This window comes from Mammaliicoccus fleurettii, from assembly GCF_003970575.1.
GTDB lineage: Bacteria > Bacillota > Bacilli > Staphylococcales > Staphylococcaceae > Mammaliicoccus > Mammaliicoccus fleurettii.
Genome location: NZ_RXWZ01000050.1, coordinates 1 through 57,671, shown reverse-complemented (window position 1 = coordinate 57,671; position 57,671 = coordinate 1). Strand labels below are relative to the sequence as shown.

Annotated in this window: 65 protein-coding genes and 1 riboswitch (1 of these 66 running past the window's edge); of the genes, 7 read left to right on the top strand and 58 right to left on the bottom strand. The window is 32.3% G+C overall.

Translation table 11 applies throughout. The features are described from left to right. From atpD to CD129_RS04365, 25 genes are all read right to left on the bottom strand, one after another. Nucleotides 1-531, bottom strand: partial view of a F0F1 ATP synthase subunit beta gene (gene atpD / locus CD129_RS04485; RefSeq protein WP_078358008.1) — the 5' portion only. Its footprint begins 885 nt before the window's first position; the window shows 531 of its 1,416 coding nt (coding positions 1-531); the start codon lies at nt 529-531; its stop codon lies off the left edge, out of view. Nucleotides 532-549: 18 nt separating this feature from the next. Beyond that, the gene (gene atpG / locus CD129_RS04480; RefSeq protein WP_078358009.1) at nt 550-1,419 is read right to left on the bottom strand and encodes an ATP synthase F1 subunit gamma; all 870 of its coding nucleotides are present in this window, start codon (nt 1,417-1,419) and stop codon (nt 550-552) included. A 31-nt stretch (nt 1,420-1,450) separates the two neighbouring features. Then, nucleotides 1,451-2,965: a F0F1 ATP synthase subunit alpha gene (gene atpA, locus CD129_RS04475; RefSeq protein WP_078358010.1), complete on the bottom strand. Its 1,515-nt coding sequence runs from the start codon at nt 2,963-2,965 to the stop codon at nt 1,451-1,453. An 18-nt stretch (nt 2,966-2,983) separates the two neighbouring features. Continuing rightward, the gene (locus CD129_RS04470; protein ID WP_078358011.1) at nt 2,984-3,523 is read right to left on the bottom strand and encodes a F0F1 ATP synthase subunit delta; all 540 of its coding nucleotides are present in this window, start codon (nt 3,521-3,523) and stop codon (nt 2,984-2,986) included. Continuing rightward, entirely contained in the window at nt 3,523-4,047 is a 525-nt protein-coding gene (locus CD129_RS04465) for a F0F1 ATP synthase subunit B (RefSeq protein ID WP_078358012.1), read from the bottom strand. The genes CD129_RS04470 and CD129_RS04465 overlap by 1 nt, the downstream gene beginning before the upstream one ends. A gap of 99 nt (nt 4,048-4,146) precedes the next feature. Further along, on the bottom strand, nt 4,147-4,365 hold the full coding sequence (gene atpE / locus CD129_RS04460; protein ID WP_078358013.1) for a F0F1 ATP synthase subunit C: 219 nt from the start codon (nt 4,363-4,365) through the stop codon (nt 4,147-4,149). 52 nt (nt 4,366-4,417) lie between these two features. Continuing rightward, on the bottom strand, nt 4,418-5,140 hold the full coding sequence (gene atpB / locus CD129_RS04455; protein ID WP_078358014.1) for a F0F1 ATP synthase subunit A: 723 nt from the start codon (nt 5,138-5,140) through the stop codon (nt 4,418-4,420). A gap of 30 nt (nt 5,141-5,170) precedes the next feature. Further along, complete coding sequence (locus tag CD129_RS04450; protein ID WP_078358015.1) at nt 5,171-5,521, bottom strand: ATP synthase subunit I; 351 nt, start codon at nt 5,519-5,521, stop codon at nt 5,171-5,173. Between the two features lie 162 nt (nt 5,522-5,683). Further along, complete coding sequence (wecB, locus tag CD129_RS04445) at nt 5,684-6,820, bottom strand: non-hydrolyzing UDP-N-acetylglucosamine 2-epimerase (RefSeq protein WP_115337228.1); 1,137 nt, start codon at nt 6,818-6,820, stop codon at nt 5,684-5,686. A 21-nt stretch (nt 6,821-6,841) separates the two neighbouring features. Continuing rightward, the gene (upp, locus tag CD129_RS04440) at nt 6,842-7,471 is read right to left on the bottom strand and encodes a uracil phosphoribosyltransferase (RefSeq protein ID WP_078358017.1); all 630 of its coding nucleotides are present in this window, start codon (nt 7,469-7,471) and stop codon (nt 6,842-6,844) included. A 22-nt stretch (nt 7,472-7,493) separates the two neighbouring features. Further along, nucleotides 7,494-8,735: a serine hydroxymethyltransferase gene (locus CD129_RS04435; protein WP_078358018.1), complete on the bottom strand. Its 1,242-nt coding sequence runs from the start codon at nt 8,733-8,735 to the stop codon at nt 7,494-7,496. Between the two features lie 24 nt (nt 8,736-8,759). Further along, on the bottom strand, nt 8,760-9,281 hold the full coding sequence (locus CD129_RS04430) for a TIGR01440 family protein (protein ID WP_078358054.1): 522 nt from the start codon (nt 9,279-9,281) through the stop codon (nt 8,760-8,762). After that, complete coding sequence (gene rpiB, locus CD129_RS04425) at nt 9,281-9,718, bottom strand: ribose 5-phosphate isomerase B (RefSeq protein ID WP_078358019.1); 438 nt, start codon at nt 9,716-9,718, stop codon at nt 9,281-9,283. The genes CD129_RS04430 and rpiB overlap by 1 nt, the downstream gene beginning before the upstream one ends. A gap of 86 nt (nt 9,719-9,804) precedes the next feature. Beyond that, complete coding sequence (locus tag CD129_RS04420) at nt 9,805-10,221, bottom strand: low molecular weight protein arginine phosphatase (protein ID WP_078358020.1); 417 nt, start codon at nt 10,219-10,221, stop codon at nt 9,805-9,807. After that, nucleotides 10,218-11,264 carry an L-threonylcarbamoyladenylate synthase gene (locus tag CD129_RS04415; protein ID WP_115337227.1) on the bottom strand — a complete coding sequence of 349 codons (1,047 nt, stop codon included), beginning with the start codon at nt 11,262-11,264 and terminating at the stop codon, nt 10,218-10,220. The genes CD129_RS04420 and CD129_RS04415 overlap by 4 nt, the downstream gene beginning before the upstream one ends. 91 nt (nt 11,265-11,355) lie before the next feature. Next, nucleotides 11,356-12,210, bottom strand: coding sequence for a peptide chain release factor N(5)-glutamine methyltransferase (prmC, locus tag CD129_RS04410; protein WP_107509024.1), 855 nt, complete (start codon nt 12,208-12,210; stop codon nt 11,356-11,358). Continuing rightward, nucleotides 12,197-13,273 (bottom strand): peptide chain release factor 1, encoded by a 1,077-nt coding sequence (gene prfA, locus CD129_RS04405; protein WP_078358023.1) that lies wholly within the window; start codon nt 13,271-13,273, stop codon nt 12,197-12,199. The genes prmC and prfA overlap by 14 nt, the downstream gene beginning before the upstream one ends. After that, entirely contained in the window at nt 13,266-13,865 is a 600-nt protein-coding gene (locus CD129_RS04400; protein ID WP_107509023.1) for a thymidine kinase, read from the bottom strand. Before CD129_RS04400 ends, prfA begins: the two co-directional genes overlap by 8 nt. 117 nt (nt 13,866-13,982) lie before the next feature. Beyond that, nucleotides 13,983-14,237, bottom strand: coding sequence for a type B 50S ribosomal protein L31 (locus CD129_RS04395; RefSeq protein ID WP_078358025.1), 255 nt, complete (start codon nt 14,235-14,237; stop codon nt 13,983-13,985). A gap of 109 nt (nt 14,238-14,346) precedes the next feature. Then, nucleotides 14,347-15,663, bottom strand: a complete 1,317-nt coding sequence (gene rho, locus CD129_RS04390) for a transcription termination factor Rho (RefSeq protein ID WP_078358026.1) — start codon at nt 15,661-15,663, stop codon at nt 14,347-14,349. Nucleotides 15,664-15,929: 266 nt separating this feature from the next. Next, nucleotides 15,930-17,357, bottom strand: a complete 1,428-nt coding sequence (locus CD129_RS04385; RefSeq protein ID WP_115337226.1) for an aldehyde dehydrogenase family protein — start codon at nt 17,355-17,357, stop codon at nt 15,930-15,932. Nucleotides 17,358-17,523: 166 nt separating this feature from the next. Next, nucleotides 17,524-17,853 (bottom strand): winged helix-turn-helix transcriptional regulator, encoded by a 330-nt coding sequence (locus CD129_RS04380; RefSeq protein WP_078358028.1) that lies wholly within the window; start codon nt 17,851-17,853, stop codon nt 17,524-17,526. A 72-nt stretch (nt 17,854-17,925) separates the two neighbouring features. Further along, nucleotides 17,926-19,182 carry a UDP-N-acetylglucosamine 1-carboxyvinyltransferase gene (locus CD129_RS04375; RefSeq protein WP_115337225.1) on the bottom strand — a complete coding sequence of 419 codons (1,257 nt, stop codon included), beginning with the start codon at nt 19,180-19,182 and terminating at the stop codon, nt 17,926-17,928. Between the two features lie 384 nt (nt 19,183-19,566). Further along, entirely contained in the window at nt 19,567-20,424 is an 858-nt protein-coding gene (gene fdaB, locus CD129_RS04370; RefSeq protein ID WP_078358030.1) for a class IIb fructose-bisphosphate aldolase FdaB, read from the bottom strand. Nucleotides 20,425-20,509: 85 nt separating this feature from the next. Further along, nucleotides 20,510-20,863, bottom strand: coding sequence for a response regulator (locus CD129_RS04365; protein WP_107509022.1), 354 nt, complete (start codon nt 20,861-20,863; stop codon nt 20,510-20,512). A 60-nt stretch (nt 20,864-20,923) separates the two neighbouring features. On the opposite strand from CD129_RS04365, the gene CD129_RS04360 reads away from it, so the two are divergent. Then, nucleotides 20,924-21,448, top strand: a complete 525-nt coding sequence (locus CD129_RS04360; protein ID WP_107509021.1) for a DUF2529 family protein — start codon at nt 20,924-20,926, stop codon at nt 21,446-21,448. 57 nt (nt 21,449-21,505) lie between these two features. On the opposite strand, the gene CD129_RS04355 is transcribed toward CD129_RS04360, so the two are convergent. From CD129_RS04355 to CD129_RS04345, 3 genes are all read right to left on the bottom strand, one after another. Next, nucleotides 21,506-23,107: a CTP synthase gene (locus CD129_RS04355; protein WP_078358033.1), complete on the bottom strand. Its 1,602-nt coding sequence runs from the start codon at nt 23,105-23,107 to the stop codon at nt 21,506-21,508. Nucleotides 23,108-23,251: 144 nt separating this feature from the next. Next, on the bottom strand, nt 23,252-23,776 hold the full coding sequence (gene rpoE, locus CD129_RS04350; protein WP_115337224.1) for a DNA-directed RNA polymerase subunit delta: 525 nt from the start codon (nt 23,774-23,776) through the stop codon (nt 23,252-23,254). A gap of 103 nt (nt 23,777-23,879) precedes the next feature. Beyond that, nucleotides 23,880-24,740: a GNAT family N-acetyltransferase gene (locus CD129_RS04345; RefSeq protein ID WP_170167669.1), complete on the bottom strand. Its 861-nt coding sequence runs from the start codon at nt 24,738-24,740 to the stop codon at nt 23,880-23,882. Nucleotides 24,741-24,892: 152 nt separating this feature from the next. Here CD129_RS04345 and CD129_RS04340 point away from each other — a divergent pair, with 152 nt between their 5' ends. Beyond that, nucleotides 24,893-26,497 (top strand): BCCT family transporter, encoded by a 1,605-nt coding sequence (locus CD129_RS04340; protein ID WP_107509019.1) that lies wholly within the window; start codon nt 24,893-24,895, stop codon nt 26,495-26,497. 43 nt (nt 26,498-26,540) lie between these two features. Here CD129_RS04340 and CD129_RS04335 read toward each other — a convergent pair whose 3' ends face one another. The 4 genes from CD129_RS04335 to CD129_RS04320 are packed head-to-tail and all read right to left on the bottom strand — an operon-like array spanning nt 26,541 to nt 29,257. Then, nucleotides 26,541-27,077: a YqaA family protein gene (locus CD129_RS04335; RefSeq protein WP_115337223.1), complete on the bottom strand. Its 537-nt coding sequence runs from the start codon at nt 27,075-27,077 to the stop codon at nt 26,541-26,543. After that, complete coding sequence (locus CD129_RS04330) at nt 27,071-27,700, bottom strand: lysophospholipid acyltransferase family protein (RefSeq protein ID WP_078358038.1); 630 nt, start codon at nt 27,698-27,700, stop codon at nt 27,071-27,073. Before CD129_RS04330 ends, CD129_RS04335 begins: the two co-directional genes overlap by 7 nt. A 13-nt stretch (nt 27,701-27,713) precedes the next feature. After that, nucleotides 27,714-28,652, bottom strand: a complete 939-nt coding sequence (locus CD129_RS04325) for a phosphatidate cytidylyltransferase (protein ID WP_078358039.1) — start codon at nt 28,650-28,652, stop codon at nt 27,714-27,716. Further along, the gene (locus CD129_RS04320) at nt 28,652-29,257 is read right to left on the bottom strand and encodes a CDP-alcohol phosphatidyltransferase family protein (RefSeq protein WP_206748303.1); all 606 of its coding nucleotides are present in this window, start codon (nt 29,255-29,257) and stop codon (nt 28,652-28,654) included. Before CD129_RS04320 ends, CD129_RS04325 begins: the two co-directional genes overlap by 1 nt. Before the next feature lie 147 nt (nt 29,258-29,404). Between CD129_RS04320 and coaW the strand changes: the two genes are divergently transcribed. Genes coaW through CD129_RS04305 form a run of 3 tightly spaced genes read left to right on the top strand, consistent with a single transcriptional unit; the run spans nt 29,405 to nt 31,634 of the window. Then, a complete protein-coding gene (coaW, locus tag CD129_RS04315; RefSeq protein WP_107509017.1) occupies nt 29,405-30,202 on the top strand; it encodes a type II pantothenate kinase in 798 nt (265 codons plus the stop codon). Between the two features lie 19 nt (nt 30,203-30,221). Next, nucleotides 30,222-30,851, top strand: a complete 630-nt coding sequence (locus tag CD129_RS04310; protein ID WP_107509016.1) for a pentapeptide repeat-containing protein — start codon at nt 30,222-30,224, stop codon at nt 30,849-30,851. A 9-nt stretch (nt 30,852-30,860) separates the two neighbouring features. Further along, nucleotides 30,861-31,634, top strand: coding sequence for a TrmB family transcriptional regulator (locus tag CD129_RS04305; RefSeq protein WP_239747795.1), 774 nt, complete (start codon nt 30,861-30,863; stop codon nt 31,632-31,634). 73 nt (nt 31,635-31,707) lie between these two features. On the opposite strand, the gene CD129_RS04300 is transcribed toward CD129_RS04305, so the two are convergent. From CD129_RS04300 to CD129_RS04260, 9 genes are all read right to left on the bottom strand, one after another. Continuing rightward, a complete protein-coding gene (locus CD129_RS04300) occupies nt 31,708-32,241 on the bottom strand; it encodes a hypothetical protein (protein ID WP_115337222.1) in 534 nt (177 codons plus the stop codon). Continuing rightward, nucleotides 32,238-32,858 carry an ATP-binding cassette domain-containing protein gene (locus tag CD129_RS04295; protein WP_115337221.1) on the bottom strand — a complete coding sequence of 207 codons (621 nt, stop codon included), beginning with the start codon at nt 32,856-32,858 and terminating at the stop codon, nt 32,238-32,240. The genes CD129_RS04300 and CD129_RS04295 overlap by 4 nt, the downstream gene beginning before the upstream one ends. Next, nucleotides 32,855-33,553, bottom strand: coding sequence for a hypothetical protein (locus CD129_RS04290; protein ID WP_115337220.1), 699 nt, complete (start codon nt 33,551-33,553; stop codon nt 32,855-32,857). Before CD129_RS04290 ends, CD129_RS04295 begins: the two co-directional genes overlap by 4 nt. Next, on the bottom strand, nt 33,550-34,206 hold the full coding sequence (locus tag CD129_RS04285; RefSeq protein WP_115337219.1) for a hypothetical protein: 657 nt from the start codon (nt 34,204-34,206) through the stop codon (nt 33,550-33,552). The genes CD129_RS04290 and CD129_RS04285 overlap by 4 nt, the downstream gene beginning before the upstream one ends. Further along, nucleotides 34,193-34,963, bottom strand: coding sequence for a hypothetical protein (locus CD129_RS04280; protein ID WP_115337930.1), 771 nt, complete (start codon nt 34,961-34,963; stop codon nt 34,193-34,195). The genes CD129_RS04285 and CD129_RS04280 overlap by 14 nt, the downstream gene beginning before the upstream one ends. Nucleotides 34,964-35,270: 307 nt before the next feature. Continuing rightward, complete coding sequence (locus tag CD129_RS04275) at nt 35,271-35,936, bottom strand: DUF2750 domain-containing protein (protein WP_107509013.1); 666 nt, start codon at nt 35,934-35,936, stop codon at nt 35,271-35,273. A gap of 97 nt (nt 35,937-36,033) precedes the next feature. Continuing rightward, complete coding sequence (ldmS, locus tag CD129_RS04270) at nt 36,034-37,227, bottom strand: L-aspartate--L-methionine ligase LdmS (RefSeq protein WP_107509012.1); 1,194 nt, start codon at nt 37,225-37,227, stop codon at nt 36,034-36,036. Further along, a complete protein-coding gene (locus tag CD129_RS04265; RefSeq protein WP_078358050.1) occupies nt 37,224-38,411 on the bottom strand; it encodes a M20 family metallopeptidase in 1,188 nt (395 codons plus the stop codon). Before CD129_RS04265 ends, ldmS begins: the two co-directional genes overlap by 4 nt. Nucleotides 38,412-38,470: 59 nt before the next feature. After that, nucleotides 38,471-38,569: riboswitch (SAM riboswitch) on the bottom strand. 43 nt (nt 38,570-38,612) lie between these two features. Beyond that, on the bottom strand, nt 38,613-39,155 hold the full coding sequence (locus CD129_RS04260; protein WP_107509011.1) for a GrpB family protein: 543 nt from the start codon (nt 39,153-39,155) through the stop codon (nt 38,613-38,615). A 136-nt stretch (nt 39,156-39,291) separates the two neighbouring features. On the opposite strand from CD129_RS04260, the gene CD129_RS04255 reads away from it, so the two are divergent. Continuing rightward, entirely contained in the window at nt 39,292-39,759 is a 468-nt protein-coding gene (locus tag CD129_RS04255; RefSeq protein ID WP_078358052.1) for an S-ribosylhomocysteine lyase, read from the top strand. Between the two features lie 701 nt (nt 39,760-40,460). Here the strand turns inward: CD129_RS04255 and CD129_RS04245 are convergent. The 5 genes from CD129_RS04245 to CD129_RS04225 all read right to left on the bottom strand — a co-directional run bounded on the left by CD129_RS04245 (nt 40,461) and on the right by CD129_RS04225 (nt 45,071). Next, nucleotides 40,461-40,811 (bottom strand): DoxX family protein, encoded by a 351-nt coding sequence (locus CD129_RS04245; RefSeq protein ID WP_078356891.1) that lies wholly within the window; start codon nt 40,809-40,811, stop codon nt 40,461-40,463. Beyond that, nucleotides 40,811-41,995: a phosphopentomutase gene (deoB, locus tag CD129_RS04240; RefSeq protein WP_107509010.1), complete on the bottom strand. Its 1,185-nt coding sequence runs from the start codon at nt 41,993-41,995 to the stop codon at nt 40,811-40,813. Before deoB ends, CD129_RS04245 begins: the two co-directional genes overlap by 1 nt. 11 nt (nt 41,996-42,006) lie before the next feature. Further along, complete coding sequence (locus CD129_RS04235) at nt 42,007-43,308, bottom strand: pyrimidine-nucleoside phosphorylase (RefSeq protein WP_107509009.1); 1,302 nt, start codon at nt 43,306-43,308, stop codon at nt 42,007-42,009. A gap of 80 nt (nt 43,309-43,388) precedes the next feature. Next, nucleotides 43,389-44,051 (bottom strand): deoxyribose-phosphate aldolase, encoded by a 663-nt coding sequence (gene deoC, locus CD129_RS04230; protein WP_107509008.1) that lies wholly within the window; start codon nt 44,049-44,051, stop codon nt 43,389-43,391. Between the two features lie 84 nt (nt 44,052-44,135). Beyond that, complete coding sequence (locus tag CD129_RS04225) at nt 44,136-45,071, bottom strand: sugar-binding transcriptional regulator (protein WP_078356895.1); 936 nt, start codon at nt 45,069-45,071, stop codon at nt 44,136-44,138. Between the two features lie 109 nt (nt 45,072-45,180). Between CD129_RS04225 and deoD the strand changes: the two genes are divergently transcribed. Further along, nucleotides 45,181-45,891, top strand: coding sequence for a purine-nucleoside phosphorylase (deoD, locus tag CD129_RS04220; RefSeq protein ID WP_078356896.1), 711 nt, complete (start codon nt 45,181-45,183; stop codon nt 45,889-45,891). Nucleotides 45,892-45,932: 41 nt separating this feature from the next. On the opposite strand, the gene CD129_RS04215 is transcribed toward deoD, so the two are convergent. The 12 genes from CD129_RS04215 to CD129_RS04160 form a co-directional block, all read right to left on the bottom strand. Next, nucleotides 45,933-47,189, bottom strand: coding sequence for a (Fe-S)-binding protein (locus CD129_RS04215; RefSeq protein ID WP_115337218.1), 1,257 nt, complete (start codon nt 47,187-47,189; stop codon nt 45,933-45,935). Then, on the bottom strand, nt 47,179-48,588 hold the full coding sequence (locus CD129_RS04210) for an FAD-binding oxidoreductase (RefSeq protein WP_078356898.1): 1,410 nt from the start codon (nt 48,586-48,588) through the stop codon (nt 47,179-47,181). Before CD129_RS04210 ends, CD129_RS04215 begins: the two co-directional genes overlap by 11 nt. 248 nt (nt 48,589-48,836) lie before the next feature. Further along, on the bottom strand, nt 48,837-49,280 hold the full coding sequence (locus CD129_RS04205; RefSeq protein WP_107509006.1) for a Dps family protein: 444 nt from the start codon (nt 49,278-49,280) through the stop codon (nt 48,837-48,839). 179 nt (nt 49,281-49,459) lie between these two features. Next, nucleotides 49,460-50,374, bottom strand: a complete 915-nt coding sequence (locus tag CD129_RS04200; RefSeq protein ID WP_115337217.1) for a D-ribose ABC transporter substrate-binding protein — start codon at nt 50,372-50,374, stop codon at nt 49,460-49,462. Nucleotides 50,375-50,397: 23 nt separating this feature from the next. Next, on the bottom strand, nt 50,398-51,336 hold the full coding sequence (locus CD129_RS04195) for an ABC transporter permease (protein ID WP_078356901.1): 939 nt from the start codon (nt 51,334-51,336) through the stop codon (nt 50,398-50,400). Then, nucleotides 51,317-52,813, bottom strand: coding sequence for a sugar ABC transporter ATP-binding protein (locus CD129_RS04190; RefSeq protein WP_078356902.1), 1,497 nt, complete (start codon nt 52,811-52,813; stop codon nt 51,317-51,319). Before CD129_RS04190 ends, CD129_RS04195 begins: the two co-directional genes overlap by 20 nt. A 12-nt stretch (nt 52,814-52,825) precedes the next feature. After that, nucleotides 52,826-53,215, bottom strand: a complete 390-nt coding sequence (rbsD, locus tag CD129_RS04185; protein ID WP_078356903.1) for a D-ribose pyranase — start codon at nt 53,213-53,215, stop codon at nt 52,826-52,828. After that, complete coding sequence (rbsK, locus tag CD129_RS04180; RefSeq protein WP_115337216.1) at nt 53,208-54,089, bottom strand: ribokinase; 882 nt, start codon at nt 54,087-54,089, stop codon at nt 53,208-53,210. Before rbsK ends, rbsD begins: the two co-directional genes overlap by 8 nt. A gap of 1 nt (nt 54,090) precedes the next feature. Next, nucleotides 54,091-55,056 (bottom strand): LacI family DNA-binding transcriptional regulator, encoded by a 966-nt coding sequence (locus tag CD129_RS04175; RefSeq protein WP_115337215.1) that lies wholly within the window; start codon nt 55,054-55,056, stop codon nt 54,091-54,093. A 66-nt stretch (nt 55,057-55,122) separates the two neighbouring features. Beyond that, nucleotides 55,123-55,509, bottom strand: a complete 387-nt coding sequence (locus CD129_RS04170; RefSeq protein WP_078356906.1) for a thiol-disulfide oxidoreductase DCC family protein — start codon at nt 55,507-55,509, stop codon at nt 55,123-55,125. An 88-nt stretch (nt 55,510-55,597) separates the two neighbouring features. Next, on the bottom strand, nt 55,598-57,019 hold the full coding sequence (gene nhaC, locus CD129_RS04165; protein WP_078356907.1) for a Na+/H+ antiporter NhaC: 1,422 nt from the start codon (nt 57,017-57,019) through the stop codon (nt 55,598-55,600). Between the two features lie 124 nt (nt 57,020-57,143). Beyond that, nucleotides 57,144-57,506, bottom strand: coding sequence for a transcriptional regulator, SarA/Rot family (locus CD129_RS04160; RefSeq protein ID WP_078356908.1), 363 nt, complete (start codon nt 57,504-57,506; stop codon nt 57,144-57,146). Nucleotides 57,507-57,671 lie beyond the last annotated feature (165 nt).

Genomic DNA, 57,671 nt, shown 5'->3' with positions numbered 1-57,671 from the left:
ATGTTCTTGAGCGATGTTATTGATTAATTCTTGAATAAGTACTGTTTTACCAACACCGGCACCACCGAATAAACCGATTTTACCACCTTTAATATAAGGTGCTAATAAGTCTACTACTTTAATACCTGTTTCAAGAATTTCTACTTTTGTAGATAAATCTTCAAATTTAGGAGCTAAACGATGAATTGGGTCACGACGCACACTTTCATCAATTTCTTCACCTAAATCAATTTTTTCACCTAATACATTGAAAACGCGACCTAACGTAGCATCACCAACAGGTACCGATATAGCTCTGCCTGTATCAGTAACTTCTTGTCCACGTTTAACACCGTCAGTTGACGCCATTGCTATAGAACGTACAACATCATCACCAAGGTGTAAAGCAACTTCTAATGCTAAATCAAAGCTTTTGCCATCAGGGCGGTCTACTTTAACTGTTAATGCATTATTAAGTTCTGGCAATTCACCATGTGGAAATCGAACGTCAATAACTGGCCCTGTAATTTGCGTTACTCGGCCTAATCCCATGTAAATTCCTCCTAATCATTATTCGAGTGCTGCTGCTCCACCGACAATTTCAGTAATTTGCTGAGTAATTGCAGCTTGTCGAGCTCTGTTATATTGTAATGATAAATCATCTATTAATTCTGAAGCGTTATCTGTCGCATTCTTCATAGCTGTCATTCTAGAGGCATGTTCACTAGCTTTTCCATCTAATAATGCACCATAGATTAAACTAATTGTATATTGCGGTAAGATAACTTTTAATATTGTCTCTTTATCTGGTTCAAATTCATAACCAGCCATCATACTTGAACCTTTTCCAGTATCTTCATCAGATAAAGGAAGGATTCTTTTCGATTTCACTTGTTGTTCAAGAACACTTACAAAATGACTATAGTAAACTGTTAACTCGTCATAATATTCTTCTGTAAATAAATCTACAGCTTTTTCAGTTAATGCTTGAACATTTTTAAATGTTGGTTGGTCTGATAAGCCTACATATTCTTCAACTACGTTATATCCTCTAGCTTTAAAGAAATCTCGACCAACTCGACCTACAACAATAATTGCATATTCATCTTCATTATTGTTGTGTTTTTCTTTTATATCATTTACTACATTTTTTAAAATATTAGCGCTATATGGTCCCGCAAGTCCTTTATCACAAGTAATAACTAAGTAACCAGAACGTTTAACAGCTCTTGTCTTTAGCATTGGATGTGAAACATCTGAACTTTTAGAAGCTATTGCCGTTACTGCATCTTGAATCTTATCCATATAAGGTTGGAATGCATGAGCATTCTCTTCTGCTTTACGCAATTTAGAATTCGACACCATATTCATCGCTTTAGTAATTTGACTCGTTTTTTGCGTAGAAGTGATTCTTCCTTTGATTTCTCTTAGTGAAGCCACAATTTCACCACCTTTTATTTAAAGCTTAATATTACTCTATGTGAGATTTATTAAATACTTTTTTGAATGCATCGATTGCAGAAACAAATTTATCATCTGATGGTAATTGTTTTGTTTCACGAATTTCTTTAAATAGATCGCTTGCGTTAGCATCAATCCAATTTAAGAATTCATCTTCAAATCGTGTAATATCTTCAACTGGAATATCATCTAAGTGACCTTTAGTTAAAGCATATAAAATAACGACTTGACGATCTACAGTCAATGGCTTGTTTTGATCTTGTTTAAGTACTTCAACAGTACGTTTACCACGCTCTAATTTAGATTTAGTAGCTTGGTCTAAATCAGAACCAAATTGAGCAAATGATTCCAACTCACGATAAGATGCTAAATCTAGACGTAATGTACCTGCTACTTTTTTCATAGCTTTGATTTGAGCAGAACCACCAACACGTGATACTGATAAACCAGCATTGATAGCAGGTCTTACACCTGAGAAGAATAAATCAGACTGTAAGAAAATTTGTCCGTCTGTAATTGAAATAACGTTTGTAGGAACATAAGATGAAATATCTCCAGCTTGTGTCTCAACAAATGGTAACGCTGTAATTGAACCACCGCCTAAATCATCATTCAATTTAGCAGCACGCTCTAATAAACGACTGTGTAAGTAGAATACATCACCTGGGTATGCTTCACGACCTGGCGGACGACGAAGTAATAGAGATAACTCACGATAAGCTGCTGCTTGTTTAGTTAAATCATCATATACGATTAATACATGTTTACCATTAAACATGAACTCTTCACCCATACTTACACCAGCATAAGGTGCGATATAAAGTAAAGGTGCTGGTTGTGCTGCTGATGCAGAAACAACTATTGTATAATCTAAAGCACCGTGTCTACGTAATGTTTCAACCGCAGTACGTACAGTAGATTCTTTTTGACCAATAGCAACGTAAATACAAATCATATCTTCGTCTTTTTGGTTAAGAATCGTATCAATTGCAACTGTTGTTTTACCTGTTTGACGGTCTCCAATGATTAACTCACGTTGTCCACGTCCAATTGGTACTAGTGCGTCAATTGCTTTAATACCAGTTTGTAGAGGTTCGTCAACTGATTTACGATCCATTACACCAGTTGCTGGTGATTCAACAGGACGTGTTTTTGACGTATTGATTGGACCTTGTCCATCAAGTGGTTGTCCTAATGGGTCTACAACTCGTCCAATTAATTCTTCCCCTACAGGTACTTCCATAATACGACCAGTACGTTTAACCTCGTCGCCTTCTTTAATACCTTCAGCAGGTCCTAAAATAACGATACCTACATTATTTTCTTCTAAGTTTTGTGCTAAACCTAAAACGCCAGTATGGAATTCTAATAGTTCGCCTGCCATAACGTCGTTTAAGCCATGAGCTAATGCAATACCATCTCCGACTTGGATTACTGTACCAACGTCGGTAACTGACATTTCTGACTCATAGTTTTCTATTTGAGAGCGTAATAAAGCACTGATTTCTTCAGCTTTAATGGCCATCTATGTCACTCCTTAATATTATTTCATTTGTTGAAATGATTTTGTTAATTGATTTAAATCATTCTGAATTGAGCCATCGTAAACTTTTGTACCAATGGATACTCGAATGCCACCAATTAGTGAATCATTAACTTGATTTTCTAATATGAGTTTTTTCAAACCCGTTCTTTTAATAAATGCTTTACCAATTTCATCTAACTCTTCATTTGATAATGGATAGACAGATTCCACTTTCATTAAATCTTGACTATGTACCTGATTGTAAATTTTTCTGTAATCTCCATCAATTTCTGGAATTAAAGATAATTTACTATTATTAGCTAGTAAGAATAATGTATTTAATAATGGTTTGGAAACACCTTTAAATACGTTCTCTACAAATTGTTGTCGTTCATTTTTTGCTAATTTAGGATTATTATCAATTGCTCTTACTTCACTTAATAGACCTTTAACGCTTATTGTTATTTGATCAAGCTCATTTAAAATGTCATCTGTTAAGTTTTGTTCTTCTGCTACATCATATAGTGCTTGGGCATATTTTTGACTTATGTTCGCCATTATTTATCCCCTGCCTCTTTAATGTATTTTTCAACAAGGTCTTTTTGGTCTTGTTCAGAAATTTCTTTATTAATTACTTTAGAAGCAATTAGTACAGAAAGTTCAGAAACTCTGTTGTTTATTTCAGAAATAGCTCTTTGTTTTTCTTGTTGAATTTCTGCTTGAGCTGATTGTACTAAGCCATTTGCTTTAACATTCGCATCATTGATAATTTGCTCTTGTTGTGTTTTTGCTTGATGTTTAGCATCGTCAAGAATCGTTTGTACTTCTTCTTGAGTCTTTCTAAGTAAATCTTTATTTTCTTCTTCTAATTTTTTAGCTTTTACTTTTGCATCGTGAGCATCATCAATATCTTTGTTGATAGAGTTTTCACGCTCATCCATGATTGATTTCAACGGTCCCCAAGCAAACTTTTTTAATAAAGCTAACAGGACGATAAATGTGATTAATGTGAATAATGCTGTTCCCCATTCGACACCACCACTTGCTGCACCTAAAACTAATACGTTTTGATCCACTGCCAATTACACTCCTTTCATTGCAAATAAAGATGTAAAACATCTCATAAATGAATGGCGAAATCCTTTTTAGATAGACTTCGCCTGTTCTAAAAATATGTTAATTTATCGATTCATTACCATGAATGCTACTACTACTGCAATGATAGGAAGGGCTTCAACTAAACCAACACCGATAAACATTATTGTCATTAATGGACCACGTGCTTCTGGTTGACGTGCTACACCTTCTACTGTTCTTGATACGATAAGACCGTTACCAATACCTGCTCCTAATGCTGCTAAACCAATCGCGATTGCTGCTGCTATTACACCTAAACTCATTATAAATTCCTCCTAAGAATTAAAAATATTAATTGTTTTTTTAAATTATATATTAATGATCGTCTGCCACTTTATGGGACATATAAACCATTGATAACATTACGAATATGTACGCTTGAATTGATCCAATGAAAATTGAGAATCCTTGCCATACTATCGCTGGTAAAATTGCACCGAAAAGACCAAGTGCGCCTCCTGCTGCTAATGTTGCTAATAAACCTAGTAATACTTCACCTGCAAATATATTACCGTATAAACGTAGACCAAGCGTTAATGTTGAAGCAAATTCTTCAACAATTTTGAAAGGTACCATAAAAGCAACAGGTTGTACGAACGATTTCAAGTATGCTCCTGTTCCACGCATTTTAACACCATAATAATGTGTCAGTAGAACCATCAATGTCGCTAAAGTTAAAGTAACTGTTGGATCCGCAGTAGGTGATTTCCACCATAATGTATGCCCAACAACAATTGAGAACGGTAACCCTAGCATATTTGATACAAATATGAAGAATATTAACGTAACTGCTAAGAAATGAAATTTTCCTCCGTCTTTCCAAGCCATATTACTTTGGATAATACCTTTAACAAAGTCAAATACCCATTCAATAAAGTTTTGTGCACCACTAGGTCTAACTTTTAGGTTTCTAGTACAAAAAACGGCTATTCCAAAAACGATTACAGCAGAAACTACTAACATTAACATACTCGAAAGATTGAATAATAAATCAAATCCTCCCAAATTGATGGACCACATAGGTGATTCGTGTTCCATATCTTCACCTCTTTTCACAATTTTAATTATTTAATCGAGACTTTTAAGAGACCTAAACATAATTAAGACATATGCAATCATAAGTCCAAATAAAATCCCAATAATATCAACAATTAGTGGATATTTAAGCCAAAAACAGCATGCAACGATTGTCACAAGATATCTGACCCAGTTTCCTGTTGATAATTGTAATGATTCAGCATTTTTTGCTCGATTGAGGTAAACTTCCCATGAAAACAAGTTAACAGCTGATGCTATTGTTCCAATAATGAGTCCTAAAATAAACTCATGTTTCAAGAAGAAATACACTACAACTAGAATAATAATGAAAAAAATAAAATACTGTAAATAAGACTTAAAAAAGCCCTTTATATCAAACATTCAGCTGAAACTCCTTAAATAAGTGGTATATCTTTGAAAACCGTTTCATCACACAATTTTCATGATAATATAGTGGCCCTATAGTGTCAATACTATGACAAAAATAGAAAATATTTTTTTGTCATTTATTTGTCACAGAATTGACACAAACCACCACTTTTATTATTTTGTTTTAAATGGTTCTGGTGCTTCTGTCAAAATATCAAAATAATATTTAATATTTTCACAAATTCTCTTAGAAGCTTTTCCATCACCATATGGATTTTGAGCAATGCTCATTCTTTCGTATAATGCTTGATCAGTTAACAATGTTTTCGTTTCTTTATAAACATTGTCTTGCTCTATTCCTACAAGTTTTAATGTACCCGCTTCAACGCCTTCAGGTCTCTCAGTTGTATCTCTTAAGACAAGTACTGGTTTACCTAATGATGGCGCTTCTTCTTGTACACCACCTGAATCTGTAAGGATTAAGTGTGAGTTTGCAGCAAAGTTATGGAAATCTATAACTTCTAAAGGCTCTATCAATTCTATACGCTCATGATCACTCAAAATTTGATTGGCAATATTTCTAACTTTTGGATTTTTGTGCATTGGATAAACTACTACAACATCTTCATGCTCTTCAACGATTTGTCTAACAGCTTTAAAAATGTTCTCCATAGGTTTACCAATGTTCTCACGTCTATGTGCAGTTAATAATACGATACGTTTACCTTTATGACGATTAATGATATCACTTTCGTAATCATCACTTACAGTAGTAGATAACGCATCAATAGCTGTATTACCTGTAACAACAATAGATTCCTCTTTTTTATTTTCCTGAAGTAAATTATGTTTAGACTGATCAGTTGGTGAGAAGTGTAAATCAGCAAGGACCCCCGTCATTTGTCGATTCATTTCTTCTGGGAATGGAGAGTATTTATTCCAAGTTCTTAACCCTGCTTCTACATGGCCAATTGCAACTTCATTATAAAAAGCTGCTAAACTGCCTGCAAAAGTAGTTGTTGTATCTCCATGTACCAATATCATATCTGGTTTCGCTTCTTGAATAACACTTTCAAGTCCACCTAACACTCTAGATGTTACCTCAGATAGTGTTTGACCTTGTTTCATAATGTTTAAATCATAATCTGGAGTAATGTCGAATGTTTCTAGAACTGAATCTAGCATTTCTCTATGTTGAGCAGTTACAACTACAATTGGTTGTAACTCCGGATCATTTTTTAACTCTAAAACTAAAGGTGCCATTTTGATGGCTTCAGGTCGCGTACCAAATATTGTCATAATTTTCTTCATTGTAATAAAATCCTCCTAATATTATTTAGTGCCAAATAATCGATCACCAGCATCACCTAAACCAGGTGTTATATAAGCATGGTCATCTAATTTTTCATCTAATGCAGCAATGTAAATATCTACGTCATCATGCGCTTCTTGTAATGCTTTAACCCCTTCAGGTGCAGCAATTAAGCCCATAAAACGTATTTTATTTGCTCCACGATTCTTTAATGACTGAATCGCTTCGATTGCTGATGCACCAGTAGCAAGCATAGGATCTACTACAATTATTTCTCTTTCTTCTATATCTTGTGGTAATTTCACAAAATATTCTACAGCTTCTAATGTTTCAGGATCACGGTATAAACCGACATGTCCAACTCTTGCAGCTGGAACAAGCTTCATTATACCGTCAGTCATGCCTAATCCTGCACGTAAAATAGGAATAAGCGCTAATTTCTTACCAGATAATCTTTGAGCTTTCATCTTAGTTACTGGTGTCTCAATTTCGACTTCTTTCGTTTCGAAATCTCTTGTAACTTCATATGCCATAAGCATACCTACTTCGTCGACAAGCTCTCTAAACTCCTTAGTGCCAGTTTTTTGATCACGAATATAACTCAATTTATGCTGAATTAATGGATGATCAAAAACATGTACTTTACCCATAAGTCTAGCCTCCAATAAATATTTATTTGTTGTAAAGTGGGAACTTAGAAGTTAATGATAATACACGTTCATGTGCTTCTTTCAATGTTTGTTCATCTTCTGGGTTTTTTAGCACTAATGCTATAATGCGACCCACTTCTTCAACTGCTTCTTCATCGAATCCACGTGAAGTAACAGCTGGTGTTCCAAGACGAACACCACTTGTTACGAAAGGTTTCTCTTGGTCAAAAGGTATTGTGTTTTTATTACATGTAATACCTATTTCATCTAATGTATTTTCAGCTAACTTACCTGTTATACCAAGTGAACCTTTAACATCTACACAGATTAAATGATTATCAGTACCTCCAGATACAATTCGTAAACCTTCTTCTTCTAATGTTGCAGCTAATTTTTGAGCATTCTTAATTACTTGTTTTTGGTATTCCTTAAATTCTGGTTCTAATGCTTCTCCAAATGAAACAGCTTTCCCTGCGATAACATGCATTAATGGACCACCTTGTATTCCAGGGAAAATTGTTTTATCAATTTCTTTAGCATATTCTTCTTTACAGAAAATCATGCCCCCTCTTGGTCCTCTTAATGTTTTATGCGTAGTTGTAGTAACAAAGTCAGCAAATTCTACAGGATTTTGGTGTAAACCAGCTGCTACTAAACCAGCGATATGTGCCATATCTACCATTAATTTAGCGCCAACTTCATCTGCAATTTCTTTAAATCGTTTAAAATCAATTTGTCTTGGGTAAGCAGATGCACCAGCGACAATTAATTTTGGTTTTGCTTCTTTTGCTACTTTCAAAATTTCATCATAGTCGATTTGTTCATCTTCTTTAGAAACACCATACTCTACAAAGTTATATAACTTCCCACTAAAGTTAACTTTAGATCCATGAGTTAAGTGTCCTCCATGACTTAAGTTCATTCCAAGCACAGTATCACCAGGCTCTAAAGCTACAAAGTACACAGCCATATTCGCTTGTGATCCTGAATGAGGTTGTACATTAACATGGTCTCCACCGAAAAGTGCTTTAGCTCTATCACGCGCTAAATTTTCCACGATATCAACATAGTCACAGCCACCATAATAACGACGACCAGGATAACCTTCTGCATATTTGTTTGTTAACACAGAACCTTGAGCTTCCATTACTGCTTCAGAAACAAAATTCTCAGATGCTATTAGTTCAATATTATTATTCTGTCTATCAAACTCTTTTTCCATTGCTTTGAAAAGTTCTTCGTCTTGCTTTTTAATTAATGACATGTACAATCCCTCACTTTTAAGAATTTAATACTTAGCTCTTGCGCCACCAATTAGCTTGGGGCGACTTTTAGCTACTGTAACAATAGCTTCTCCGATATTTTTAGTATCAATAGATATCGGTACTGCGACGTGCTTTAAATGCATACCAATTAATGTCTGACCAATATCAATGCCTTTATCGCATTGAATGTGTTCAACAACAACTGGGTCTTTCATGTGTTGATAAGCATAGGTTGATAAACTTCCTCCAGCGTTCACTTGAGGTATAACAGAAACTTCGGCCATTGAATAAGCATCGAATACTTCACGTTCTATAGTAATAGCACGATTAATATGCTCACAACCTTGAAAAGCAAAACGAACACCTGTCTCTTTATGTATCAATTCAAGACTATCAAACAGTTCTTTAGCTATTTCGATTGATCCATCTGATCCAATTTTAGAACCTCTTACCTCTGAAGTGGAACAACCGATGATGCATAGTTCATTCTTATTAAAGAATCCAATTGAATTAAGCTCATCCAATAATTGTTTTAAATGCTTAATCATGAACAACCGCCTTCAATCTTATCTATACGTCGTTGGTGTCTTCCGCCTTCGAATTCACTTGTTAACCAAGTTTTGACGATGAGAAGTGCCAAACCTTCGCCTATAACACGTTGGCCCATTGCTAATACATTAGAATCATTATGTTGTCTCGTAACTTCTGCGGTAAAAACATCATGCACAAGTGCACAACGAATCCCCTTTACCTTGTTCGAAGCAATAGACATACCAATTCCAGTTCCACAAATCAAAATTCCTTTATCAAATGTTCCATCTGCAACACTTTCTGATACCGGTCTTGCATAATCAGGATAATCTACTGATTCACCTTCATGTGTACCAAAGTCTTTATATTCAATGTTCATTTCATCAAGTAATCTTTTTATTGCTTCTTTGTATTCAAAGCCACCATGGTCTGCTGCAATAGCTACTTTCATCTTCCCACCTCCCAATTTGTTTATACATTAATATTATAACGTATTTTCTATGTGTGTTATAGGTATTCTGCAAATTATTTGAATTCTTAACTACTCTGTAATAATTCTTTTATGAGAATACTCAGTTCTTCATAAGTATTTTGATAAATATTTTGTGGTCGCCCATAAGGATCAGAAATATCTCCTTTTTCACCTTTTACATACTCTTTTAGTGTATGAATATTTCCATGATTAAATTGTGACTCTAAAATCAGTTTATGGGATTCAGTCATAGTTAGTATTAGATCTGCATCTAAATCACTTGCTGAAAACTGTTGGGCTGTTCCAGGAACCGGTAAATTATTATTCATAATTATTTCCATAGATTGTATCGAAATAGGTGTACCCTCAAATGCAGAAATTCCCCTTGACTGAATGTCATAGTTTGGTTTTATGTCTTTAGCAATGGCTTCAGCTAAAGGACTTCTACATGTATTTCCAGTACAAATAAAAACTATTTTCACAATTCATCTTCTCCTTTTATATTATGGCCACTTGCTTTATCTATTCTGTTCATTAATGCAACGGTAGATTCATTTCGAATATATCCACTTATTAATATTTTATCTATATCTATAAGTTGGTCAGCTATTCTTAAAGCATCATATAAATCGTGATGCGCACCTTTAATATCTTTTGCATTTTTTCCTAATGGTATAAAAATCATTTCTTCTGAAATAAGTGATTCTATACTTTTAGGTCCAATAACAGCTATTCTCTCATCTTTATATACTGAACTTTTAATCGGTTTAGTTATACCTCCTTCAACCAATGTAACTGGTTGTGAAGGTGCATAATGTTTATATTTCATTCCAGGTGCTATTGGTTTCTCTATATCCATTTTTTCATTAACAACACTATTAGGTAATGCATCATTAATCATCTCAGTCGTTATTGATCCTGGTCTAGCTATTTTAAAAGGGAAACTTGTACAATCTATTACTGTACTTTCAATACCTTCATCTACGTCTTCCGCTTGAATAATCCCAAAAATTCTACCTTCTAAATCATGCTTCACATGTTCAAATTTAGTAGGAGATGGTCTGCCACTAACATTTGCACTTGGTGCTGCGATAGGTAAATTAGTCAATTGCAGTATTTCTCTACCAATAATATGACTTGGCATACGTACCGCTACTGAATTTAAACCTCCTGTTACTCGATCACTTAAAAATCCTTTTTTATACGGAACTATAAATGATATCGGCCCTGGCCAAAAAGCATCCATTAATATTTCTGCTTCTTTTGATATATTTTGAGTGAAATCATTTAACTGTGATTTATCATGAATATGAATAATTAGTGGATTATCTGAAGGTCTCCCTTTTGCTATATATATTTTTTTTACTGCTTGTTCATCTTTAGCATTTGCGCCTAAACCATACACAGTTTCAGTAGGTAATGCGATAAGCTCATTTTGTCGATATCCTTCAACGATTTGATTGATTTGTGGATAACTTTGTAAGTTGTGAACATACTTACGCACATCCCAAACGTATGTTTCCAAGGCATTTCTTCCCTTCTTTAAAGCATTTATTATATAAAAATAAAAGTTATACACACAATGTGGATAACTCCAGTCATTTCGTGTATAACTTTTATTGATTTATCCAATTAAATTGTATCATACGATTGTTTTGATTTATATCTTTGATAATTTCTAAGTTTTCTATATTATAATTTTCTTGAATGTAAGTTTTTAATATATCACCTTGCAAATAACCTATTTCAAATATAACAAGTCCACCTTGTGTTATTACTTTATCAAGATTCGATAGAATGTCTTTATATATAGCTAACCCATCATCATGAGCAAACAAAGCTAAATGCGGTTCGTAATCTAATACAGTCTCAGCCATTTGATTTTGCTCGTCATATGAAATATAAGGAGGGTTAGATACTAAAATATCCACTTGAATATTTCTATCAATAAGTGGCTTTAGAGATTCTCCTAATAAAAATTCAACTTCAGTTTCTAAAAGTTTTGCATTTTCTTTTGCTATTGCTATTGCATTAGGACTAATATCAGTTGCTATAACTGACAAATCCGGTCGCTCTTTTTTTAATGAAATAGCTATCGCTCCAGATCCAGTACCAATATCGCACAAGACTAAATGCTTCTTATGAATCTTTTGTAGAGTTTGATATACAAGTTCTTCAGTTTCTGGTCTTGGTATCAACACATCTTTGTTTACTTTAAATTTCCTACCATAGAACTCCGCAAATCCAGCAATATATTGTACAGGTTCTCCTTTATACATACGTTCTCTATAAGACAAATATTCACTCAGTATGTTTTCAGGTACTTTTTCTTGAAAATTTAAAGCTATTTCGGTTCTCGACATCCTAGTAATATCTTCTAATAGCCAATCAGCACGAGAGGTTTCAAACCCTCGTGCTGATAATTCATCATAAGTTTCTTTTAATAACAATTGAAAATTATAATTGTCCATTATTAAGTTCTTCCAATTTCTCTGTTTGTTCATGCATTGTTAATGCATCTATTATTTCGTCAACTTTACCTTCCATTATTTGATCTAATTTTTGTAAAGTTAGACCTATACGATGATCTGTTACTCTATTTTGTGGATAATTATATGTTCTTATTCTTTCAGAGCGGTCCCCTGTACCTACTGCTGATTTTCTCTTTTCAGCATATTTCGCATTTTCTTCTCGAACCATCATATCGTAAACTCTAGCTTTCAATACTTTAAAAGCTTTTTCACGGTTTTTAATTTGTGATTTTTCTGATGATGTAGCAACTATTCCAGTTGGTACATGTGTAATACGTACTGCAGAATCTGTTGTGTTAACGTGCTGTCCACCAGAACCACTTGAACGATAAGTTTCTATTTTCAAATCTTCAGTTCTAATATCTATTTCAACGTCTTCTGCTTCTGGTAATACAGCAACAGTTGCAGTCGATGTATGAATTCTGCCACCTGATTCAGTTTCTGGAACACGTTGTACACGATGCGCACCATTCTCATATTTAAGTTTACTGAATGCACCATTACCTTGAATTGAGAAACTCACTTCTTTGTATCCACCATGATCGCTTATATTTTCTTCGACAACATCAATTTTATATCCATTAGCTTCTGCAAATCTAGAATACATTCTAAATAAATCACCTGCAAAGATTGCTGCTTCATCCCCACCAGCTGCACCACGAATTTCCATAATTACGTTTTTATCGTCATTAGGGTCTTTAGGAATCAATAATAATTTTAATTCTGATTCTAATTCTGGAACACGTTTAGTTAGACTATTAATTTCTTCTTTCAACATTTCTTGGTCTTCTTTGTCTGAAGTTTCATCTAACATTAATTTAGCATCTTCAATGTCACCATTTACAGATTTATAAGTTCTATATACATCGACAGTTTTTTGTAAATCAGATTGTTCTTTAGAGTATTTTCTCAATTTGTCAGTATCTGATACTACGTCTGGATCGCTTAACAATTCATTTAACTGTTCGTATCTATTTTCAACAATTTCTAATTGATCAAACATTTATATCACTCCTTGTTTCGGTTCTTATTATATGATGATCTCTACATCTCGGTTCATAACTTTCGTCTGCTCCTACTAAAATAATTGGATCATCAATATGAGCTGGTTCACCATTTATTAATCTTTGTGTTCTACTTGATGGTGCACCACATACTGCGCAAACAGCTTGCAATTTTGTAACGATTTCAGCAACTGCCATCATTTCAGGCATAGGTTCAAAAGGTACACCTTTAAAGTCCATGTCTAAACCTGCTACAACTACACGATAGCCCTCTTCTGCTAATTTTTGAGCTACTTCCACAACTTCATTGTCGAAAAATTGAACTTCATCTATTCCAATTATATCAATACCTTGTAAATCACGATGTAAAATTTCACTTGAGTGCTCTATACTTATTGCATCTAGTTGGTTGCCATTGTGAGATACTACAGCTTCTTCACTATAGCGATTATCGATAGATGGTTTAAATACTATTACATTTTGTTTAGCATATAAACCTCTTCTCAGACGTCTTATAAGCTCTTCTGACTTACCACTAAACATGCTTCCGCAAATACATTCTATCCATCCGGAATGGTAATTTTCGTACATATTACTTATCCACCTTTTTCAACATAATCGCTTAATTATATCATATTATTTTTACATATTTATTAATAATTACAAAAAAAGCATCCTTTAAAAAAGGATGCTTGATTCGCTTCATAATTAGTTGTTTGATTTGAAACCAAATTTTTTGTTGAAGCGTTCCACACGACCATCCGCAGATGCGAATTTTTGACGTCCTGTATAGAATGGATGTGAATCTGAAGAGATATCTAAACGGATAACTGGGTATTCGTTACCATCTTCCCATTCCATAGTTTCGTTAGAACTACGTGTTGAACCACTTAAGAATTTGAAGTCTGTAGTTGTATCTAAAAAGATAACTTTATTATACTCTGGATGAATTCCTTGTTTCATTTTTTTCAGCTCCTTTGCCCTGAACCATCTGGAACAGAGTTTATTTGTGACTAATTCACTCAATACTTACATATTATATATGTTGAAGAATTAAATTGCAACCTTAAATTTATATAATCGGTTTACCTGTCTTGGCACTTTCAACCATTGATTTTCTTAAAACTTCAAAGAATTCAGCATTAGACTTAGTACGTTTTAATTTTCTTATAAATCTTTCAGAAAAATCATTCTGATCCGTAAATAAATTACGTAATTGCCATATCATTTCAAGTTCATTAGTTTCTAACAACAATTCTTCTTTACGAGTAGAACTTCTTCTAATGTCAATAGCAGGAAACACTCTTTTTTCTGATAGTTTACGGTCTAAATGAAGTTCCATGTTACCTGTACCTTTAAATTCCTCATAAATCATATCATCCATACGTGATCCTGTTTCAACTAAAGCTGTAGCTAGAATTGTTAAACTACCTCCAGCTTCGATATTTCTTGCCGCTCCAAAGAAATGTTTTGGTCTATGAAGTGAAGCCGGATCTAAACCACCAGATAGTGTTCTACCACTTGGCGGTACGACTAAATTATAAGCTCTAGCAAGTCTTGTGAGTGAATCCATTAAAATAATAACATCTTCACCAATCTCAACTAAACGTTTAGCTCTTTCCAATAACAATTCTGCAACTTTTACATGGTGTTCAGGTGGCTCATCAAAAGTAGAGTTAACAACTTCTGCTTGTTCAACTGAACGTTCTATATCTGTTACTTCCTCTGGGCGTTCTCCAATTAATAATATAAATAATTTTGCTTTAGGTTGGTTAATTGCAATTGCATTTGCAATTTCTTTAAGCAATGAAGTTTTACCAGCTTTTGGAGGTGCAACAATCATGCCACGTTGACCAAGACCTATTGGAGTAATTAAGTCCATAATTCTTGTTGAGTGCTTTTTATCTGTTGTTTCTAATCGGATACGTTCTTGTGGGTATAGAGGAGTTAATGCTTGAAAGTGCGGTCTTTTCTTTACTTCTTCTGCATTTTGATCATTTACAAAATCAACTTGCAGTAATCCATAATATTTTTCATTTTCTTTAGGCTTTCTAACTTTACCCGTTACTTTGTCACCTTTTTTAATTTCGAAACGTCTAATTTGACTAGCAGATATATAAATATCTTTCTCGCCTTTGGAATAATTTACAGTTCGAAGAAAACCATAACCATCTGGTTGAATATCATCTAGGATACCTTCCATATAGTAATTACCGTCTTTCTCCATTTGAGCTTCCATAATAGCTAAGACAAGTTCTTTTTTATTTAATTTACTATAATTTGTTATTCTAAATTCTTTTGCCTTAGTTGTTAATTCTTTAGTTGTATAATTCTTGTATAATTCGTGAAACGATTCATACTGTGGACTTGTTCTAACTCTTTCAGCCATTTTTATGACACCCATTTCTTAAAATCTAATTCTTTTATTGTAATACCAGATTTATAATCTGCCTTTAAACTATAGCATTTTTTTAGGATGATGACAAAATAAGTTATAGGTATAAATAAGAAAAATAGCTGCCTTTGTGAACACTTCTTGCACGTTTCTTTTATATAATATGACTTATAAGCACACTTTCAATCCAGTCATCTATTGTCATTATAATGATTAGAGGCTGAGACAATTAATTGTCTCAGCCTCTTCCAATTTAAACTTTATTTATAATAACCAGGGATTGCTTTTACTTCTAGGAATTCTTCAATTCCGTAGTCTCCCCATTCTCTACCAATTCCTGATTGTTTGTAACCACCGAATGGTAAGTTTGGTTGTCTGCCTGCATCATTAATTTCAACAGTACCTGCTTCTAATAATTTAGAAACTTCTCTTACTTTATCTTTATCGTTTCCGTATACGTATGCTGCTAAACCATAAATTGTATCGTTTGCAATTTCAATTGCTTCATCAAGGTCTTTATAAGTAATGATTGTACCTACTGGGCCAAATATTTCTTCTTGAGCAATTGTCATATCATTTGTAACGTCTGTAAATAATGTTGGTTTAACAAAATACCCTTTTTCTAGTCCTTCAGGTTTACCTACACCACCGTGAAGTAATGTTGCACCTTCATCGATACCTTTTTGGATATAGCTTTGTACAGTATCAAATTGTTTTTTAGATACTACAGGACCTGTATCTTGACCTTCTTCTCTTGGGTTACCAACTTTAACATTTTCAATTGCTTTTTTAGCTGCAGCAATAAATTCATCTTTAATGCTTTCTGGAACTAATGTACGAGTTGCTGCTGTACATACTTGACCTGTATTTTGTACGAATTTAGCAACTGCGCCTTTGGCAGCTTTTTCAATATCCACATCATCTAAAACTACTAATGGAGATTTACCACCTAGTTCTAATGATACTTTTTTGAAGTCTTTAGCTGAGTTTTCCATAATTTTTCTACCTGTTGGTCCTGAACCTGTAAATGACATCATACGAACATCAGGATGACTACTTAATGGATCACCGACACTTTGTCCATCACCAGTCACTAAGTTAAATACACCTTTTGGCACGCCAGCTTTTTCAAATATTTCAGCTAAAATAATTGCCGCAAATGGTGTTTCTTCGGATGGTTTCAATACTACTGGTGAACCTGCAGCAAAAGCACCTGCTAATTTCAATGAAGTTTGATTAGTTGGGAAATTCCAAGGTGTAACTAAACCTGCAACACCAATTGCTTCTTTGACTACAAGATCATCTCCACGACGTTCTTCAAATTGTATTGAATCGATTGCTTTACTTGCTTCTCTAAAGTGATTCAATCCCATTTGATAATGAACTGATTCAGATTTCTCAATTGGTGAACCTAATTCATCTGTCATAACATCTATTAAATCTTCTTTTCTATTTTCATATTCGTCTGCGATTCTTTCTAATAAAGCTTTTCTTTCTTCTAAAGAAGTATTTCTAAATTTTACATAGACTTTTTTAGCAGCTGCAACTGCATCATCAACATCTTGTTTGTTTCCTGCTGCTATTTGACCCATTACTTCTTCAGTAGCTGGGTTAATTACATCAAGAGTTTTTCCACTGTGGCTACTTACCCATTCGCCATTTATAAATTGTTTGATATCTTGTCTCATCAATTATCTACTCCTTTATATTTGTTACAGCTATTATTATAGTACGAAACATACATATAATTAAAATGATGTGTTTATAGATTGTAAAGTTTGTACTAAAAATAAAAATAAGAGCCCCACCAGCTAAAAGTAATCTATACTTTGCTGATGGGACTCTTATTTTCCCTTACGAATGGTTTTCTTCTAACTCAACATTTCGCTGCGCCCACTCTTCTAATGGTACAAGAGCTTGAGCTAGCTCATAACCTTTATTAGTTATTTGATATTCAACAGATAGAGGCGTTGTTGTAACAACTTTCTTTTCAACTAATCCCCAGTCACTTAACTCGGTTAATTTAAGAGATAACGCTCTTGGTGTAATACGTTTAAGATCTCTTTTCATATCAGAAAAATGAGCAGAGCGTTCATCACAACGTGATAAATAATTGAGTATCAAACCATTCCAACTGCGTCCTATAACTTTAAATGTTTCTTCTAAATAAGGACATACTTCCATGTTACTCACCTCTTTAACTTCTATATTACAATTATACTACACTTTATATACAAAGTATACATTTTATACTCATTATACTGTTTCTGTCCAAATATCAGCGCCTAATGCTTTTAGTTTATCCACTATTCCACTATAACCTCTGTGAATATGATTAACATTATAAACAGTTGTGACGCCATCAGATATCAAACCGGCAATTAAAAGTGAAGCGCCAGCTCGTAAATCACTTGCAGCTACACTTGCTCCAGTTAATTTTGATGGATAATAAATAGCTGTTCCATTTTCTAAACTAACTTTAGCACCCATTCTAATAAGTTCATCGACATGTTTAAATCTAGCTGGATAAATTGTTTCTGTTATTTTACTTTGACCATTAGCTTTTAATAATAACGGAGTGAAAGGTTGTTGTAAGTCAGTAGCAAATCCAGGATAAACAGAAGTTTGAATATCTATCGGCTTATACTCGTCTTTCCCTTTAATTAAAATAGAGTCTTCACCAAGTTCTATTTCAGTACCCATTTCTTTTAATTTAGCAATCAATGGTTCTAAATGTAATGGAATTATATTCTCTATATATACTTCTTCACCCATAGCAGCTGCCGCACACATATACGTTCCAGCTTCAATTCTATCAGGTATTATTGCATGCTTTGTGCCGTGTAATGATTCTACACCTTCAATTTTCAATGTATCTGTACCAGCACCTCTAATTTTTGCACCCATATTATTTAATAGAGTAGCAACATCAACAATTTCAGGTTCTTTTGCAGCGTTTTCAATTACTGTTTTCCCTTTAGCTAATGAAGCAGCTAACATAATATTAATCGTTGCACCAACACTTACAACATCCATAAATATTTTTGCACCAACTAATTCTTCAGCAATTAAATACATAGCACCTTGCTCATTAGTCACTTTTGCACCTAATGCTTCAAAACCTTTTATATGTTGATCAATTGGTCTAGGTCCTAATGGGCAACCACCAGGTAATCCAATAACACATTTTTTAAATCGTCCAAGCATAGCGCCCATCATATAATATGATGCTCTTAATGACTGAACTTTATTATTTGGTAATGGTAAATTAACTGCGTCACTAGAGTCTACTACAAGTTGGTCACCATCTAAATCTGTCTTTATATTTAAATCGCCTAATAAGCTCATTAACGTTTTTACATCTGAAATATCTGGTAGACCATCTAAAGTTACAACATCATTTGCCATCAAACTAGCAGGTATTAATGCTACTGCACTATTTTTAGCCCCGCTTATTTGTACTTTGCCGTTTAACTTGTTTCCACCTTTTATTTTTATAACTTCTTGAGACATATGTTTACTCCTTTACTTCATCGTCTTAGAGAATGCATACTCTCTCAACATGAATAGATAATTATTTTCATTATATACTATTCAATAACATAAACGCAAAAACATAAAAAGTAAATACTAATAACTTAATTTATTTAAAAACTGGATTAATAAATTAAAATTTTATGTCTATTCTAATAAGCATTTTTGTGAAAACATGTGCATTAAAAATGAGATAAGTCGTAGATTAAGTCGATAGTTAAGCGAAGAGTTTGTCTAAGTCGTAGATTAAGTCGGGAGTTAATCTATGACAACCTCAAAATCACACTAAAACAATGAAAGGCTGGGACAAATTAATTTGTCCCAGCCTCATATTTTATTCTTAGTAATAAGAATTTAATTTAATTATGCTTGGTTAGAAGTACCAAATTCTTGGATTTTACCTTTAACTGTAGCTTTAATTGCTTCACGAGCAGGTCCTAAATATTTACGTGGATCGTAAACTTCACTGTCGTTATTTAACACTTCACGAACTGCTTTTACAGATGCAATTTGGTTTTCAGTGTTAACGTTGATTTTAGCTGTACCGAATGGAATAGCTTTTTTGATATCGTGAGTTGGGATACCAGTACCACCGTGTAATACTAATGGTAATCCAGTAGAAGCTCCGATTTCTTCCATTTCTTTAAATCCTAATTTTGGTTCACCTTTGTAAGGTCCGTGTACTGAACCTAATGCAGGTGCTAAAGTATCAATACCAGTTCTTTCAACAAGTTCTTGACATTCTTTAGGATCAGCATAGATTACGCCTTCTGCAACAACGTCATCTTCTTGTCCACCAACAGTTCCTAATTCTGCTTCCACAGAAACACCGTTAGCATGAGCGTATTCAACTACTTTAGAAGTAATTTCAATGTTTTCTTCGAATGAGTGATGAGAAGCATCAATCATTACTGAAGTAAATCCAGCATCAATCGCTTCTTTACATTTTTCGAAACTTGAACCGTGGTCAAGGTGAATTGCAACTGGAATTGTAATGTTGTAATCTTCCATTAAACCTTCAACGATTTTAACAACAGTTTTGAAACCACCGATGTAACGTCCAGCTCCTTCAGATACACCAAGAATAACTGGTGCATTTTCTTCTTGTGAAGCTTGAAGAATCGCTTGTGTGAATTCTAAGTTATTGATGTTGTATTGTCCAACAGCATAACCGTTTTCTTTCGCTTTAATTAACATTTCTTTCATTGAAACTAAAGGCATTGAGTTTCCTCCTATTGTGCAACGCACGTATTATTTACAAGATAATTATATCAAACTTTATTAACATATGCACCTTTTGAAAGCCCTATCCTAAATGTTTTCTTACAATTTTCATAACTTCTTGAATTGTAAACGGCTTCATTAGCACTCCAGTAATATTTCCTTTATTTAAGATTTCTATCTCTGTTGATGATTGAAATGCTGAAATAATATAAACAGGTATTATTTTGTTCGTTTTTCTAATTTCTGTAAAAACTTCTTCACCAGAAATTCCAGGCATTCTTTTATCTATAAAGATAAGTTTATAAGAATTTTTATTAAATAATTCAATACCATCGCGACCATTTTTAGCAGTATCTACTTTAAAATGATTTAATTCCAATATTTCCTTTAATAATTGTCTAATATTCTTTTCATCATCTATAATAAGTACATCCATTGAAGATACCTCGCTTTTTCTATAAAATAAATTTAATTACGTTTATAAGGAGAATACACATTGCTTAAAATCTTTAATACCCAACTAAATGGTATATTCACTAAAATAGATGCTCAATTAGAAGAAATTGAAATTGCATCACAGTTACTCATGCAAGCGGCAAACGGCGAAGGTAAGATATTTATTAAAACTTTTGATGAAATCAACTATTTCAGTGAATTCATGACAAAAAGTACTGAAAGCCTACCGCATTCAATAACATTAGATTCATTAGAAGAAATCAATACGATTGATACAACAGATCGCGTCTTATTGGTTGGTTCATTTTTCACACCCGAACTGAATCAATGGATTAAAAAATTAAATGATGAAGATATCGATTTCGTAGTTATTTCAAATAAAGATAAAGAGCATAACACACATGAATCACTAATGCATTATATAGATTTATCTACACCTAGAGCGATTGTCCCAACTGCAGATTACAGCAAAATCATTACACCACATCTTATGGCTTTAAATTATATATATTATATCATGTATGCTGAAATGTATGAGATGAAGCAAGATTTAAATGAAGAATAATTTTCATCCATTATAAAAGCTCATCACGTAAAATGACGTGATGAGCTTTGTTATTATTTATTTATTTTTGATACTCGCTTCTACAAATCCTCTAAATAATTTTTGTGGACGTGTAGGTCTTGATAGAAATTCTGGATGGAATTGACAAGCTACAAACCATGGATGATTTTCTAGTTCTACTATTTCAACTAAACGACCATCTGGACTTGTTCCTGAGAATCTCATGCCTTCTGATTCTAATCTTTCTCGATATTCATTATTAAATTCATAACGGTGACGGTGTCTTTCATCTACTTCTACTTCACCGTAAACGTCATGTGCAATTGTACCTTCTTCAATTTTACATGGGTATACGCCTAATCTTAAAGTACCACCTAAGTCTTCAATATCTTTTTGTTCTGGTAATAAGTCAATAATTGGATAAGGTGTGTTTGGATTTAATTCTGCTGAATGAGCATCATGTAATCCAACTACATTTCTAGCAAATTCAACTGTTGCTAATTGCATACCTAAACAAATACCTAAATAAGGAATATTATTTTCACGGGCATATTGTATAGCTAAAATTTTACCTTCAACACCTCTATCACCAAAACCACCAGGTACTAAAATACCATTAACATCTGATAATTCTTGTTGATAGTTCTTGTCATTTAAGTGTTCAGAATTTATCCATTTTATTTCTATATCTGATTTAAAGTCATAACCAGCATGTTTCAATGCTTCTACTACTGATAGATAAGCATCTTGTAAGCTCACATATTTACCTACTAAACCAATTTTCACTGTTCCTTCTAAATTACGAACAGTATCTAATAGTTGGTTCCATTCAGTTAATTCCGCTTCTGCTGCAGCATCTAAAGATAATCTTTCAATAACAATATCATCCATATGCTGTTCTTGTAGTGCTAATGGTATTTGATACAATGTATCTGCATCACGACACTCGATAACAGCACGTTTGTTGATGTCACAGAATAATGCAATTTTATCTCTTAAGTCTTGCGTCATTTCATATTCTGTACGTACAACAATTAAATCAGGTTGAATACCTAAACCTCTTAACTCTTTAACACTATGTTGAGTTGGTTTAGTCTTCATCTCACCTGCTGCTTTAATATAAGGAAGAAGCGTACAATGGATGTACATAACATTTTCACGACCAAGATCACTCTTGATTTGTCTGATTGCTTCAATAAATGGAAGTGATTCAATATCACCAGTAGTACCACCAATTTCAGTAATAACTACATCAGCGTTAGTGCTTTCACCCGCCATCAATAATCTTGATTTAATTTCATTTGTAATATGTGGAATAACTTGAACTGTTCCACCTAAGAAATCTCCACGTCTTTCTTTCTTTAAAACGTGTGAATAAACTTTACCTGCTGTTACGTTAGAATATTTATTTAAATTTATATCAATAAATCTTTCATAATGACCTAAATCTAAATCTGTTTCAGCACCATCTTCAGTTACGAATACTTCGCCATGTTGATATGGACTCATAGTACCTGGATCTACATTCAAGTATGGGTCGAATTTTTGAATTGTTACATTTAATCCTCTATTTTTAAGTAATCTTCCTAGTGATGCTGCAGTGATACCTTTACCAAGAGACGAAACTACGCCACCTGTTACGAAAATGAACTTTGTCATGATTGTACCTCCATTTGATAATTAAAAAATAAAAAACGCTCCCACTTACATTATTTAAAATGTAAGGAGGGAGCGTTATATTTATACGTTGTCCTATTTAAAGGAGCCCAAATAAAATATTACCATCTTTTAAAGAAAAGTCAATTAAAATTCTTTTTCTTCTTCTTCCTCTTCTTCATCGTCTTCTTCATCTTCATCGACAACAAGACCTGCTTCGTCTAATTCATCCTCAACCTCTTCATCTTCTGGGTCTTCAGGATCATTTAGTCCTTCTTCATCATCTTGTACGATCGTAATGTCAAGGTCCTTCGTTTTGTCTTCTTCGCCTAATAATGGAATTTTTGAATCTGCTTCATCTTCTTCATCAAGTACGTTGAATTTTTGGATAGTAGGTGCGATTTTTTCTTCAATATCATCTACTGAATACCAATCACGTAAACCCCAAATATTCTCTCCAACACTTAAAAATCGTCCATCAGTATTTAAATCAGTATAAAATTGTAAAATACGATTTTCAATTTGTGAATCTTTATAATTACCTAATCTTTTGAATTCGTCTACCATGTCATATAGGTTTGTTTCTTTGCCGTTCTCTGTTAATAAAATATAAGCCATTTCGATAAATGAATGCTCATCTACCATCTCTTTAGTGAAATCTTTTAATTTCATCTTTACTCTTCCTTTCAACAATCGAACTATTGTCGCACATTAATATTTATAATCATAACAGTTTACGATTATAATTGACAAGCTGATTTTTAGCAAATGTTTGTTAATACTTAATATATTTCATAAGTTTGATATAGTCTTCTGATTTTTGTATTTCTACAAATCTTGCTTTCTCACATAAAGGCTTTAATTTGTTGTTTGAACCAAATAAAGTAATATGTATTTCTTTCTTATCTGCAAATCTTCTACGTACGAATGTGCTCAACTGTCTTAAAGCACTTTCTGCTATACCTTCTTTTCTTTCATTTTCTTCTACTTCTATACTTCGAATATCAAAGCTTTGTCCTTTATCTTCCAATACAATAATGCCCACTTTTTGTTTATCTTTCATTAAGTGAATATCTACAAACTCGTTATCTAAATTATCTTCATTTAATACTAGCTTTAATGATGATACATATTTAGAATCTAAATCTAAATAATATAAACGCTCTTTACCTAGAGGACCTTCTTCTTTAGTTGCGGTATGCATAAAGCCTGCTCTTTCATATAAATTCCATGCAGCCTCATTTTCAGCATCTACTACTAAATATAAATGATCAAAATCAGGGAACACAAATTGTACATATTCCGGTAAATTCATCATAATCGTTGTTCCATATCCATTGCCTTGATACTTTTCATTAATTGATAAAGAACGAATATATACTACATTATCTGGTGTATCATAACCTTCATGTTGATAATATTTATGAAGGACAAAGAAACCAATAATTTCATTTTTCTCATTCACAACGATATTTGGCCTTCTATCAGGATCATTAATAGCACCATCTAACACTTCTTTTGGCAAAGAAGAATAGATTTGTTGACGCTCATTTAAACGAAAATCATATAGTGCCGTTCTCATACTTTCTTCAAAAGGTTTAATTTCAATATCACCGAATTGTTTTGCTTTCATTATTTAAATCCCCCCGTGTATTTATACATATCATACCGAACTTTATGTTCAATGCGCAATTAAGAACCTTATTATCTATTTATAAATTCTATGTTAATATCAATTTTATAAGGGTACTAAAATAAAGACTGCATTATTTATGAAGGAGGAAAATTATGAATCAGTCTGAAGAGCATCACGACAATAAGAATAATAAAACAACATTAGTTTTCTGGGTATCTATGTCTATTATAATATTGGTTACGCTAACTGCAGGCATATTTCCTAAAGGGTTTGGCAAATATGCCAATGTTTTATACACATTTATATCAAATAGTACGGGATGGTTATTCTTAATAATTGTTTTTGTATTAGACATTTTCTTAATTGGCTTAGCAATTACAAGGTTTGGACGTTTTAAACTCGGAAGAGATGACGAAGAACCAGAATTTTCATTTATTTCTTGGATTGGTATGCTATTTTCAGCTGGCTTAGGTGTCGGTATCGTTTTCTGGGGTGTGGCAGAACCAATGACACACTATCTAAAATCACCTTTGCCAAATGAAGTAGATGGTAGCACTTTAGAATCTGCACGATTAGCTATGGGATATACTTTCTTCCATTGGGGAATTTCACAATGGTCTATCTTTGCGATGGCTGGATTAATCGTAGCTTATTTCCAATTCAGAAAACGTAGAGATGGATTAATTTCCACAGCTATGGAACCCGTATTTGGTGAAGCTTACAAGAAACCTTACAGAAATATCATCGATGTACTTGCTATTGTAGCTACAGTAATGGGTATAGCGACATCAATTGGTCTCGGTATTTTACAAATCGGCGGCGGCCTTCATCATGTCTTTAATATTCCTAATAATAATTGGACTAAAATCATCATTACAGTAATTATGACTGTATTATTCCTTGGATCAGCTGCATCAGGATTAAATAAAGGGGTTAAATGGCTAAGTAACGCAAATATCTTTATTTGTTTTGCATTACTATTATTCATTTTAGTATTAGGTCCGACACAATTTATATTTGAAACATTCACTCTCGCGATTGGTGATTACATTTCTAATTTCGTACAATATAGTTTACGATTAAACCCTTATGAAGGTGACAACTCATGGCTTCAACAATGGACAGTATTCTATTGGGCTTGGGTTATTGCTTGGTCACCATTTATTGGTGGTTTCGTAGCACGTGTTTCACGTGGTAGAACAATTCGTGAATTTGTTATTGGTGTACTAATTATTCCACCACTTATTTCATTTGCTTGGATTGCTACATTTGGTGGAACAGCAATATACTTAGTAATCAATAAAGGTGCAAGTATTGCCGAAGACGTTAAAGGAGATTATACAGTAGCCTTATTCTCCTTATTATCACACTTCCCGTTTTACGAAGCGACTAGTGTATTAGCAATAATATTAATCTTCTTATTCTTAGTTACAAGTGCAGACTCAACTACATTCATTCTATCAAGTATGTCTGATAGAGGATCAGTCACACCACCTTTTAAATATAAAATCGTTTGGGGTACACTGATTGGGGCAATCTCAGTATCAATGACATTAGCCGGTGGATTAGAAAGTTTACAAACCGCCTCCATAGTTGCTGGGTTACCATTTGCATTTATACTATTTCTCATGATGTTCTCAATTATGAAAGCATTAAGAAGAGAACCATCCGAACACTTTAAAATGACTTATATCAAAGATGACACAGATTTCTCTAAATCCTTAGAAGAACGTGAAGAAGAAGAAAATAAGAAATAGAACACAAAAAGCACTTCCCACCGTGGGAAGTGCTTTTTATTTTTTAAATTGAATGAATTGAAAAATAAATAATATATACAATGACCCACACGATTAACCACATTGAAACTTTCAAATATTGATTTAAATTTTTAAAAATAATATGACTTAAAAAATAAGCAATGTAACTCGTTAAAATAAATCTCAATAATCTCGCAAAGAAACTAATGACCATGAAAGTAAAAAACGAAATCCCTTGTTGATAACTTAACATTGCATAAAGTTTATAAGGAACACCAAATAAGGGTGCTTCTATCAATCCTAGAACGCCTTTGTCTTCTAAAGAAGTCATAACATGTTCGAACATATACTCATGAATTCCTGGTATTTTAAGCATTACTGATTCCAAAAATGTTAAATGTTGAATAGAAATGATATAGACGATTACACCACCTACTACTGCTCCAGTAATCGCAATTATGTTTGCTAGTAATATTTTGAATTTACTTTTTTGTTTCATTGCATAATATGTTAATGCAACATCTGGTATGATAAAAAATATGATCGCTTCTAAAAACGCCCATGCAAAGATGATTACCATTCTTTAAAATCACCTTCATTTCTCAAATCATTCATACGACTATTCAGTTCATCCATAAATTCTTTTCTATTTTTATTAAAAAGAAATGACTGACCTACAAAAATATCTACGAAGAATGGTACAAATAATTTTGATCCTTTAGGTAATGATTTTCCTAAACCATGTAAAAATAATGGCTGAATGGGTATATCAGGTCTTTCTCTCATTAAGTAATAAATACCAGACTTATACTTTGAAAGTTTTTCTGGTTCTCCTCTACTACCTTCAGGATATAAAATAATAATACTTCCTTCATCCAGTGCTGTAACAATTGGTTCAAATAGCCCTTTTATATCCCGAGTCATTTTTCTTTCTATTGGAATAATCTGCATAATATTAATTGAAAACCATTTTAAAAGTTTATTCTTAAAAAAATAATCACCCGCTGCAACAGGTCGAGCTTTTTTAAATCCTTTTCCTTGGAATAACGACAGCAATACAAGTGTATCTAAATGTGAATTATGATTAGCGATAATCACTATTGGTCCTTCTTTAGGTAACCATTCTCTTCTGCGTATATTTAAACCTAAAACGATTAGGATGATTGGTTTAATTATCATTGTAAATATAATGAGTCTTAACATATTAGTTCACTCCTTAAAAGTAGAAGAACCTTACAAAGTGGAAGAATAATGGCGCTGTGTAAGTCAGGGAATCAACTCTATCTAAAATACCACCATGACCTGGAATAGCTTGTGAAGTATCTTTAATATTTAAATCTCTTTTCAATGCTGATATATTCACGTCTCCAATAAATCCCATAATACTAATGTAAATTCCCGCTATAATCATTCCTAAAAGCGTAAATGGTGTTAAAAATGGTGCAATACATAATGATAAAATGGTAGTTGCTAAAATGCCGCCAACAAAACCTTCCCAAGTTTTATTCGGACTCACTTTAGGTACAATTTTGTGTTTACCAAATGCTTTACCAAATAAAAATTGGAACACATCATTAGCTTGTGTTAATATCACTAGAAATAGTACAAGACTCGCGCCAGGAACAGTACTTTTTTCACCTGGTAAGACAATTAAATAAGCTAGATGACTTAGGCTAAATACCATAAGCATTAATCCCCACTGAACGGATCCCATCGATTGTAGAAAACCTTTTGTCTCACCGATAAATATGGCTTGTATAGGGATAAATAAGAACATATATACTGGTATAAAAATAATGAACATGCCGTAAAAACCGAAATAAATAAATGTAAACTGAATTGGTATGGATAAATATGCCCAGAACAAGACAGCTCTATGACTACGATTAGTTGGAATAAGTGAAAAATATTCTTTCAAAGCTAGGAAACACAATAAAGCTAGAAATATCAAAGAAACTGTAGAATGAATGACAAGTGCTATCGTAAAGATGATGCACATGCCCCACCATGATTTAATACGCAATTTAATTTCAGTAAAATCTTTATCGGGATAACGTTTCGTTAAATAAGCACAAATCAAACTAGATAAGACTAATACAATAAATACGCCAATCATAACGACAATCATTTCGTTTGATATCTTCCCTAAATTCATTATTTTGCCTCCTCTAACCCCTTATTTATTCTATTGTAAATATTTACAATCATAAGTATTGAACAAATATAAAATACAAAATGTAAATACGGTATAACATTCAATTGAACAAATATTAAGAAGCTAATTAAACCGACTATAAATGCTCTATCACTTTTCCCCATCGGTCCATCATACCTTCTTGAACTACCTATTACTTGAACGGTTACACCAGCCATTTCACTTATAATAGATAAAGCAATAAATAAAATAATCCCTACACCAAAATCATGAGCTATAAATAAGAATGGAATAAATAAACAAACATCACTTATTACATCCCCTAGTTCATTCAATAATAACCCTAACTTAGATTTCATATTATATTTTTTTGCCATAACACCATCAATTGCATTTAATGACATCCTTACAAACATAACGATTGGCATTAAGATATACATCCATTTATTATCATGGAACACACTTAATACAGCTCCAGTAACAATTGATAATAACAACGCCAAGATTGTAACTTGATTTGGTGTCATACCGATGTTCCTCATCCATTTTACTATTGGCATTAGTAATTTTTGAAATTTTGGTTTTATTTCGTATATGCTAATCAATAAAGAACACCCCATTATCTTTTGTTTCCATCTTATCATGTAACGATACATTTTCTACTATTTATTTTTTGTTTCGTTAATTTATCAATTACATTAATTTATAGTATAATAGCAATAATTTATTTCTTAATTTGAAGAGGTGTTTTTGTGAAGATTGGAATTGATGCGGGAGGTACACTTATTAAAGTTGTCACTGAAACGAACAATAAAAGAACATTTAAAAAATGGTTAACAACTCAAATAGACCAAGTAGCCGAATGGTTAAATCATATTGATAAGGCTGATATTTCTATCACTGGAGGAAAGGCTCAATATTTAGATTCGATAATTAAGCATAATGTAAAGCGTAGCATTGAATTTGAAGCTACTTATACAGGTATCCAAATTTTATTAAAAGAACATGATATTCATTTAGATACATATATATTTTCAAACGTAGGAACAGGAACTTCTATCCATTACGCAACAGCACAAAATCAAGAGCGTGCTGGCGGTACAGGAGCTGGTGGAGGCATGATACAAGGTTTAGGCTATTTACTTACCCAAATCAGTGATTATGAAGAATTAGTCCAAACTGCAATAAACGGCGATAGAGATAAAATAGATTTGAAAGTTAAACATATCTATAAAGGCGACAAAACACCTATTTCTGGAGATTTAACAGCAGCCAACTTCGGCCATGTATTACAAAACATCCATGATGATTTCCCAAATGCAGATCGATTAGCTGCCCTTATGGGAATTGTGGGTGAAACTGTTACAACAGTCTCGATTCATGCTGCAAAACAATTTAAAACTGAAAATGTTGTCTATATCGGGTCATCATTTGTAAACAATGACTTACTTCGAAATATAGTCGTAGATTATACAATTTTACGTGGTTTAAATCCTTACTTCATTGAAAACGGAGAATTCTCTGGAGCATTAGGTTCTATATATTGCTAAATAATAAGGAGGATCCCTCATGAAAATGATCGAACCAAAGTTAAAGAAAGAATTTGAGTTTACAGAAGATCAAGAATATACATTATTACAATCTTCTTACGATTTATACTTTAATAAAACAACAATTCATTTTGATGACGAAACAAGTCAAATAGATACGATTTATTTCAATCAATGTACATTTGAATCAGTTGATTTCACAAAAATTCATGCACTAGATATTGTATTTAAAGGATGCGATTTATCAAATTGTGTCTTTAATGATGCGTCTATAAATAGAGTTCAATTTTTAGACTGTCGTATGATTGGTGCCACCTTTTCAGACCTTAAACTGAAGCATGTACAATTTTCAAACTGCCAATTGAAAATGAGTCAATTTTTAAACTGTAACTTGAACCATGTATTATTCAATGATAATCAAATGGCAGAAACGTATATTTCGTTTTGTAAGCAAAAATCAATAGAAATCGTGCGATGTTCCCTTGATTCGCTAGAAGTTGTAGAAACATCATTAAACAACGTTGATTTATCTACGAATGAAATAGAACAGCTTATTATACAGCCAACTGATTTAAAAGGCGCAACGGTTTCTGAATTTCAGGCATATGATCTACTTCCGTTATTCGGAGTTAGTGTAACATCAAACTAGAAGGTGATTATGATGAATCAAATGATAACGATATTAAAGCGTTTTGGATTAAGTGAATATGGTTCTAAATCTTACATTTCATTAGTACAAAACCCTGGAATAACAGCTTATAAATTAAGCGAAATATCCAATGTTCCAAGATCAAAAATTTATGAAGCGCTTAATAAACTCGAAGAACAAGGATTAGCATACTTTAACTTAAAAGATCAAAAAAAATATTACTATGCATTATCGCCCGAACAAACAATTCAATTTTTTGAAAGAAAACAAAACGAAGAGCTCATTCAGCTTGAAACAGAAATCAATAAATTAAATACAGTAACAGAAAATGCACAAATCCAAATAGAAGTACTTACGAATAAATCAACGATATTTGACAATGTTGAATATGCTATCCAAAAAGCTGAAAAACAAATGACCGTTTCAATATGGCCAGACATATATGAAATCATAACTAAAAATATCAATGAAAATATACATGTACAAGGCATTACCTTCCAAGTCGATCAACCAAAGTACGATTTAATCAATCATCGATATACAAATTACGTAAAAAGTTCATTAACACTAAAACCATTCGTCGTAATTGTAGATAATGAATATATGATATATGGCCAAACCGATGAAACAGATATGCGTGCATATATAAGTCGGGACCGCACCCAGATAAAAATGATGAAAGACTATATTTGGCATGACGTATTAGTAAATAAATATATAAGTAAATTTGAAGAAGATATAGAAGACGAAATAACCCTTAAGAGAAAAGCCTTTTTCTCTTAAGGGTTATTTTATGGGATAAATAATTTTACTACGTTGGGATGTAGTAACTACTTTAGTAGTCACTAATAATGTATCAAACTATTTTACCACCGTCAACTTTTATAGGTAAATATAATTTTTTTAATTTATGGCCATTGCGATCAAGGTAAGAAAGTTCTAAATCATTGTCTCCATCAGGATCTAATGCCATATACCTAAATGTTACGCGTCCTTCATAAACATTATGCTTATCAAAATAAGATCGATCCGGCATAAGTCTTTTGCCATTTTTCAATTTAAATTCATCGGATTGTTGCAATATTTCATTATTAACACGTAAAAATAAGTTTGCATCAATATTATTATAATATTGATCTGGATAGTCTTTCTTTTTAACTATTTTGATATCTGCACTTACCAATATTTCTTTTTCTTTAATCTTATAACTTAAATTACTAAATTGCATCGTTCCGACAGATATATCATGCGATTGATTGAGTTTAATTTTCTCTTCCTTAAGTTCATAATCTTGAAATTCTGCGTTTACTTTATGATACTGAATGCATCCTAGTGTAACGAGAACTACAAATACGATAATAACAGATAATAGGATTACTTTATTCTTCATTCTAATGCACCAGCTTCTATATGAACCGCCTCATCAACAACTCTTTCTATTTCTTCAAATTGATGTGAAGCTATCAATATTGTACATCCTTGCTGTTTTAATATTTCAAGGATTTCAACAAGTTTCTCAATACTCTTTTTATCCAATGCATTGGTAGGTTCATCTAAAACAATTAACTCTGGGTCTCCCATTAACGTTTGAGCGATACCCACTTTCTGTTTCATACCTAATGAATATTTCCTTACTTTCCTTTTATCTTTATAATCAAGTCCAAGTTCTACTAAATATTTAGTCATTACATTGATATCTGTTATGCCTTTTAATGCAGATACTAATTTAAGATTTTTTAAAGCTGTAAATTCAGGTATGATGCTAGGTTTCTCAATAAACACGCCAACTTCAAGTGGATATTTTGCTCCAAATTTAAGTGGTTCATTATTAATAATGACTTGTCCATCAACTTTAATTAATCCTAAAATTGCTCTTAAAAGCATCGTCTTTCCAGACCCATTACGTCCTTTAAATCCATAGACTTTTCCACATTCAATTTCTAAATTTATATTATTCAACAATTGATTGCCTTGGTGTTCTTTTGAAACATTTACTAATTTAATCATTCTTCATCATCACCTCTTTGAAATTTCATGTGATGATCACGTCCTAATTCAATAAACAACAACATATTCACCACAACAATAGATAGCACACAATACAATAAATTCGTGTAAGATACACCTTGTATTCTTGAAAACAATGATTCATTTAATATATTAATATCCAAATCAAACCTTGTTGTGGCAATTACCCACAATAACGATATCATAAAGCTTATATAAAATTTATAAGCTATGTAAGTCCAAATAAATACAATCATTAAGAAATAAATACTCACTATTAAATACGATAAATGTATAGCGTTAATCCTAAATTCGCCATCAATAAGAGAAATGATCAACCATATACTTGTAATATAAATTACACTTAAAATAAACGGTATTATTAGAAGAATCATCCATTTTCCAGTAACATTTAATAGCATTTGCCACTCTACAATGTAATATTGATAAATAACATGTATAAATCGATAAATGAACATCATGCCAAGTAACATAATCAATATATATAAACCAGGTATTCTATATAAATGCATACTCAATTCATTGTCATTATTACCTCGAAAGATAAACTCCCATAAACTAACTCTTATATATGGTCTAAATAACATTAATACCAAAAGAAAAATTCCATTTATAATTATGAATATTTTCCATAAACTTTGAATGATGCCACCTGTAAATTTTAAAATATTCATGTCCTTATTTCCTTTTTACTAATAATCCACTCTACAACTAAATATAGAAATATTATGAGGAGCAATTGGTACATAGTCCATGACCAAGAAAGTGAAAATAATCTCTTTGAATCAATAATCAAATAGTTCCACTTTCCACCTTGCATTAATACAAAATCTATAAATACCATTAAATTTACAAACACTAATGAAATAGCACGATTCAAAAAACTTATATACAGAGTAAGAGCTATTAATGATATCGTAAAATTACCTGCTATCAACATACAAGCTGTTACAAGAAATATCATATTGAATCGAACTTGAAAATTCAGCGCTATCATACTAGCAAACAACATTTCAATACTAACAAGTAATGAGATGACAACTGCATATAATAGGACCTCTATCTTTAAACACTTTCTAAATTCAATAAATACTTTATGAACAAACTCATCACGATAAAATACAATCGTCATAGTTGTTAAAATAGGTAATACAACATAAGTAAGCGTAAATTTGCTTAATAATAAATTTGTGAATTGAAAGTCATCAGAAGAAAAGTAACCAACACTTCCCTCCTGATATAAAATCATTAAAACAAAGAACGCAATATTCCACATTAGAAATTTTGTATTTATTAAGGAAGTTAATCTGTATTTAATTAAGTTCATTTTTGTACATACCTCTTACATAGAAATATATTGAAAAGCCGATGAATAGTCCCAAAGTTAACAGAATCGGCAAAACTTCAAAATACATAAATTCTGTTCTTCCCATTAAGAAATATATTGGTGGTACGATAAAAGGTTCATAAGTCAAATTTGATAATATAATTAATAAAATTTGAAAGATAAATGGACCAATCATAGCTAAAATTCTTTTATTCGTATATAGAGAAAGTGTTATCGCAAACACATTCATAATAGCACCCCAAATACCCGTCAATGAAATATACAACAATATATATAGTAACGGCATTGTATAATATAAATGAACACTTAAAGTGTTCCAGCTAAATATACCAATTGGGTTAATAGTCATTCTTTCTGGCAAAATATCAGGTAGTATTAAAAATTCACCAACAAAATTTATTAATAGTGGAATTATTACTAGTAGTAAAGCAACAATACTTGAGTATAAAATCACTTGTATGTCTACGGACTTATTCTCATGATACATATAGGCATGATGTAATAAATGTTGTTTACGATCTTGTATAAAAATATCACTCACACCAATAGATACAGCTAAAGGCATCATTAATAGAAATACGGTTTGAAAGCCACTATACCCATCAAATAATAAAGATTGAGTATATGGTGTATTTTCTAACAATTTATTAATACCATAAGTTTGATAAGCGTCAAATAAATGTAATACTGCAATAATTATTAAAATGGTAAAAACTATATATAATTGCAACCTCATTATACGTAGTTTCATATAATTTAAAATTGTTACCACCTACTTTTAAAGCTATAATATGGAGCAAATTGTTGAATAGATAATAATAGCAAGCATACTACTATAAAAATCCCCTTTTTCAACTCCACCACTTCCTGTTCCATTATTTTACATTTCGAAATGTTAGATATATTTTATATTAATGTAAACGCTTTTACAACGACGTTTAAATATATTTATTTTAAATTTTTACAACTTATTCAAGACATAAAAAAAGACTTTTGCTATTTAGCAAAAGTCTTTTTAAATTACTATTTACTTGTTTATTTTTCTAACAAGGCATTGCTTTTAATACTGCTTTTGGATCTGTAATTGTACCGATCATACCTGATTTTAAGTTAATACCTAAAGCAATGTTTTCTTGTTTTAAGTCTTCTAACCATTCTTCAAAGACACCTGTTTCTACTTCTATAACATCGTATTCTTCAAAATCATCACGACGTACTTTTTCAGCAAGTTTACGTGTGCTCCAAACTGTCATCATATTTGGTAAACTAGCATCTTCTTCTTCTGAAACGATGATAAATTGTTTTTGTCCTTTAACTGTTAACCCGTATACATAAGTCTCATTACAAATATCTTCTGCAAATTCTTCAATTCGGATATCATCTAGTTCACTCATAATTTCTTCAATAAATGATATTGCTTCTAACTCTATTCCCTTGTTACTTTCGTACTTATCTATGATGAACTTGTCCCCTTCATCAAGAATGTCATCCATTTCATATGTTACAAATCTATCTAAATCTAAGTCCATTATTTTATCATATAGAGTAATATTATTCTCTTCTAAATATGATTCAGCAAATTCTTTTTTCGACCAGATTAAACGAATATCTGATGCTTCATCTCTTAGAATTTTGCGATCGATTAAAACAACGTAAAATTTTTCCTTAGCTAATATTTGTTTGAACATAGACATATCCTGGATAGCCATTGTCATACCACCCTTTTCATTATATTTAATCCCAATAAAATATAGTATAGTTAAAAGGTATAAGTCAATAAAAATTACATTAAATGAAGAAAATTTTTTATTTGTTGGTGCTACTCAATTCTTCAAGAAATGATTGTTCTTGTTCTAAAGCTTTAGATTCAGTTTCTGCATGCCATATTCCTGCAAATCTCGATTTCACTGCATCTTTACCAAAATAGTCTCCATCATAGTAAGAAAGTGGATATAAGTATCCAGCTACAATGTATTTTTTGATAGTTTGTATGAAATGCGTGTTATCGCCTTTTGAGTGATAACTCAAAAACTTTTGATAAGCGTCATTCATTCGGTCTTTAAGTAATAGCATACTTGTCGATCCATTTTGTCTAAAGTTTAAATCAATCGCAAATACTTGCCCATCTTTATCGATTAATAAATCAAAACCTGATACACCTTTATACCCATATTCTACACCTTTTTTCATTATTTCATACCCTGCATCAATTACCTTTTGAGGTACTTCTGTAGAATTAGTATTACCATTGTAAAATCCATATTCATCTGTAAGTTGTTTCACAGCGCCAATATATTGTATACCCGTTTTTTCACTATATACATATTGTACACAATAATTATCAACTTCTTCAATAAATTGCTCAATGATAATGCTTTTCGTATCACTAGCTTCTTTAATACGTGCTATTGCCTTATTTAAATCATCTTCATTGTAACATATCATCACACCGTATCCACCAGCAGTAGGCAACTCATCTCCTGGCTTAATCACAAGTGGCAGTTTCCAATGTTTTATTTTTTCGTCAAATTCATTACGCTCTACTATTTCACGCTTTGGTAAATATTTTCCACTTGTCCATTGCGCTATTTTAGCTTTGTTATTTAAATCGATAAATCTTGGTTTATACACTGCATAATCTTCACCTTTACATAACTGTTCACCATGTATGTATTGGAAGAAGATTTTCTTATTATCATGAGTTATTTGGTTAATTAAATGTTCGTAACTTTTTCTATCATTGAATGTATATAAATTTTTCGAAATTTCAACATTAACTAATTTTAGTAAATCTTGAACATTGTTGGTTAAACAAGCTTCATGTACAATCATAGGCATCTTACTAATAATCATTTCTCTTGCTGTTAAAAAATTAGATTGATCTTCTTCAGCTTTTAACCAAGGATTATCCTCATATGATGGTCTTGAATTGTATACTATATAGTCTTCGTATAAATCTTGAAGTGTTAATGTTAGTGGTTTCCTGTACTCATTTTTCATAATAAGTTCTCCCTTAATGTTTGATGATGCTCGATAATTTCATTTCTAAGGGACACGTTCTCTATAAGTTCTAAACCCATTGAGGCTAATATTTTCGCACCACTTATCAATGCTTTATCACCTTTAGTACTTGCAGCTGCTTGGCAAAATTCTTTTGTATGACCGACTAAATTAGATGGTCCAATCTTTATATGTGGATGTATAGTCGGTACGATATGACTTACATTCCCCGTATCTGTTGAACCAAAACCAAAATCGTCATCAATAACTTCTTCACCAATTTCTTCGGCATGTCTTCTAAACAATTCATCTAGCGGATTGTTTATAACAAATTCATTCACACCATTTTGTATTGGTCGTAGTTCGTATGTTCCACCTGTTTGTATAGCTGCACCTTCAGCTATTTTACGCACTTTATCTGTGAGTTCATCTAAATGCTTACGAGATGTTGCGCGTGTATAGAAACGTGCATGTGTAAAGTCTGGAATAATATTCGCCGCTTCTCCACCATTTAAAATGACACCATGTACTTTGTCAGTTTTCTTAATTTGCTGTCTTAACATACTTACTCCATTAAAAAATGACAGCATAGCATCAAGCGCATTTACAGCTTCATAAGCATTTTCTGATGCGTGCGCGCTTTTACCGTAGAACTTAACATCAAATACATCAACAGCTAAAGAAGGAACCGTCACGTAGGTTTCATGTCCTGGATGTACCATTAAAGCAACATCTATATTGTCTATAATTCCCGCTTTTACATAACTTGCTTTAGCACTTCCATTAATGCCACCTTCTTCTGCAGGACAACCTAATACTACGACTTTTCCGCCAACTTGATCTACCACTTTTGACAAGCTGATACCTGCTAACACACTAGAAGTCCCAATAATGTTATGTCCACATGCATGTCCAAGCCCAGGTAATGCGTCATACTCAGCTAAATAAGCAATCGTCGGTCCTTCCTTTTTAGAATCGTATGTAGCAATGAAACCAGTTGGATGATTCGCAATATTCTTCTCTATTGTAAAGTGATGACTTTTCAATTGATCACTTAATAATCTAGATGCAAATATTTCTTCATTACCTAATTCAGGACGCTCATGAATTTGATGACTCATTGATAAATATAAGTGCTTATTCTGTTCTATATAGTTTATAATATTTTGTGATAAATTACTCATTAACCATTCACCTTTCCAATATAAAGGCGCACTACTTTATAAGGAGTGCGCCAATCGATCATTTATCTTCCAGTAAAAACTGTAGGAATTGGCACCTTTCCATAATGGGAGGTTGCTGGACTTCATCGGGCCCATCCCTCAGTCACTCTTGATAATTCGTATGAAATTTGACTTTAATTCTAACTTTATCACTCGGATATGTCAATGATTTTTAGCAATATCATTTGCTTCTACATACCACTTCTCCGCTTTTTTCTCGAACTCTTTAATCATACTATCTTTACCTTTATAGTATTGTTCACTATCTGCAGGATAATCGATAACTAAATCATGTTTTAATCGGCTATACCTTTCTCTTTCTCCATTAAAAGTTCTTAAGTAATCTCTAAAGGATAATAGTCTTAAAATATGCGGACTTCCTTCATCATATATATGTAAATGGTGCGAAACTGCTCCAAAATCATCATATTTTTTAAAGTATCTATTGCCTATGACTCCACGTTCACCTTTAGACTCATATCCTAAAGCTGATAATTCATGTGTAAAAGAATCGATTGTGTTGCTATCTTTCACTACGATTAATATATCTATAATCGGCTTTGCAGATAATCCAGGAATAGCAGTTGATCCAATATGTTCTATGCTTATACTATGTTCTTTCAATAACGACTGTAAGTACTTTTTCTCTTCAAGAAAAAGATGTTGCCATATACTGTCGTAAGGGACTACTTCTAACCTCTTCATTTTATCACCTAATTTCAGAATAATTTATTATATTATCTTATAAAGTAACATATAAAGAAAGTAAAAGAAATCTGAATTGATTGTTTTTTCAAAATTTACTTGATATAATTATGCCGAAATCAAAGGAGGAATCTTCATGACAAAAATGAATGTCGAAAGTTTTAATTTAGATCATACAAAAGTAGATGCACCTTTTGTTAGACTTGCTGGAATTAAAGAAGGACAAAAAGGTGACGTTATTCATAAATATGATATTCGTTTCAAACAACCAAACAAAGAACATATGGAAATGCCTGCATTGCACTCATTAGAACATTTAATGGCTGAAAATATTAGAAACCATACTGATAAAGTGGTTGATGTAAGTCCAATGGGTTGCCAAACAGGTTTTTATGCTTCATTTATTAACCATGATGATTATGATGATGTATTATCTATCCTAGAAGCGACTTTAAAAGATGTTGAAAAGGCAACAGAAGTACCAGCATGTAATGAAGTACAATGTGGTTGGGCAGCAAGTCATTCATTAGAAGGCGCTCAACAATTAGCAACTGAATTTTTAGCTGAAAGAGAAAGCTGGAAAAATATCTTTAAAGAAGATTAATATATAAATTATAGAGGCTGAGACAAATTAATTCTCAGCCTCCATTTTGTAATCAAGTCTAGTTTTACTGTACTTCTTATCAGCAATTTTGCCTAGAACTGCTTTTAACGTACCCCTTATCAGCAATTTTGCTTAGAATTGCTTTTAACACACCTCTTATCAGCAATTTTGCCTAGAACTGCTTTTAACGTACCCCTTATCAGCAATTTTGTCTAGAACTGCTTTTAACGTACCTCTTATCAGCAATTTTGCTTAGAATTGCTTTTAACGTACCTCTTATCAGCAATTTTGCTTAGAATTGCTTTTAACGCACCTCTTATCAGCAATTTTGCCTAGATCTGCTTTTAACGTACCCCTTATCAGCAATTTTACTTAGAATTGCTTTTAACGTACCTCTTATCAGCAATTTTGCTTAGAACTGCTTTTACTGTTCATCTTATTAGTATAATCTCAGTAAGAATGCGTATGAAAATGAAAATTACAACCGATTTGGTAAGTGCTGACGCCTGAGGGAATAGTATGCGTGAGAGACTACAGGCTCGAGCCATACCCCTAAGCAAGCATGAACTTTACAAAATCGTAATATAAAAAAATAAGCATATCACTATAAAACTGAAGAATTCAGTTAAGTGATATGCTTATTTATTTTGAGTTAGGATATATGCCCAAGCTCCATTTTATAATAAAATCTACTTCTAATATTACATTTTTCTTACTAATTTAATTAATACATATTGTAAAGGTAATCTGCCCCACAATGCCCATTTTGGTAATGTCTTACCGTTTAAAGGAATATTTTTTTGTGCCATATAAACATTTGCTGGGAATACTGCTACTAAAAACCATTCGATTAGTTTTTTAGTAAGTTCACTTGGCTTTTTCAATATTAATTGTAACCCAAATACTATTTCTATTACGCCTGACACCCAAACAACCAATCTTTTTAATGGCAGGAAATGAGGTACAATTGCTTCAAAACCTTTTGATCTTACAAAGTGCATAACACCAGCAAAAGTAAATACTATCCCAAATAATCGTCTAAACAAGGACATTATTCAATACCCATCTCTTTTAAATAACTTTTGCCAAATTTAGGTAAAGTTACTTTAAAGTTATCAGCAATTGTTGCTCCGATTGAACTGAATGTTGTGTCTCCTGATAATTCACGATAATCATTTATACTTGGGCTAAACATTAATAATGGAACATATTCACGTGTATGATCTGTACCAGGTGCAGTTGGATCATTACCATGGTCTGCAGTGATGACTACTAAATCATCTTCATTTAATACAGATTGTAATTCTTCAAGTCGGTTATCAAAATCTTTAATTGCTTGAGCATAACCTTCTTTATTTCTTCTATGACCATATAATGCATCAAAATCAACTAAGTTTAAGAAACTGATTCCAGTGAAATCACTTTTAACTACTTCAATTAATTTATCCATGCCATCCATGTTATCTTTTGTTCTAATAGCTTTCGTAACACCTTCACCATCATATATATCATTGATTTTACCAATAGCTATAACATCATAATTAGCATCTTTTAAAGTGTTCATAACTGTTTCTCCAAATGGTTTCAATGCATAGTCATGTCTATTAGATGTTCTTGTGAAATTACCTGGCTCTCCTACATATGGTCGAGCTATAATTCTACCTATTAAATATTTAGGATCTTTTGTTAATTCTCTAACTTTTTCACAAATATCGTATAACTCTTCTAATGGAATAATATCTTCATGAGCTGCAATTTGTAATACTGGGTCTGCTGAAGTATAAACAATTAAGTCTCCTGTTTCCATTTGATGTTTACCATATTCATCAATAATTTCTGTACCTGATGCAGGTTTATTAGCAACAACTTTTCTACCTGTCATTGATTCAATTTCTTTTACTAATTCTTCCGGAAAACCTTCTGGATAAACTTTAAATGGTTTATCGATATTTAGCCCCATGATTTCCCAATGTCCTGTCATTGTGTCTTTACCAACAGAAGCTTCACTTAATTTAGTATAAAAAGCTTCTGGATGATCTACTTTATTAACAACTGGTAATTTAGCGATATTACCTAGTCCTAATTTTTCTAAGTTTGGTAAAGTTTCATTAAAACCTTCTAGTGTATGTTTTAATGTATGTGAACCTTCATCACCAAAGGCTTTAGCATCTGGTGCTTCACCTATTCCTACTGAATCCATTACAATTAAATGAATACGTTTAAAACGGTTTGTCATTTGACTCACTCCTAGTCTGTAATCACTTTATGGATTAAAGTTGGTTGAACTTGTTCATCAGAAATTGTGATGTTTTCTAAAATTTTAGACTCTACAGCTTTAACATCTTTATTATTTGCATAAATAGTTACTAATGATTCACCTTTTTCAACTTTATCTCCAACTTTTTTATTTAATACTAAACCGACTGCCAAGTCAATTATATCATCCTTTGTTGCTCTTCCTGCACCTAAAAGCATTGAAGCAACTCCAATTTCATCAGCTACAATATGAGATACATAACCCGCTTCTTTAGCTTCAACTTCAAATTTGTATTGAGCTTGTGGTAATTTAGATAAGTCATCAACAACTGAACCGTCTCCACCTTGGTTTTCAAGGAATACTTTAAACTTCTCTAAAGCTTTACCATTTTTAATTACTTCTAACAGCTTTTCTCTCGCTTCTTCTAAAGTTTCTGCTTTATTACCTAATACAACCATTTGTGAACCTAAAGTTAATACAAGTTCAGTTAAGTCTTCTGGACCTTCGCCTTTTAATGTTTCAATTGCTTCTTTCACTTCTAATCCATTACCAATTGCTCTTCCTAACGGTTGACTCATATCTGAAATAATTGCCATTGTATTTCTGCCTACGTTATTTCCGATTTTGACCATTGCATGCGCAAGTAATTCTGAATCTTCAATTGTCTTCATAAAAGCACCAGCACCAGTTTTAACATCTAGTACAATAGCATCTGCTCCAGCAGCAATTTTTTTACTCATTATTGATGAAGCGATTAGTGGAATAGAGTTAACTGTTCCAGTTACATCTCTTAATCCGTAAAGTTTTTTATCTGCTGGTGTTAAATTACCTGTTTGCCCGATAACTGCAACTTTATCTTTATTTACTAAATTGATAAACTCTTGTTCTGTTATTTCTACATGGAAACCTTCAACAGCTTCTAACTTATCGATTGTACCACCAGTGTGTCCTAAACCGCGTCCACTCATTTTAGCTACTGGTACATCAAGTGCTGCTACTAATGGTGCTAACACAAGTGTAGTCGTATCACCTACACCGCCTGTAGAATGCTTATCAACTTTGATGCCTTCAATTTCTGATAAATCAATTTGATCGCCTGATTCAACCATTTCCATCGTTAAATTAGCACGTTCATCATCTGTCATATCTTGAAAATAAATTGCCATTGATAAACTTGATGCTTGATAATCAGGTATTTCTCCCGAAGTATACCCTTTAATAAAAAACTTGATTTCTTCTTTAGATAATTCTTTCCCGTCACGTTTCTTTGCAATTATGTCTACCATTCTCATAGTTATTACCCTCCTGTTTATAAATGAATACGCTTACGTATGTTTCAAAATATAAAAGGTACTATATAGTACCCTTTATATTAATAGTCTGAATCTGATGTTTCACCTTTTAAAATTTTCACACCAGCTGAAGCACCTATACGTGTTGCACCATTATCAATCATAGTTTTCACATCTTCGTATGAACGGATACCACCTGAAGCTTTAACACCTAAATCTGGACCTACTGTTTCTCTCATCAATTTAATATCTTCTGCAGTTGCACCGCCAGTAGAGAAACCAGTTGATGTTTTTACAAAGTCAGCACCTGCTGCTACTGCTAATTCACAAGCTCTAACTTTTTCTGCGTCTGTTAATAAAGACGCTTCAATAATAACTTTAGTTGTTACACCATTAGCTGCTGAAACTACACTTTCAATATCTTTTTTAACATCTTCATCTCTGCCATCTTTCAATGCACCAATGTTAATAACCATATCTACTTCGTTAGCACCTTTTTTAATTGCATCTTCTGTTTCGAAAGCTTTCACTTCACTAGTAGTAGCACCAAGTGGGAATCCAATTACTGTACAAACGAGTACATCTGAACCTTCTAGCACTTCTTTGGCATGTGCAACATGAGTTGGATTAACACATACTGATTTGAAACCATGTTCCTTTGCTTCTTCTAATAAAGCATCAATTTGTTCCATAGTTGTATCTGGTTTTAAAGCTGTGTGATCGATATATTTAGCTAATGACATATTAAGTCCTCCTAATATTTTTATATTAATTTCATTATAAATGACATGTGAACATTTGTAAAACGATAAGAGAAAATTTGTTCATCAATCTATTAATGCTTGTGCAGTGTATTGATCAGTAATCAAAATATTGCTTAATTGACCTTCAAGTGCACCTCTAATTGATTCTATTTTATGCTCACCCCCAGCAACCAATACAGTATTTTCAATTTCTTTCAATGCATCAAGACCTATACCAATTGTTCTATTGTTAATTGCTTCATCAGCAACTTCACCTGTATTGTTATAAAACCTTGAACATATATCTCCTACTGCTGACTTCTTGAGTCTTGTTTTCTCTTCTTCATTTAAAAATCCAAGTTTAAATAATAGGGATGAATCTCTCACAGTTCCAACTGTGAAAATAGCTATGTCAACTTGTCTACCTTGTTCTAAAATTGATTTGATGTGTCTATCTTTTTCAACCATATCTTTCACTTCTTTGACATCAAATATTACAGGTAATGGTAAATCACGTGGAGTCGCATTATAAGCTTGTGCAAATCTTTCAAGTATTTGATGACTTCGCGTATCTACGTGTGAAAAGCTGATTCCCCCTTTCAACTGTATGATGCCTATATCTTTCAAATGACTTTGCTCTAAATATTGAGACACTTGATACATCGTTTTACCCCAACTAATGCCAATTTTATCTCCACTTTTCACAATTTGAGTTAAATATTCTGCAGTTCTTTTACCAATTGCACTTTGTATATTTAAATAATCATTGTATGATGCATGTTGAACGATACAATCCTTTAAATTATATTTCGACTTTATGAGTGAGGCTAAACTTTCAGCATCTTCATATGGGTCATCTATCTTAACCGTTACAAATCCATGATCTTTCGCATGATTTAATAATCTTGATACTGTAGGTCTTGAAATATCCATCTTTTTAGCTATTGCTTCTTGACTCATTCCTTCTTGATAATAGAGCTTTGCAATTTTGATACTATCTTTATTCTTTTGTAAATCCATCCCTATTCACCACTTTCTTTCACTCTTATCGTACAAAAATTCGCAAAAAATTGAAACAAATGTTATCTTTAAAATGAAAAAACTTTTATATTTGAAGGAGAAGATAGTTATGACTCAAGGGACACCACATATTCAACCAAATGGTGTGAAAATTGCAAAAACAGTACTAATGCCAGGGGATCCATTACGTGCTAAATTTATCGCTGAAAATTTCTTAGAAAATGTTGAACAATTTAATGATGTAAGAAACATGTTAGGTTACACAGGAACTTATAAAGGAAAAGAAGTATCTGTAATGGGTTCAGGTATGGGAATTGCTTCAATTGGTATTTATTCATACGAACTATATAATTTCTTTGATGTAGATACAATTATTAGAATTGGTTCATGTGGTGCGATGCAAGAAGATATCAACTTATATGATATTATTATTGCTCAAGGCGCTTCTACTAATTCACACTATGTTGATCAATTCAACATTCCTGGTTATTTCGCTCCAATTGCAGATTTCGGATTAGTTGCAAATGCTAAAAACAAAGCAGACGAAATCGGTGCAACAACTCATGTTGGAAATATTTTATCAAGTGACATTTTCTACAATGCTGATACAGAAGTAACGAGCAAATGGTCTAGATTAGGTATCCTAGGTGTAGAAATGGAATCTGCTGGATTATATGTAAACGCAGCAGCAGCAGGTAAAAAAGCTTTAGGTATCTTTACAGTAAGTGATCATTTACTAAGAGACGAAGCTACAACTGCAGAAGAAAGACAAAACTCTTTCACACAAATGATGGAAGTTGCTTTAGAAATAGCTGAATAATAAATAAAAGTGGCTGGACAAATTAATTGTCTCAGCCACTTTTATTTTATGCCGCATGCTTCTGCTACGACTTCTACGATATGTTTTACTTTAATTTTTTCTTCTAATCCTTCATTTTTTACACCTAACAACATTTGTAAGTGACATCCTGGATTAGATGTAATAATTAATTGCGGTTCTACTTTTGCAACATGCGTCATTTTTCTATTTAATATTTCCATTGATGCTTCATAATTTACAATATTATATATACCTGCAGAACCACAACAAATATCTTTTTCTGGTAAAATTTTATATTCTAGTCCTTTAATTTGCTGAATAATTTTCTCTGGTTCATTAAATACATGTTGAACGTTTTGTAAGTGACATGATGGTTGATAAGTTGCTCTAGTATGGATTGGTACATCTAAATTCAACTCAATATCATCTAAAATGACAGATATATCTCTTACTTTATTAACAAATACTTCTGCTCTATCTTTCCACTCTTCATCATTTCTCAATAAATGATCATATTCTATTAAAGATGCCCCACAACCTCCAATAGCATTTACATAATAATCTACATCATATTTTTCAAGTGCTTCTATATTTAGTTTAGCTAATTTTTTTGATTTTTCCATTTCACCTGCATGATGTTGAAGTGCGCCACAGCATGTTTGCTGTTTAATTTCTACAACTTGAATATCATGTGCTTCTAATATTTTTATTGCTAAATCATTAATATTTGAGAAAAATGCATCCATCATACAACCTCTAAAGAATCCAACTGTCGTTTTCTTAGTTCTAAATGGATTTTGTATATTAGTCTTTTCTTTTTTAACGGGTGGTAATATCGATGCCATTTTTCCTAGTCTTTCAGGCAATACATCCAATGCTTTTGTCTTACTTATAATTGTAGATATTAATGGTGAATGATACAATTTCAAACCTTTATACATGGCGTCTAACATATAATTACGTTCTAAAAATATAGACATTAATTGAGTGTCTAATTTTTTATTTCTGTTTTCTCTTAATACTTCAACCGCAGATTCATAAATATCACCATACTGTACATTAGTTGGACAAACCGTTTCACATTGTCTACATCCTAAGCATAAATCTATAGCTTCTTCTAAATCTTTTAACTCTGCTTTTCCTTCTACAGCATACTTAACTAAATTAATTCTGCCGCGTGGCGAATGTTTTTCTTCTTTCATCGTTAAATATGTAGGACAAGATGGTAAACAAAATCCACACTGAACACAATCAAAAGTCGCATCATATTCCAATTTATCAATTAAATTAATCATCATGGACTAACACAAACCTTTCATTCTCGTCTGGGAATATTTTGCCTGGATTCAAACGATTATTTGGATCTAATGCTTCTTTTACATCTTTCATAAATTTCATACCCGCTTCATCAAATTCATTGTACATAAACGGTTTTTTAAATAATCCAATGCCATGTTCTCCACTTAATGTGCCACCTAATTTTAATGCAGCTTTAAATATTTCAGCAACTGCTTCTTCAGCACGTTTCATTTCTTCAGGTTTGCGTTTATCAGTAATAATATTTGGGTGTAAGTTACCATCACCGGCATGACCAAATACAACTAAATTTAAATCATAAGTTTGTCTTATTCTTTCTATTTCTTCAAAAAATGCAGGTATTTGGCTAACTGGTACGCTCGTATCTTCGCTAATTTTAGTAGGACCAAATTTTACAATCGCAGGTGATACAAGCTTTCTCACTTCCCATAATTCTGATGCTTGTTTCTCATTTTGCGCAATGAGCACCTTACATCCAGGTAATTCTGCACACGTTTCTTCAATTATTCTCATCTCTGCTTCTAAAGCTAAAGGATGTCCATCCAATTCTACTAATAATACTGATTCAGAATCAGCAGTTACATTCTCAATTGGATGTGTTGATAAAACTGCATCAACACAATATTTGTCCATTATCTCAATTTTAGAAGGTAATATACCAGATCTTAAAATTTTAGAAACAGCTTTTCCAGATGTAATAAAATCATCAAACTGCAGCATAGCTGTCTTAGTATCTATCGGTTTAGGAATTAGTTGTAAAGTAGCTTTAGTAATAATACCTAGTGTTCCTTCCGAACCTACAATTAATTTAGTCATATCATAGCCTGTTACATTTTTTACAGTACGACCCCCACAATGAATCACATCTCCATTTGCCGTTACGACTTCTAATCCTACAACGTAATCTTTCGTTACACCGTATTTTAAACATCTCGGTCCACCAGCATTTTCAGCTAAATTTCCACCGATTGTAGATACTCTAGAACTTGAAGGATCAGGTGGATACATTAGCCCATACGATTCAGCTACTTTATGAATCTTTTCAGTTATAACACCTGGTGAAACTTCCATCATTAAGTCATTCTCATAAACTGTTATTTCATTGTCCCACCTTGAGAAATCGAGCACAATACCACCATATACAGCAAGCGGACCCCCACTCAAGCTCGTACCACTTCCTCTTGGATAAATTGGGACATCATATCGATTACACAATTTAACAATATGAACAACTTCCTCCGTAGACATAGGCTGACAAATAATATCAGGCATAAACTCTCCGAAAGAAGCATCAAAACTATAACTTGAAAGATCAGCAACTTCTTTAGAAACACGACCATCATCCATATGTTTCTTTAAAGCTTCATAGAGCTCCTCCATGTTATCCCCCCTGTATAAAAAATTATTATTCTATTAATGATATCACTGTTTTTTATAATTTTCATTTCAAGTGAATGCGGTTACAAAATATGTAATGAAAAAGAGTGGACCAAGAATGTCTTATATAAGACATTCACACTTCTTTCGACTTGTGTGAATATATATGACCTATAAAAAAAGCTGAGACAATTAATTTGTCTCAGCTTTTTGAATACACTCTTTTAACTAATATACAATTTTATTAATGATTAGCCTAAGAATGATTTTAACATCCAGTTATGTTTTTCAAGACTTGTTACCATAGCTAATAACATATCACCTGTCATGTCATCGTCTAATTTTTCTGCTAATTGGATGCCTTCTTCTAGTTGTGCAATTACTGTTGTAAAGTCTTTAGATAATTGTTCAACCATTTGATTAGCTGTTAAGTTTTTCTCAGCTTCTTCAATTACTGACCATTCTAATGCTTCTTTCAATGTTGCTATTGGATTACCTTCTATTGCTAATATACGCTCAGCTAAGTCGTCTATATATACGCTTGCTTCATTATATAATTCTTCAAATTTTGCATGTAGTGAGAAGAAGTTTGGTCCTTTAACATACCAATGATAATTGTGGAGTTTAGTATATAATACTGTCCACTCTGCTACTTGTTTGTTTAATACTTCGATTACTTCTTTATTGTTTGTCATTAATTTCCACTCCTCTAAAATTAATATCCTTGATTACAATAATTATTATATTATAATAATTCTAATCTGTCAATGTTTTATACCTAGTTATTTATAATTATTATAAATAAGGAAAAGAGAGAAAAAAAGAAGGTATAACCTTTATTAGGCTAATACCTTCTTTCCAAATGGATAAACATTTATTTAGCTTTTTCAAGTGTTAGTGGTACTTTAATTTCTTTGTCGACTTTCTTACCATCCATCAGTTTGATGATAGAGTCTACAGAAGCTTTACCCATTTTATCTGGTTGTTGTGCGACTGTAGCATCAAGTTTACCACTTTTAATTGATTTCATTGCATCTTCATTACCATCAAATCCAACGACAATGATATCTTTATCTCCAATAGCTTCTATTGCACCAAGCGCCATTTCATCATTATGTGAGAAAATTGCTTCTACATCTGGATGTGCTTGTAAAATATTTTGAGTTACATTCAATCCTTCTGCACGATCAAATTTAGCACTTTGCTTAGCAATAACATCAAGTGATTTGTCTGCTACATCATGGAAACCTTTACCTCTTTCTCTTGTTGCACTAGCTCCTGGTACACCTTCTAATTCAGCTACTTTAGCCTTTTTACCAAGTTCATCTAGAATAAATTGACCACCCATTTTACCACCTTCTACATTATCAGAAGCGATAAATGTAGCGACATCTCCTTTATCAACAGATCTGTCTAAAGTAATTACTGGAATACCTTCATTGTTAGCTGATTGCACTGAACTTGAAATAGCACTTGAATCAGTTGGATTGACAACTAAATAGTCAACTTGTTGCTGAACTAAATCTTCTATATCATTAGTTTGCTTAGCTGAATCATCTCTAGCATCTACTACTTTAACTTTCATACCTTGTTTCTTCGCTTCTTTTTCAATACCATCTTTAATAGAAACAAAGAATGGATTATTCAATGTTGAAACACTTACCCCAATTGTAACTTCTGATTTCTTTTTATTTGTCTTTCCTTGATTACCTTTTTTCAATGGTGATTCAAGTGAACATGCTGATAAAAATAACATGGTAGTCATTAACAGGATTAAAATTTTCTTCATTTGTTTCTCCTCACTTTAATTGATTATTTTTTTCTATCGATTAAGACTGCTATTAAAATAACAATACCTTTTACAACTTGTTGATAGAACGATGATACGCCTAGTAAATTTAATCCATTATTAAGTACACCAATAATAAGCACACCAATTAGTGTTCCTACGATACGACCTTTACCTCCAGTTAAAGAAGTTCCGCCTAATACCACTGCAGCAATAGCATCTAATTCGTATGATGTACCTGCAGTTGGTTGAGCTGAATTTAAACGTGAAGTTAAAATTGCACCAGCTAATGCTGACATTAAACCTGAAATACCATAGATTAAAATTTTCACTCTATTTACTTTAATACCAGAAATTTTTGAAGCTACTTCATTCCCCCCGATAGCATATGTATGTCTACCGAATGTTGTCTTTTGTAAAATAATTGCTAATACGATAAATACAATGATCATTGTGACTGCTGGTACTGGAATTCCGAAAAAGTAACCTTTACCAAACAGTTGGAACATATAACTGTCGCCTAAACTTGTTATTGGATTACCATCTGTTACAACGAGCGTTAAGCCTCTAAATATAGTCATAGTAGCAAGTGTTGCAATAAATGGTGCCATGCTACCGAATGTTACTAATATTCCATTAAATACACCTAATAAGAATCCACCTAGCACACCAACTATGAGTGCAACTATTGGATCTAAACCGCTTGTAATTAAAATGGCTGTGAAAGCACTTGATAAAGCAAGTATAGAACCGACAGATAAGTCAATTCCACCAGTTAGAATAACAAATGTCATACCAAATGCTATTAACCCGTTAATAGAAACTTGTCGTAATAAGTTCAATAGGTTAGATAAATCTAAAAATGCTGAGTTCATAATACTAATTACTACTATTAATAAGATAAGTCCTATAAATGGAATGATTTTTTCGACAAAAGATGTCTTAGCTGTGATTTGTTGCATGTAATTCCCCTCCTGTAGCTAACGTCATAATATTTTCTTCTGTAATATATTCGTGTTCAACTTCACCTTTAATGCTACCCTCTTGAACAACAATCACGCGATCACTCATACCGATTACTTCAGGAAGTTCTGAAGATATCATAATAATTGAAACACCACGTTCAGTTAATTCATTCATCAGTTGATAAATTTCTCTTTTCGCACCAACATCAATACCTCTAGTCGGTTCATCTAAAATCAATATTTGAGCTCCTGTGCCAATCCATTTTGCTAACACGACTTTTTGTTGATTACCACCTGAAAGTGATGAAACAAGTGCTTTGCGATCAGTCTTAATATTTAGTCTTTTACTAATTTGGTCTGCAAATACATGTGTTGATTGCTCTTTAATAAAGCCTTTATTTGAAAAACTTTTCAATGACGGTAATACCATATTATGTTCAATTGAGAAATCTAGAATTAATCCTTCGTCTTTTCTATTTTCTGTAATTAAACCTAAACCGTGTTTCATTGCATCTTCCGGTGTTTTTATGGAAACGGATTTGCCTTTAATTTCAATATCTTTATGGCCTTTATCTATTCCGAATAGACTTCTCATAATTTCTGTTCTTCCAGCACCCATTAAACCACTAAACCCAAGTATTTCTCCTTGTTTCAATGAAAACGATATATCTTTAATACCTTGTACATCATTACTGAGTGACTTCACTTCCATAACAGTTTCACCTGGTGTCACAGTTCTTTTTGGAAATTGTTCAGTTAAATCTCTGCCCACCATTGACTTAACAATTTCATCATAATTTGTATCTTTAGTCTCTTTATACAATACGGTTTTACCATCTCTCATCACTGTTATTTCATCTGAAATCTCAAATATTTCTGCCATTCTATGAGAAATATATACAAATGAAACACCTTGCTTTTGTAGTGTCTTAATGAGTTTAAATAATTGTGTGATTTCTTTATCCGTCAAGGCGGCTGTTGGTTCATCCATGATAATTATTTTTGCATTTGTCATTAAAGCTTTAGCAATTTCAATCATTTGTTGTTCACCAATAGAACATTTGCCAGCAACTTTCTTTAATGAAATGTTGAAATTCAATTTTTCAAATACTTTTAAAGCTTCTTTTTTCATCTTTTTCTCATTTAAAATGCCAAACTTATTTTTCATTTCCTTACCGATAAATAAGTTTTCAAGTACAGTTAATTCTGGCCAAATATTTAGCTCTTGGTGAATAAATGTAATACCTGCATCTTCTGACATTTGCGCATCTTTATATTCTACGTTCTTATTTTGAAATTTAATTTCACCTTTATCTTTTGCATGAATACCTACAAGAATTTTCATCAATGTAGATTTTCCAGCACCATTTTCTCCCATAAGTGCATGGACAGAAGCTTCTTTAAGATTAAAGTCTACACCAGTTAATACTTTATTTTGGCCAAACGCTTTATGTATTCCAGCCATTTCTAACATAGAACCCCTCCTTTAAAATAAAACATCACTTTCTAAAATGACATTTGCAAATGGTGTTGCTTCTCCTGTTCGAATAATAGCAACTGTATTTCGTGTCATTTCTTTAAACTTCTCATGTGATATATATTCTTTTTCTACATCACTTTGATTAACTTTTTTTAAAAGCTCTGGATTATCAGATTTAATTTCTTCTGCAAAAATCATTTTTTGTACTGCCATATGTTCTAATACCAGTTCGTAAACGCTTTCAAAACTTGGTACACCAAAAGACAGTGCTAAATCTATTTTACGTACGCCTTTTGGTATAGGTAATCCACAATCTGCTATTACAATTCGATCAGTATGTCCAAGATCACTTAATACTTTTGATATTTCGCTGTTTAATATCCCTGTTTTATACATTCCATTCTCCTTTAATATCTTCTAACGTTGGCATTCCACCTTGAGCACCCATTCCCGTAACTGAATAACTTGCTGCTAAATTAGCAAACGCTAAAGCTTTTTCTAAGTTGTATTCTTTCTGTAATGCAACAGCAAACGCACCGTTAAATGTATCGCCAGCACCTGTTGTATCTTTTACATCACGTTTAAATCCATCTACTTGAACTTTTTCTTTACCATTATGATAAACAGCACCTTTATCACCTAAAGTTACAATCAATTTCATAGGATAAGCTGAAAGTGCATCATCTAAATCACCTTTGAACATTTCATCACTTTCTGTTTCATTTGGAGTTAAATAATCAACTTTTTCGATAATCGATTTATTGATTTCTCTATAAGGGGCTGGATTTAATATTGAAACTAAACCATTTTCTGAACAAAATTCTACGACATATTCAACCGTTTCACTCGGTATCTCTTGTTGTAGCAATACAATATCTCCTTCAGTTAAAGTTTCTAAATGTTTCTTTACAAAATCAGGCGTTACTTCATTATTTGCTGAAGGAACAACTATAATACTATTGTCTTGCTCTGATAAAGTAATATGTGCAGTACCAGATGGAACATGTGTAACGGGTTCCACACCATCCACAATAACATGATTATTTTTTAAATTTCCATATATTTCTTTACCAAAATCATCTTCACCAATTCTACCTACCATTTGTACTTTTTCACCTAATCTTGCTGCTGCAACTGCTTGATTAGCACCTTTTCCTCCTGGTGTTGTAAAGAAATCGTCTCCTAAGATTGTTTCACCTTTACCTGGTCTTTTAGAAGCTGAAACGACTAAATCTATAGACATACTACCAATTACTGTTATCTTCTTCATATTAATCTCTCCTTGTTGATTGTCTTTCTACTAAAGTTACATCTAATACTTGATGATGTTCTCTTTTTTTACCTTCTAATTGCTTTATCAATTGCTGACATGCCTTTTTACCAATTAAATATGCAGGTTGATGTATCGTAGTTAAACTTGGCGAATACGTAATTGATAAAGGTATATCGTCATAACCTACAACTTGTATAGCATTTGGTACATTGTAATTATAGTTATACAGTATGCTCATTACTTTAAATGCACCAACATCATTACTACAAATTATACTATCTATACTATATTCTTTAATCATATTAATTAATTCATCGTCAGATAGTTCTAGCTCATTTGCAGATATGTAATTTACTTTAGCGTGATCCAATACTGATTTAGCTCCATTAAATCTTTCTCTAAATGATTTATAATTTAAATTTTGTTCTAAAATGAGAACTGATTTAGCTTTTCCTTTAATTATCACTTCAGCTTGAAGCTGTCCGCCTTTAAGATGGTTCGTTTCTACAAATTCGTGATCTTCATATACACGATCTAATAATACAAATGGCATATTATAAGATTTAAAAGAATCAAATGTTTCCTTGCTTGAAAGTTGTGATGCTATAATGCCACTACAATTATGTACATTAAAAGTGTTTAAGTACGCAAGCTCTTTCTCATCATTACTATCACCATTGCCTAAAATAATATGATAGCCCTTAGCCATTGCTTCGTCTTCAACACCTCTTGCAACTACTGTAAAAAATGGATTACTAATATCAGGAAGTAACAAACCAATCATTTTAGACTTGCGTTTGTATAATGTCCTTGCTGTTTCATTTGGACTATAATTTAAATCTTGAATTGCTTTATCAATTTTATCTTGAGTTTCTTTTTTAACATAACCACTTTTGTTTAATGCTCTAGATACAGTTGCAACCGATACTCCTGCATATTGAGCAACTTGTTTAATTGTTGCCATACTTCAACTTCCTTTTGTGTAACCGTTTACACAAAAGGATACCACGCTCTAATTATTTATGCAATATCAATCTAAAAAATATTTTCTTTCTTCAATTGTTGGCAACTTACATTCATTTTTAAATTGTAAACTATGTCGAATTTTAGCAAATAAGTCATATCCTGCATTTCTAATAAATCTCGGAACAAATTTTAACGACCATCCAAGTAATTGATAATTTTTAATATTTTTTAATAAATGTATAACTGCATCTGATTTAATATATACATCTTTACCATCCACAACTACAATAGAATCTATATTTTTCAAATCTGGTCTTACATTAGCTAAATTCTTTCCATATTCTCCTTCTAATTGAGCAAACTGAAATCTAGAAGAAATCTTATGACCAATTAACCACATAACCGCTCTGTTACAATATCCACAATCACCATCATAATAAACAATAGCCATATCATTCACTCCTATATCTATTTCTTTAAAAGTAACACTACATTATTACAAATAAAACCGAGACGAATTGTATCGTCTCGGTTTCTATTTATGTAGCTTTACTAAATTCTTTATATTCTTCTTCGTTAATAGAAATGACCTTAAATCCTATGTATCCAAATATTATCGATATAACTGGAACTGTATAATTGAACACTGCATACAAACCATATTCTAATACATTTACATTCAATGTTTGTGCGATAAATACACCACATGTATTCCATAAGAAGAATACCGAAGTGACAGTACCACCATCTTCTAATGCTCTAGATAAGTTTTTAGGATGTAATCTTCTATCTAAGAATGTTTTGATATACATTCTTGATGGAACTACAATCGATATGTATTGTTCTGAACATGAAGCATTTGTTCCTATACACGAAACAATAACTGATGCAATAAGACCGCCAGTTCCTTTGGCTACTTTCAATATTTGCGTGATAATCGATTTCAACATACCTGAATATTCAAGAATACCTCCGAATGTCATTGCAACAATCGTCATCGAAATGGTATAGAACATGGATTCTAATCCACCTCTATTAAATAATTCTTTTACTAAATCATTTTTAGAATCGAGTACATACCCTGTCTGTAGTGTTTGAACACTATCATGAAGACTTCCACCTTGTATAAAGATTTGTGATAAGAAACCTAATATAATACCTACTACAAGTGCAGGAATTGCTGGTACTTTTAATGCAACTAAAATTATAACGATAACTGGCACTATTAATAGCCAAGGTGAAATCGTGAAGTTATCTAACATTTCAGAGTTAATACCATCAATTTTTCCTTGATCCATATTAGAAACTGAAAATTGTTGTCCTAAAATAAAAAATACAATTAATGAAATGATTACTGCAGGTACGGTTGTATAAAACATATGTTTTATATGCTCAAATAAATCTGTACCCGTTAAACCAGCTGCTAAGTTTGTAGTGTCTGATAGAGGACTCATTTTATCGCCAAAGTAAGATCCTGAAATAATAGCACCAGCTATCATGCCAGCAGGTATATCCATACTCAAACCTATACCCATTCCAGCTACACCTACTGTTGCCATTGTTGACCAACTACTACCTATTGCTAATGAAACAATTGCACATATAACAGTTATCGTTACTAAAAATAAAGAAGGTGTTATTAATTTTAAGCCATAATAAATCATTGTGGCTACTATACCCCCACCTATCCATGCTCCGATAATTAATCCTACTAAAATTATAATGACAATAGCAGGTAAAGCTAATCTTATACCTTTATACATCATTTCTTCTATTTCTTTCCAACTAAAGCCATGATAAAAAGCTACGATTGCTGCTATTGCAGTACCTATCATAAGTGGAATATGTGGTGCTTGTTCTAATACAACTACTGTAAACAACATACTAATAATCATAAACAAAAAAGGAACAACTGCCCAAATGAAACTTATATTATTCTTAGATAAAGACTCATTTTCCATCGAGAAACCTCCTTGATAATTAAAGCGCTTACATTCCCAATTGTATTATTTTATTTTTATTTATTCAACACTATATTTACATGGACCTACAATAAATTTATAGGTCCATGTATGTACATCATTATTAATCTTCTTTAAGCATTAACAATACTTCTTTCATTATTATATTAAACTCTTCTTTATATTCATCATTAAAACGTATTATAACAGCTCTTTCATCAGATTTTAATCGATTTTTTAATATATATTTTTTCTCAAATAGTCTCTTTATAGCACGAGCCGATTTATTTTGTTTTATATAACCTTTTTCGATTGCATCTTTAAGATGTACCTCTTCCACTTCATTCAACTTCATTAAGAAGAAAAATTCGTGTTTCTTTAGACCATACTTCTGTTCAATAACTAAAAAGATATTATCAATTTTATTTTGGTAGTCAAAGAATTCGGAACATGCTGTGATTGCCTCTGAATAAGATTGAGTCTTCATAGTCTGGACCTCCTAATTAATAGTTAATTAAATTATCTTAAAATAATTTTAACACAAAATTAAATAACATCAATATGGAATTTAATAAAATATTTGACATTTTATGTATTTTTTAGTGGTCAATTTGCCAACCGTTATGAGTTACTCACAAATTCTATATATGAA

Bases quoted from the DNA above. Each gene is read 5' to 3' on its own strand.
- CD129_RS04355 (WP_078358033.1), bottom strand. From the start codon at position 23,107: ATGACAAAGTTCATTTTCGTAACAGGTGGCGTAGTTTCGTCTCTTGGT.
- CD129_RS04450 (WP_078358015.1), bottom strand. From the start codon at position 5,521: ATGTTTGATATAAAGGGCTTTTTTAAGTCTTATTTACAGTATTTTATT.
- upp (WP_078358017.1), bottom strand. From the start codon at position 7,471: ATGGGTAAAGTACATGTTTTTGATCATCCATTAATTCAGCATAAATTG.
- CD129_RS04280 (WP_115337930.1), bottom strand. From the start codon at position 34,963: ATGAGGTTGCAATTATATATAGTTTTTACCATTTTAATAATTATTGCA.
- CD129_RS04325 (WP_078358039.1), bottom strand. From the start codon at position 28,652: ATGAATTTAGGGAAGATATCAAACGAAATGATTGTCGTTATGATTGGC.
- CD129_RS04235 (WP_107509009.1), bottom strand. From the start codon at position 43,308: ATGAGAATGGTAGACATAATTGCAAAGAAACGTGACGGGAAAGAATTA.
- CD129_RS04305 (WP_239747795.1), top strand. From the start codon at position 30,861: ATGATGAATCAAATGATAACGATATTAAAGCGTTTTGGATTAAGTGAA.
- CD129_RS04190 (WP_078356902.1), bottom strand. From the start codon at position 52,813: ATGTTAGAAATGGCTGGAATACATAAAGCGTTTGGCCAAAATAAAGTA.
- CD129_RS04300 (WP_115337222.1), bottom strand. From the start codon at position 32,241: ATGAAGAATAAAGTAATCCTATTATCTGTTATTATCGTATTTGTAGTT.
- CD129_RS04330 (WP_078358038.1), bottom strand. From the start codon at position 27,700: ATGTTAAGACTCATTATATTTACAATGATAATTAAACCAATCATCCTA.
- CD129_RS04295 (WP_115337221.1), bottom strand. From the start codon at position 32,858: ATGATTAAATTAGTAAATGTTTCAAAAGAACACCAAGGCAATCAATTG.
- ldmS (WP_107509012.1), bottom strand. From the start codon at position 37,227: ATGAAAAATGAGTACAGGAAACCACTAACATTAACACTTCAAGATTTA.
- rho (WP_078358026.1), bottom strand. From the start codon at position 15,663: ATGGCTGAAAGAGTTAGAACAAGTCCACAGTATGAATCGTTTCACGAA.
- CD129_RS04160 (WP_078356908.1), bottom strand. From the start codon at position 57,506: ATGAAGACTCAATCTTATTCAGAGGCAATCACAGCATGTTCCGAATTC.
- CD129_RS04375 (WP_115337225.1), bottom strand. From the start codon at position 19,182: ATGTCTCAAGAAGTTATAAAAATAAAAGGTGGAAACAAGTTAAACGGC.
- CD129_RS04470 (WP_078358011.1), bottom strand. From the start codon at position 3,523: ATGGCGAACATAAGTCAAAAATATGCCCAAGCACTATATGATGTAGCA.
- CD129_RS04245 (WP_078356891.1), bottom strand. From the start codon at position 40,811: ATGTCCTTGTTTAGACGATTATTTGGGATAGTATTTACTTTTGCTGGT.
- atpE (WP_078358013.1), bottom strand. From the start codon at position 4,365: ATGAGTTTAGGTGTAATAGCAGCAGCAATCGCGATTGGTTTAGCAGCA.
- CD129_RS04260 (WP_107509011.1), bottom strand. From the start codon at position 39,155: ATGAAGAGGTTAGAAGTAGTCCCTTACGACAGTATATGGCAACATCTT.
- rpoE (WP_115337224.1), bottom strand. From the start codon at position 23,776: ATGAAATTAAAAGATTTCACTAAAGAGATGGTAGATGAGCATTCATTT.
- rpiB (WP_078358019.1), bottom strand. From the start codon at position 9,718: ATGAAAGTAGCTATTGCAGCAGACCATGGTGGCTTTGAATACAAAGAA.
- nhaC (WP_078356907.1), bottom strand. From the start codon at position 57,019: ATGGAAAATGAGTCTTTATCTAAGAATAATATAAGTTTCATTTGGGCA.
- prfA (WP_078358023.1), bottom strand. From the start codon at position 13,273: ATGTTTGATCAATTAGAAATTGTTGAAAATAGATACGAACAGTTAAAT.
- CD129_RS04255 (WP_078358052.1), top strand. From the start codon at position 39,292: ATGACAAAAATGAATGTCGAAAGTTTTAATTTAGATCATACAAAAGTA.
- CD129_RS04205 (WP_107509006.1), bottom strand. From the start codon at position 49,280: ATGACAAACAATAAAGAAGTAATCGAAGTATTAAACAAACAAGTAGCA.
- rbsD (WP_078356903.1), bottom strand. From the start codon at position 53,215: ATGTATAAAACAGGGATATTAAACAGCGAAATATCAAAAGTATTAAGT.
- CD129_RS04170 (WP_078356906.1), bottom strand. From the start codon at position 55,509: ATGGCTATTGTTTATTATGATGGTGATTGTGGATATTGTAACAGAGCG.
- CD129_RS04400 (WP_107509023.1), bottom strand. From the start codon at position 13,865: ATGTACGAAAATTACCATTCCGGATGGATAGAATGTATTTGCGGAAGC.
- CD129_RS04340 (WP_107509019.1), top strand. From the start codon at position 24,893: ATGAATCAGTCTGAAGAGCATCACGACAATAAGAATAATAAAACAACA.
- CD129_RS04285 (WP_115337219.1), bottom strand. From the start codon at position 34,206: ATGAACTTAATTAAATACAGATTAACTTCCTTAATAAATACAAAATTT.
- CD129_RS04395 (WP_078358025.1), bottom strand. From the start codon at position 14,237: ATGAAACAAGGAATTCATCCAGAGTATAATAAAGTTATCTTTTTAGAT.
- CD129_RS04275 (WP_107509013.1), bottom strand. From the start codon at position 35,936: ATGGCTATCCAGGATATGTCTATGTTCAAACAAATATTAGCTAAGGAA.
- prmC (WP_107509024.1), bottom strand. From the start codon at position 12,210: ATGGACAATTATAATTTTCAATTGTTATTAAAAGAAACTTATGATGAA.
- CD129_RS04365 (WP_107509022.1), bottom strand. From the start codon at position 20,863: ATGGATGTACTTATTATAGATGATGAAAAGAATATTAGACAATTATTA.
- CD129_RS04225 (WP_078356895.1), bottom strand. From the start codon at position 45,071: ATGGATTTACAAAAGAATAAAGATAGTATCAAAATTGCAAAGCTCTAT.
- rbsK (WP_115337216.1), bottom strand. From the start codon at position 54,089: ATGAAGAAGATAACAGTAATTGGTAGTATGTCTATAGATTTAGTCGTT.
- CD129_RS04385 (WP_115337226.1), bottom strand. From the start codon at position 17,357: ATGAGACAAGATATCAAACAATTTATAAATGGCGAATGGGTAAGTAGC.
- CD129_RS04335 (WP_115337223.1), bottom strand. From the start codon at position 27,077: ATGGTAATCATCTTTGCATGGGCGTTTTTAGAAGCGATCATATTTTTT.
- CD129_RS04210 (WP_078356898.1), bottom strand. From the start codon at position 48,588: ATGGAGGAGCTCTATGAAGCTTTAAAGAAACATATGGATGATGGTCGT.
- CD129_RS04290 (WP_115337220.1), bottom strand. From the start codon at position 33,553: ATGAATATTTTAAAATTTACAGGTGGCATCATTCAAAGTTTATGGAAA.
- atpA (WP_078358010.1), bottom strand. From the start codon at position 2,965: ATGGCCATTAAAGCTGAAGAAATCAGTGCTTTATTACGCTCTCAAATA.
- CD129_RS04380 (WP_078358028.1), bottom strand. From the start codon at position 17,853: ATGGAAGTATGTCCTTATTTAGAAGAAACATTTAAAGTTATAGGACGC.
- deoD (WP_078356896.1), top strand. From the start codon at position 45,181: ATGACTCAAGGGACACCACATATTCAACCAAATGGTGTGAAAATTGCA.
- CD129_RS04265 (WP_078358050.1), bottom strand. From the start codon at position 38,411: ATGAGTAATTTATCACAAAATATTATAAACTATATAGAACAGAATAAG.
- CD129_RS04200 (WP_115337217.1), bottom strand. From the start codon at position 50,374: ATGAAGAAAATTTTAATCCTGTTAATGACTACCATGTTATTTTTATCA.
- atpB (WP_078358014.1), bottom strand. From the start codon at position 5,140: ATGGAACACGAATCACCTATGTGGTCCATCAATTTGGGAGGATTTGAT.
- wecB (WP_115337228.1), bottom strand. From the start codon at position 6,820: ATGAAGAAAATTATGACAATATTTGGTACGCGACCTGAAGCCATCAAA.
- CD129_RS04195 (WP_078356901.1), bottom strand. From the start codon at position 51,336: ATGCAACAAATCACAGCTAAGACATCTTTTGTCGAAAAAATCATTCCA.
- CD129_RS04310 (WP_107509016.1), top strand. From the start codon at position 30,222: ATGAAAATGATCGAACCAAAGTTAAAGAAAGAATTTGAGTTTACAGAA.
- CD129_RS04435 (WP_078358018.1), bottom strand. From the start codon at position 8,735: ATGTCATTAATTAAAAAGCAAGACGAAGAACTTTTCAAAGCAATGGAA.
- deoC (WP_107509008.1), bottom strand. From the start codon at position 44,051: ATGTCATTAGCTAAATATATCGATCACACAGCTTTAAAACCAGATACA.
- CD129_RS04215 (WP_115337218.1), bottom strand. From the start codon at position 47,189: ATGATGATTAATTTAATTGATAAATTGGAATATGATGCGACTTTTGAT.
- fdaB (WP_078358030.1), bottom strand. From the start codon at position 20,424: ATGCCTTTAGTTTCAATGAAAGAAATGTTAATTAAAGCGAAAGAAAAC.
- deoB (WP_107509010.1), bottom strand. From the start codon at position 41,995: ATGACAAACCGTTTTAAACGTATTCATTTAATTGTAATGGATTCAGTA.
- CD129_RS04175 (WP_115337215.1), bottom strand. From the start codon at position 55,056: ATGGCAACAATTAAACAAGTTGCTCAATATGCAGGAGTATCGGTTGCA.